We start from the raw sequence: 57,671 nt of genomic DNA, 5'->3' as shown, positions 1-57,671 counted from the left end.
TCCAGTATAATAGCTTTCTGAGAAGTCAATGGACTGTCTACGTTCTTCATTATCCGTTAAACCTGCTACACCAATATCAGCTTTACCAGAAGTAATATTTGCAATGATAGAGTCAAATGCCATATCTTCTACCTCAAGCTCCATACCTAAAATATCTGCAATTGCCTGTGCCATATCTACGTCAAGTCCAATAACTGTACTATTTTCAATGTATTCATATGGAGGAAACTCTGCATTCGTAGCCATAACTAAAGTTCCATTTGGACGTTCCACATCTTTTTTAAAGTAAGGAGTGGATCCTTCCACATTTCCAATATAATAATCAATAATTCCTTGTAGTGTTCCATCTTCTTTAATCTGTGCAATGGCTGCGTTGATTTTATCTTTTAACTCCGTATTATCCTTTGCGATACCAATTGCATATGCTTCTGTAGTATATTCTTCATCTATAATCTTTAATCCTTTGTTCTGCTCAACAAAAACCTTCGCTGGTTGATCATCAATAACCACTGCATCAATCTTACCTTGCATTAAAGCTTGAACTGCTTCAAATCCTTTATTGTAATGTTCTACTGTTTTAACTCCAAGCTCTTTATCATCCGTAACTAAAATATCACCTGTGGTACCTGTCTGAACACCTACCGTTGTTCCCTTTAAATCTGCAATTGTATTAATCTTAACATTGCTTTTGGTTCCACACCCTGCAAGAGATGCCATCATCACTCCTGCTAATACTACGGACATAATTTTTTTCATCTTCATAACGATTCCTCCTCTTATCTAATAGGAAAGACTATTCTAATAACAATCTCACATTTTCCTTATGTATTTTCCTTTATCTTTGTTGCAATTCGAATTATAACACCCCTTTTATAAAAATGCAACAATTATTTATAAATATTAGTTATTTTTATTTTTTACTTCTAAATATACATCTATCAATGTATTCAATCATTGCATATTATTGTTGTTTTTACTGAATTTATCTTGGGTTTTATGGATTAAATCCAATATTATATTTATACATGTCCATCTATTTTTTATACATTAAGTAAAAAAATTATACATATAATGTTTTTGTTTAGAAAACCGACTCCTTTCTTTTTATTCATCACATATTCGACTTTACCGCATAAATTAATATAGAAAGGAGTTGAAAATTATGTCTTGTTGTTGTTGTTTATTAGGTTTAGGCTTATGTGGTTGTAGAGGATGTCGTTGCCGTCGTTGTTGCTGTAATTGTGATAGGGATAGAGATAGGGACAGAGATCGAGACAGGGATCGTGATAGGGACAGAGATAGGGATAGGGATAGAGACAGGGACAGAGACAGGGATTGTGATTGTTTCTCATGTTCCTTCGACTGCCATGATCGAGGATGTTGTTGTGCTTCTGGAAGTCATTGCAGAGAAGAGGAATTTCGTAACGGTATCTGCTCCGATGGCTTTAGTTCCTCCAGCGGGTTTAGTGGCTTGAAATGCCCAAATGGATCAGGTAATTGTTTTTCACCATTCTAATTAGCAAAAATAATACTTTATTCATAGTAAAAGGAGACTTTGCATAATCCTGCTAAGTCTCCCTTTATAATTTAAAATACAATTATTCTTTAATAAAATCTCAATTTATTATTTCTTGATTTATGTAATTTCTTTTATCACATATTATTTTATAAATCTACAGATAATATCTTTGAAAGGAAGAGACAAACATGGACTTATTAAGTAATCAAGAAATACCAATTGGATTTAGTATGGCACTTGCCAAAGACACTACTGCCATGAATGCATTTTCTTCTATGCCAAAGGAAAAGCGCACACAAGTAGTCGAGCAATCTAGGAATATCCATTCCAAAGAGGAAATGGAACAATTCGTTAATAGTTTTACACAAAACCGAACCTATTAAGTTAGAATTCCTTATTAAAATAACCACGAGAGAAATGCGAGGTGTTGAGAATGACTTATGTTGCTCCAGCATTACAGAGCAAATTCGATTCATTATCAGAAGGTCTTAGAAGTATGATTTTAGAACGTAACATCCAACTTAATACGATGCAAGACTTAATTAAAGTACTGGAAGATATCGTAAATGAAGCAGAACAAGAAGATAATTAGAGAATTTGTTCGTTTGGATTGTTAGGATAGTACTCCTTTCAATCCTTACATATTATAGTTAAATCAATTTCATTTATTCATATTATATTGTACTTTTTTCGTTCATTTCATATCTCAATCAATAGATGCCACCAACCATCGAATCATCCAGACTGGTTTTATCTGTATGAATCATTATTACATCCCCAAAATCAAACGCACCCCTTCCAAAGTAGTCCTTTTTTGGTATTTTTCTGTAATAAGATATCATTTGATCTATCACGGTCGTTCATAATATCAATTAGTACCTCAACTGGAAATCGGACTTCATTTCGAAGAATTCCTTTGGAATCTCTCGCTATGTAGTAGGCATTTCCAAACGTATTGCTAACATAATCTCTGATATAGTATAAACGCCTAAATTCAGGATGTACTTAAAAAAGATTCCGGTGCCCTATGTTAGGCTTCCGAAATCTTTTCACTACATCCTTGTCGTCTTCTGCATTGATTTACATTTTAGTTCAAACAGTGATCGCAAATGATTTAAACCGTTGAACTACATGGAATATATTTTTGAACAAATACAAAAGAAATGAGAGGTATTGTGAATGACCTATATCATTACAGTGGAAATTCGATTCATTATCTTAAGGTTTTAGAAGCATATGTCTGCTTTTTATTTATCACAATATTATTTATCACAATATTATTTAGCATCATCTACTTCCCTATTTCTGCAATCCAATCTTGTTTTAATTGAATATACGAATAACCAAAGTAATCTTCATAAGATATTGTACTATTACAGAAATCTATTACTGTATCAATGGTATATTTTTTAACTAAATAGTTCACAAAAGAGCTAGCCTGAAAGTATGTTAACTCATCCCCTCTAGACTTATTTTTATTATCAATATGATATAAATCACTTATCAAAGGAGAATTAAAATGTTCTTGTTCCCAGCTTGATGATTGATTTCTTAGTTTTGCATAGCAATAGGCATCTATTGCTAGTTCCATATTAAAATCACTGATACTATTTAAACTACCACCATGCTCAATATAAAACTTGTAAATATCATCATTCTTGTCAAATTGACAAATTGTATCATAATACCATTTTCTTTTTTCATTATTTGGATAAACAACACAACTTAAATATTCAGCTAATCCTTCATCTATCCATCTCTCATCTCTTTTATAAGGAATCATTTCATGCACTATTTCATGAGTAAGACCATATATTCCAAATGCTAAATTAATTTCATTAGACTTTCTATCCACATAGCAGAGAGAAAGACCTGTTCGCATATAATAGCGATATGATACATCCACATTTAGTTTACTAAAACTAATGGCAGCATTTTTTCTTAAGTAATTTTGCAAGTACTCTCTAAAATCCTTCGCAAGACGAATAAATTCCTCCATCTGCTCCGCAGTTGTAAAATAGTTCTCAATTGGTTTAAAATAATATGATGAATCATTCGTATGAACTATTAATGGATATTCATTATCCTTTGCATAACATGTTATATCCATAATTTCATTAGATTCATCTAACTCCTTATTAACACCAATAGATGTTAACCACTCTTGCCTATTATCCATATCATCATATAGAAAATCTAGTATATCATTGTCATTTATTAGATATTTTGTGTAAGAATAAGCGGTCATGAAGGCTATCTCAAATTCTTCCTTCGTATTCCATTCATGCAGAAATCTACCGCCAAACAATCCTAGCAAATCGAAGTTGTCGGCATTTAGGTAATAATCCGCTAATTTACTATTATCAATTAGTGATTCGTTTATATATCCACATAAGCCTATTGCCTTCCACGGTTCCTTAATATCAAAATAAAGACTAACTAAATAATAAAGAAAGTCTTCGCTATTGATATGATCAATAGAGCAATAAATACTGGAATCTACTAAAAAGATTTGATTCTGAACAGTTTTATCTAAAATATAAATGTAAATTTTTTTATCTGGTCTGTATAAAGTTTGTTTTTTCATTAATTCAAACTTATCTACCAGAATTTCTGTTATTTCTTTTTGAACCTTTTTACTGTAAATATTATTTTTTATGCCAATTCCTATGTATTCATTTTCAGCTAACATCATATCAAAAGTTGCATTGTAGGAATCACTCCAATTATGCCTACTATCTTTCTATTCTTTTGGCATATGATTTTCCCAGTTCCATTCTAAATTATGATTAAATATAAATACACACACGCTAAGTAATGAAAAAAATATAAGTATGCCAATCATAAAATATCTTTTTTTGTCGTTTTTATTATGGGCAAATTTTATCATCATATCGTTCCTCTCTATTTGCATAAACTTTTTATATGATATTTACTCCTGTAATAACAGAATAGGACTCATAATGCAACTAGTTAATTAACTACACAGGTTGCTCACAAAGTTACTTAGTGGAACTAAAGTTAACCTTTTGTGTCTACGCTAATGACAAATGTTCACTATGATTTCAATGTTGCCAATAAGTAAAACGCTCTAACCTTTTATGATTAAATCGGATATTCGCAATCCGCTTACGCTACTTGCTCATAAACTAATTTCCATTATGTAGAATTTCAACAGGACTACTCCTGCTGAAACACGCAAGTCTCTACCCCCGCTTATAGAAGCAGGGGGACCTCCCTGATAAGGTAAAATAAAATATTCTTCTATTCTCGTTCCGGATGATAACCTTCGTAAGTACTATTGCACTTTAGACATGGAAATGCACCATACTCTGAACATTCCTCTAACGATTCACAGAGAATATCTTCAAGTATTACGCCATTTTTAAATGCCGTTTCTTTTCGATTCACCCAATCTAGGCACCCCTCTTTGTGATAAAGTAGGTACCATGACTTTTTTTCAAGAATATAAGTGATATTTTTCTTACTTTCTGCTGCATGGAAAGAATGGCGATTGTAAAAACGTTCTGGTGAACTTTGATACGGATATCCCTGAAATAATACAAAGAAACTACATTCCCTAATCGCTCTGTCCCAATCTGAGTTATCCAACTGCGGTAAATGGAACTCGTAGGAAATTCCAAACTCTTTCGCGATCTCGATATGACTGTCGATATAATATTTCATAGTATCCTCAATTGTCTTTGTTACCGTATCTCTTTGCACCGCTAAGAATTTAGTTTCATCCCATAAAAAATAAGATGGATTTTTATCATAATAGCTAGTAAGCTTAGTTAGTCGCTTTAAGTCTTGATAGTGTATCCAGTATCCATTTCCATTTTGCTGATCTATCGGTTCAATATAACCATATTCCTTATCTTCTTCCTCTATCATTTCTAATATGTTCTGTTTCACACTTATGCCATCCCGTAAATTCAATGTAATAACATCAGATAATGTAAAAAATACTTCGTAACTATCATCTGAATACCGATAGGGAAGCTTTTCTGTCCAAGTCCTAATTAACAGTGTTTTTCCGCCACCTATCTTTTCTTTCTTACAGTAGTTTACATACATTCCATCATAATCAATAATGGTTATAATAGGTATACTTAGCATCAATCGTTCCCTTCGTTCTTCATCCTCTAAAATTCCTAAAGAAGCAAACATACTTTGAAAAAAAGAAGATGCAGCAAGCTCCTTACTTAGCGCAACACTGCCCCCTTCTTTTTTTTCAAGTCTACTAGTTCCAGCATCTACTGCCTGATTAAAACATGCATTTAACGTCGTACTTTCCATTCGGATTGTTAGCATTTCATGATAGCTTATGTCCTGTATGGTGATAAATGCGATTACAATTATGACAAATATAATAGCATAGTGATATAATTTCATCTCTTTAACCTACATCCCCTTCGTGCTAATAAGGCAATTTCCACCCAAACTATTAATCATTATTTCTTAACTCCCGAATTCTAGCTCCATATGTACTAATTAACTCCTTTCTCCCACTTTCCACGTTCCATAAATTTATCTTTAGATAACCACCATAGAAAAACCAATGTCTTGCCTCTGTAGAATACAAATTGTTCAAAATATCTTCGTGTGTTGTTACTGTCCAATATGTTTGATTCCTATTAGAATACACTATCCTGTTATTATTCTTATGATAAATTGGCTCAAAGATATAAGATTCACTCAACAACTCTATCTGAAGTACTGGATAGATATTGTGTATACGATCTTGAAATTCATCGTACATCTCCTTTGTTAAATATCCATGAGTAGTAACATCTTCCATAAAATTTTCTGTATATCCTGATAACTCCTCTTGACACAATAAATCAGTTCGTTTGCTTAGATAAAGCATAGGAATTAGGAAGAAAATAATCAATGCAACCAATATATCTGTAACCTTCTCATATATATGCATACTATAGTATCATTCCTCCATATACATATTCATTCCCTCTTACACCTGTTGGTATAAAGAGTGACTCTAATTGTTCTATTACTCCATCTGTGGTAAGAATAATCCGAACTGTTACATAATCTCCTTTCTCAAAAAAGAATACGGATTCTTCCATTACCCTATTTGCCACATCCGTATATAGTAATTGCTCCCTTGTTTCCCCTTGCTCATAGAGGAATTCTCGATAACCCTCTAGCTCTACGGTAAAGCCCTCTAATAATCCATCCATCCGATCCAAAAAGTCTTGATACTGCAGTTTCGTAATCTTTTTTTCCACTTTTAGATGTTCAACAAAACTTATCAGCTCCTGTAATATTACTTCCTCTCTTATCTGCTTTTGTAATGTGGCATCATACCGCAGAGGAAATAAAAAAAGTAATACTACTGCCAAAAGAACCGCTGTTATCCTTCCAAGTGTATCCATATCTTAGCTCCTACTCTTTTGGATTTGTCATAGCAGATTCCACTGGATTTGTTATAAGATTTAAACATGCTGTTTCTTCTACACTTTGTATATAAAATAATAGAGTCAGTGCAAAACAGAATAACAATGCTCCAAACACATGGGATAAAAACGCCGTAATTTCCTCCATATTTTCCTCCTTCTTTGTCTATTTAAAGTTTCTTTTTTATGTTCTGCAATCCACTACACTACCGAAATGATGACACTTGTATCTTCATGATTAACAGAAGTCTATGGAGAAGTTCTATAACTCCTTTTTTGGAGCTTTAGAACTTCCTCTTAAACTTTTACTGTTGAACAAATGTCATCATCGTAACAACCCCATTTTGATCTAAATATGTTTCTCCAAGGAAATTACCATCTGGATTGACATAATATTCACTCTTTTTTTCTTTAATTCTTTCAACGTCGTACTGGCTTGATTGAAATATAATACCCGTGCCAGCAATATTACGCAATCCAGTATAAACAATAATGGAGAACACTCCAGTTCTTATTTCATCCTCATATTTTTCAATTGCCTCAACGACCTCACGACCACTGACCTTAATCCCATCATACATTGTCTTATTGATATCCTGATACTCACTATTCATTCTTGTAATTTGGCTTATGCCACCGCTACTTGTATTCTTTGCTTCTCTTGAAATATAAAAGCCTAAGCCAACGACAATACATGTAATTACCACTCCAGCGGCTAAAATTAAACCCTTTAATGAATTATCCATATAAATCCTCCATAAATCTATTATAGTTCGACATTTTTAAGCTACTAACCATACTCTTTTCTTGTAAGCTGCATACAGTATTTCATATCATGCAAATAACTTTTTAGATCACTCATAAACTTCTTAAACCACGCATAAACTTCTTCTTCATTTATGCGTAAATTCGACCCTAATAATTACATCATTATCATCACGGACAACTTTTCCTTGAAACATTGCAAGTGGATTAACATAATGTATACTGGTAATGTCTCGTAACTCATTCAAAACAGAGTTATTCTGGTATGTGTGATTTCCTAACGTTGTAATAATCGTGACTGTAACCGGTGCTTCTTCTCCACCCTTATATTTTCTTAGCTCTTTTCTTGTAAAATTGACAACATCGCTTCCAGTTACCTCTCTATCATCGAATCGATTGATATCTTTCTCTGAAATCTCTCGTTTAAAGTCCGATAAACTTTCTGCAGAAGACATCGCTGTAGATTTTGCTTCTCTCGCCATATAAAATCCGATTCCAATTACCATGCATGTAAGGACAACGCCTGCTGCCATAAGTAATCCCTTTATTGCACTTTCCATATCCTCCTACTTTCCGGTTGCAATCGCCTCACTAATTTCCATAAGCTTTGATAAACTGACAGTGACAAAAGGTAAGATAAGATACAAAGCAATCGTTATTACCAAAGGTAGAAATGATAGGAATCTACACAGAATTCCTTTTTGCTCTAATTGATAATTCGTTTGCTGCTGCCTCTTTTCACTGTAAAATTGAATTTCTAATGCAACCTCGTCCAATGCTTTTGTTACTCCGATTTCATCGCACATCATCAAGTTATCAATCAACTTATGAAATGATTTACAATATGTATTCTCTCTTAATTGTTGTAAGGCTTCCTTCTGTCCAACATCATAGTCCATTAAACATTGGCATAACTGCTTCTTAAATATAATGGAGAAGTCCTCCATTATCTCAAGTAACTCAAATGTTGAAATACGATCCATATACATTACCATCATCAGAATTGACTGAAATTGAAATACCTCATCCTCCATATAAACTTTAGCAAGCCGTACTCGGTATTTTAAAACCCAAATCGGAATGAGAAAACCTAGAATGAAAGATAACAATCCTATGAAAAGAACCCCATCTTTCCATAAAGATGCCAAGAATATTACAGACCATAGAAAGGAAATTGAAAGCCCTAGAAATCCACAAATAATTCGTTTACATAGAAACTCTGAAATCTCCATAGTTTCTCCGGTTTGCATTAATGAGATGCGCTGTTTCTCTAACGTTCTAGGAAAGAAGTGCTCATAATTTCGGCAGAATCTCACAAACAAGATATGCGTAGATGCTTGTTTTAGCCATGGATGGCGTTTACTAATCACTTTGATTGGTGTTTTTAGTAGATAAAACAGATAATATAGACCAACCGTTAGAATAAAGAGAAAAGCATAAAATAGAATACGGTACGCGCCTTCGTAATAAGCAGATAGCTCCGCTAAATTACTAAGTCCCCAATACTCAATGGCTCCTAGGGTAGTTAATGGTACTACAATAAGGAAGGTTAATCCAGAAAAATGATGTTTTAAAGTTTGATTGTTTTTTAACTCGATATGTATTTCTTCTCTCAGGTTCTTTAAATTTCTTAAATAAAGAGATTGTCCTTCTACTGTTTTATCTCCAAATTCCATGACCATAAGACTTAATGTTAAAAACATACGAAAGTAACGATTTTGATTCCTAAGTTTGAATCTTTCTTTTGATAAACTAATGTCTACGGAGCATAAAACTTCATAGATTACATATATAATCTCTTTTAATTTAGAGTTTTTACATACCTCATAGGCCTCCTCAACCGCTTCATCTACCATCCCATGAACATAATATCGATGCCTAACCTCCGATAACAACCAGTCAAGATCGAGTAATTCCTTTTCATAGCTTAGGTTCTCTTTTTTCCAGTATATTTCCATATTAATAACAAATAAAACTACTGCTATTACGCTAAAATAATAGAAGGAAAATGAAATATTAAGTATTGTAAGAATCATTAGCGAGAGGGCATAGAGTACGATTGCAGTTAGAATTTGCTTCCTTCCCTTATGTATAATTCTCATGTCCCCTCTCCTCCTTTTGAAATAGCTTTCTATACTCATCTTTCTCCTGTATGGAAAGATGAGTAAATATTTCATCTTTTGTAGCATCACTCATTATTTGAAATAGGTGATATTTCCCCCTTTCATATCTTATAATATCCCTTACAATGATCTCTTCCTCCTGTAGATTTTGTTCAATTTCTGAGACACGTTCAATATAGCGATGCCCATTACAATCTTTTGCCACATGGACATCAAATCGGATCGAGGCTTTTACCTGCATCTGTGCAGCATGCTCATTCTGAAAAGCTCCTGTTATCATTAAATCATTCCGTAGTGCCATAACTAAATGCTTTGTCGTTTTTGCATGGTGAGTAAATATGGTATATTTACTTGCTACTTGTGATACCATAACTAACCAACTTGCCACAGGAGCACTTGCTACCTCACCGATAATATTCACCGTTCCATCGGTTTTCTTTTGAAGATCTAGCCCTTCTCTACCCTGAATCTCTGCTGTTTCTCTAAAACTTACAATATTTCGCTCCGGATATATTTCTCTAAGATGTAATTCAAACACTAGCTCTTGCACACGAAGGGTATACGACGGGGGTATGAACTGAATTAATGATTTTAGTAGTGTTGTCTTACCAGAACCTTGTTCTCCAGTAATGCCAATTATCTGTTCTCCTCGTATTAAAAGACGTAATAAAGTTATCACAAGAGAAGCATTTTGATCGATTATTAGATCAGTTATCTTTGATACTCCCCGGTAGTCAAACTTTCTTATAAAAAATGACCAACTTTCTGCAAATGGTGGCCGAACAACAACTACACGTGAGCCATCCATCATCTCATTTACAATATATCCCCTTACCGCAGATAATTGTCCAGGTTTTCCATAACGATAGATGTTTCGGCATATCTTTTGCAACTCTTCTGTTGTAGAGAAGTAGAGAAAGCTAAGATGAATCATAAGTCCTCGAAAGAATACCCAAATACTATTCTTTAGATTAGAATCAGCAGTAATCTTATCATTCCTCTCCATACTTTCTCCATTACCTGATAAAGCTCCGGATACTCCTGCTGAAACTCCATCAATATTCATGTCCCTCAGTTCATCTACTGGACCATGTCCTTTATAATTTTGATACAATCTCTGAGCAACTATTTCTAACTTATCTGTAAAACCAAGGCGAATGCCCGCGATATCAAATATTCTATGTATCTGCTCTTTCGTTATTTCATATGGGGTATCTTCCCTCTGTTTTGGATTCCATAATTCGTAATCTGATAATAGTTTTGAAAATGCCTCGGCTCCATACTCGGTCTTATATCGATACATTAAGATTTCAAATTTATCCTGGCAAGATAGGGCGAATACATCATGAAAAGGAAGGATAGAATTAATATTCTCAGGCGTAATCTGATACGTACTTTGTAACCACCCTTTGATTTGCTCCTTAACAAAACGTTTTGCTACAGCAGATCCTAAATTACATTCATGTAACGCCTTATGAAGGTAGATTTTCTGATGTTTTATTTTTAGTAATTCTTGTTTTGTAAGATGTTTGTAATGAAGTTCTTCCTTGGTATTATCATAGAAATACTGCTTTAGTCTGTCCTGCAGGATGGGTAACTGATAAGGATTATCCTCTGTCTTCTTCTCTTCCTTACTTCTTGCGTCATACCAAACGAATACTATGAGACTGAAGAGAATTAGCAGTAATACGCTAAATAAAAAAAGATTAAAGAACACTAGAGGCGCCTCCTAATGCAGTCCAGTAACGGTACTCATCTGGTATCCTTAACTGCTTTTCTTCTGATAACCGATAAAGTAATGAGGAGAACCCTTTTACCTGCTCAATAAATTCGAAGTTGTCATCCTCTTTTTCACAATAGACATTTTGGTAAAAAAATTCTTTGATTCTGGTCAAAGACATAGCATCACGAAATTCAACATTGTAAGGAATAACCATGGTATTTTGAAATGTCAGCGCTTTATAACGCTTGCATAGATTTTTTAGATTAAGTTCTGAGCGCTTATCATAATTACCAATCAAAAAAAGAGTCTTCGTCCGATCATAAGTATAGTTATTAAAGAAATCATTCAGTACTCTAGTATTTTGACTTAGACAAACAATAACGTAATCCACCTCATCCCAAAGTTGCTCCATAAATTGATTCATTCCTGTGCATCCATCAATAAAAACATCTTCATAGCATTGCTGCGCAAGATTAAGGATCGTATGAAAAGCCTCCTGTAGTCCATGTTCATATACATCACGATGCTTTGCCTGTGTTCCAGGTAAAAAATCAATACATTCTTCTGTTAACGTTAAACTACAATCCATAAGCAGCTGCCTTGTATTTCTTCCAGATAATATTCCTTGAATCAATTGGTCAATTCCAATATGATAATCACTAACTAGCTCACATTTCTTTTTTTCTAAAAGGCAAGCTTCCAGTTGATTTAGTTCAAAATGTGTTTGTAATAATATACTTTTCTTCTTGTAAAGCAGATCATTCATCATTGCAGTAGCTATCATATTCGAACTAGTTCCAGCCTGTCCATGCGCATTCCCCCAGAATAATACCTTCATCCCCATCTCCCCTTTCCTGCCACCTCAAAGGCTTTCTTTATCTCCTTCTTATCATTCTCCGGTACTAAATAATAAAGTATTTCTAGTATCCCCCTCCGAAGCTTAGAAGATAATTTGGTAAATCGGACTCTATGATTATATTGATTTTCAATTTGATATCTCCTATCCTTATTCTGATATGGAATAAGAATAATCTTTGTTTCCTTCTCCTTCTTCCTTAATTGCCGAAGAACATAGTTTGGTTTAATCTTACAGCTTATTATGTTACGCAGTACTATGATGTCCGGTTGTTTTATTTCTGAAATCATTTTTAAGTAATCAATGGAATCCTTCTGGATATCTGATAAAAATATCATCAATTCACAGTGAGAAATCCAGATTTCATCATAGTCTCGTGCTACTCGCAGAAAGATATCGTCATATTCCAATTTAAATTTATCAAGACAATTAGCTTCATACGAAGAGAATTTGCACCCTAACAAATAGTCTATTTCTCTGTGTTGTTCAATTCTATTCTTAATATCTTCAAATTGATATTTTCCCTCTACATTTTCCTTTTCCACAAAACTTGGAATTGATTCATGTCTCGTTTCATCAAGTATCAAAACACGTCTATTTCTTTGTTTTAGAGTTCTTGCCAAATATAGCATAATATCAGATACTTCATTTCCAACAAAAGCTATCATGGTATCTCCTCCCAACCAATATCCTCAATTCCTTCCTTAGTAAATGCATTCGCATTATCATTTGGTTTTAAATTCTCGTTTTGATCCTTTGTTGATTCTTCCTTCCCGCTCCAATCAATTTCACGTATATCATGGTTTAGAAAATAATGAAGACGGTTCTCTAACTGTTTCCGTAAGCCTTCTATTAATGAGAGTTTAGCTGTTTCAACAATCTCAGGATATTGCTTCATCATTTCTAGGGTTCCTAGTCTTGGAAGATAAGTAACTACGGAGGCTTCTTGTAATTGTGGTTCCAGGTATTTTACTGTATAAAAGCTGGAACCATTGTACAAATAAGCGTCTACCATTGCAGCAGAAAAATTAAGAATTTCTTCCTCCGTCATCCAAAGATAACATGTCTCCTCCCCTTGATTTTGTTTTTCGAGTGTTGATAAACTATGTACGCTTTTTTTCGATAAGACAATATAATCTTCCCCGTTTAAAAATCGAAGTCTAATATCTACATAATCATTTTCTACCAGGTTATCGTTAAGCTTCACCACTTCACAAGCAACTTCTCTAAGCTCATCGGTAATTGTTGTGCTTGTACACATTATTTTTAATATTGGCATATCGACTTCTATCGGGATGACTGCCATCGTTCCTATCTCTTCTTCTGTTATGTAATATTCCATTGGCATATTACACTCAAGATATACCTTTTTCATATTATCATTGTTTAAAATTTCACCTGAAAAAATTTTATTCTTAGCAAGGTAGACGTATCTTTTGCGTTCCTCAATCTTCTTATCATCCTCTATTCTTAACTTTTCTAGGTAAAAAAAAATGCCAACTGCACCAATTACCAACGAAACAATCGCTATTAATACGGAAAGTAATATATTTTTTATTTTTCTCCTTCTTTCAAAACGCGTAACAATTTGTTTTCGCTTCATTCTTATTTCCTCCAATCGCACACTCTCGCAATTGAGTACCGCATAAAATTAGCTCTGTTGTTCTTTTTAATTCCTTCATAAATGCATAATTTACATGGCTCTCATCACAATTATAATTACTATAAATAAAATTGATTGCACTTCCTTCCGATATTGCAGTCTCAAATGGAACAGAATGGGGAAGAATTGCCAACCGTTCGGGTAAAATCTGATACTCGTTCATAATGTGTGGGATAGAGATAGATGAATGCTCACGATAATCACTTATTAAAAATAGAGATTTGTTAAGAATAGTGGAATAAGATTTCATGATTTCTTCAATTAGTAATTCATTCTGAGGTAACTGTACAACTACAAAATCGGCTTCCTCTAGAATTATTTTAGAACTCATCGTTTGGTTTTTGGTATCGATGAAAAGAAAAGGATAAGAAGTTTCAAGAATTTTTAGCATTGGTAGCATGTTACAAGAAAATTCATAGTCAAACAAATCATGGCTAAATGCATTCTGAGGCATGTAGTAGAGACTGTCTTCAATTACTTCTACTGTCATGATTCCTTCACGTCTTTTGTTGGTCATTACGGCGAAATGTTTTACCAAATTATCAAGCATACCATGCTCTAGGTAACGTACACAACCCTGTCTTACGATATTCGTGCTATTTTCATAGAAATAGCATTCAGCAATCGTACTTTCGCTCCAATGATTTTCTAATGTTAATATTCGCAGTTTTTTGCTAAGAACTGCTGCTATGCTTATTGCAGCCAAACTACTGGTAGCGCCGCATGAGCCTTCTTTACTAAAAAAGGCAATTTTCACAACTACTCCTCCTATTAATTACTTTCACTTTCACTGTATGTCCCCTTATCTGTGTTATTCTCATTATAAACAATATGTAATATTTTGTAAATATTTATTTCATTGTGTATTTTCACAGAGTTTAATATCGTTTTTTGTCGTTATAGACAATATGTTTCCATATAGTAAAGTTTTCCTACTTATTTCACTCTATTCATGTAGTATCTCCGTATGTTATAAGAGATTACCTTATTGATATCCATTTACGAATTTCTTGATTCTTCCTATTTGCTCGTCAATTTGCTTCATAACACTCAACTTTTTCTTTTAAATTTTTACATTTATCCCTTGTACAATTCGTAAATTTTGTTGAAGCAATTCATATAATGTAATAAGAAAAAGAAAGGAGTTACTTTCATGGTAAATAGACCTTGTTGTGGTAACAGACCACCATTTTTCCCACCTCCTGGTCCTTGGGGTCCTGGTCCATGGGGTCCTGGTCCATGGGGTCCTGGTCCTTGGGGTTCTGGTCCTTGGATTGGTCCTGGTCCTTGGATTGGTCCTGGTCCTTGGATTGGCCCTGGTCCTTGGATCGGTCCTGGTCCTTGGCGTGGTCCTTGGCGTGGCCCTGGACGTCGTCGTTAATAATCTAGAATCTTAGTCATATCATTCCTTTGAACTTAATATGACTTTATAATTTTCTTTCCTGGAGCAACCAAATAATCCAAAGTGAAGCAGTTTTTCTTCCAAAGGATATTTTAGTTGCTCCATCTTTTTTCGATATTATAACTTTGCAATACTCTAACTTTTTAATCTTCCCCTATATCAGTGTTAAGAATTGTTTATAGCACTTCTTACTTGCTATATTTCATAACCTATGATACGCTAACCACAGTTAGTTTTTACGAAGAAATAAAGCACACAATACGTGCTGGAATAGAGGTTAAGATGCGTATTACAATCTATATGTTACGGACTATTTCTGTCCTATCGATTCTTTATTTTATGCTTGTACTGTTTTACTCTGGTCCAAAAACATCTTTTTTATGGTTTTGGATTGCTCTTGCCTTCGGGCTTATTAGTGCTTCCTTTTTACTTACTTACCTAATAAGGCATCCAAGTAACCTAAATAACTCATTACGAATACTGATCCAATATGGTGCATGGATTTGTCTTTCGTTTTTTTTATTAGTGGAAGGATTCTTAGTCGCTAAAAGTCTACAGACACCTGTTCCCAATGCAGATTACGTAATAATCTTAGGTGCTCAAGTCAGAGGTAAAACCCCTTCTCTTACATTAAATGCTCGCATTAATGCTGCCGCCGACTATTTAAATAAGAATCCGAATTCAAAAGCAATCTGCTCTGGAGGACAAGGAGAGGGCGAAGATATCACAGAGGCTTATGCAATAAAACAGGGTCTTATAGCTCGAGGAGTGAAGGAAGACCGAATATTACTGGAGGAACATTCGACCAATACGGTTGAAAATCTAACCTTTAGTCAATCATTTATCGATGATCCTAAGAGTAGTGTTGTAGTTATTACAAGTAATTTCCATATCTATCGTGCATCAAGAATTGCTAGGAAAATCGGCTATGAAAACCTATCTCTTTCTTCTGCTCAGGAATTTCTACTTACTACTCCTCAGTACTATGTACGAGAATTCTTTGCATTAGTAAAGGATTGGCTTTATCATAATATTTAGATACTACTAAAATACATGTCACTTTTCGTGACTGTAAAAGAAATCCTGCAAAATAGCTGATGTAAATTAGTTATCGTGCATAAGTTCCTTTATTAAGAAAAATGCGAACCCCGAATGGTTCGCATTTTTTATATAGTTATGTAATCATAAAAATTAAACATCTACCTAAAAAATCCTTGATGGATGTCTATAAAAATTTGTAACTAGATAGACTTGTTGTACATAGGAACATCTGAAAGAAACACTCTGCTTAGATGACTTTCTTTCGCTCTACTTTTTCCTATACACTGTCATGATGTCAACGCCACTACTTACTGCTGAAGTCACTTTATCACAATGAAACTTAAAATCATAAATTGGTTCGTTTTCCACACCACTCTCCTTTGCCACTTCATTTATCCTTCGATATACCTGATTCGTTATAAAGTAATCTGCTTTGTCTGGGTTACTATAATAATCAATAACTTCTATCTTCGCTTTCACCTTATCCGGAACAACTTCATAACCCTTACATAATCCATCATACGAAGCCCAGTCCCATGCACTGATTCGAAATCTTTCAACCTCAGGTTCCGCTTCCACCATATGAATTAAGCAATTTGCTACCGAAACATTCCAATAATCATATTCATATCGTTTCTCTGCCTGCTCTCCTGCTAATATATTATAATAGGCATATTGATAAGGGTGATTTATAAACAAAACAATAACCATCGAAAGAAGTTGTATTCCTAGCAAAGCACTACTCACTATCTTAATCCATTTGTTTTTATGCGTGAGGAACCAACGCAACATTGTCACAGCCAGAATAATCATAGGTCCATAAAGAAAATAAAAGTGTCTCCATCCATTATATATCGTAGGACGACCTATCATAATGTAACCAAGTGGTATCCATAGGTATAGAAATAGAATTCCATAGTACAAACCGTTTCCTACCCAGTATTGTTTGCCTCTTTCTCGAACGCTTCGTACAACCGTTGCTATATTACTTAAAATGATAAGGATAACAATTAAAATAGGCGTAGTAATAGCAAATATGACAGGTAGGTAGTGCCATGGTAAAGGATTAAACTCACGATGAAATATATTGCCTTGATACAAGATTACACCATTCCAGCGATAAAAGTTTACACTTGTACCGATGTAGTAAGAAAAGAAGTCTACTGGGTTCTTCCACATCGCGGGCGTTATGAGATAAAAACAGAGAACCATGGAACCAAACGCAGTAACGCCAACGAAAAAGTTCTTCTTATTCCATCTTTTTTCAATCGTTAGTCTTATTATGTAACCTAGCCCAAATAATCCAAAGATTAAAAATCCAAGAATTCTTGTATGTCCAGCAAATGCTCCCGCTATTCCAAAAAGTGCAGCATAACGGAATTGTTTGGTCTCAAGCATTAAAATTCCAAGCCAAATGACCAATAAGCTAAGTGTAAATAGTACGATATCCTTATTATTGTAGAACCCTTCTGCAAAAAAACGGGGACTTAGGTAAATAAGTGCTCCAGCTAGCACACCATATTTCCAATCTCCGAGCAATCGTTTTACAATAAAATAGATACTTATAATTCCAATTACAAACAAACAATAAGTGTAAAAATGCCAGGTAAGCATAACCCCTCTAGCGTCATCTCCACCCGCATGTAAAATTGGAAAAATAGGATAATAAGCTGCTGCCCCATGATCTCTATTTTCATTTGTCGCGATATCAACGATTCCTTTTTGATTCAACTCTTGAACTAAGGAGTTATTTTCTCCACCGAATAACTTCGCATACTCTTTTACATCGGAGGCTAGAATTTTTATTTCCTCCCATTCATCCCAAGGAATACCATAACTTCTAACACTGATTGCTCCGATTAGTATCATTAGTACAAATAACGAAAGAACAATCTTCTTATAATGTTTTTCACACTTTAATACCATATACTCCCTCCAACTCTTTCAATTTTTCTATTCTCTAAACTGCTTCGTATTCTAAATGATTCTCATTCGCTTATTACATAAAGACTCCTGTTTTATCGTATAGTTTGTATTCTTTTTCCCTAAAAATAAGCTTTCTTTTTTCTTCTGTTCTCCTTATAATACCAATATTTTTCTCCAGTATTATACAATTATTAGAACGATATGAAAATGTATTATCCTATATTTTACAGCACTTCAATAACTTACATTTGCAATTGTAAAAGATTTACGGTAGCCTTAAATCAGTTCCCAGGTCTGGGTATCCCCTTCCTTTTTAGTGCACTGTTAATTGTACAGCTAAAATCAGCTTTTGACTTTATTAAGAGGCACTATAAAGTGATTAATATAATTGCAGGTATCCTACTAATCGTCATTGGACTTCTTATGATTACTGGAATTTATGGAAGATTACTCGCCACACTAAGTTTTGGCTAGCTTTTTGCTATTGAAAGGATAGATAACGTATGAACAAGAAAAAAACATATATCATCACCGGTTTATTCACTGCATTGTTACTAGTATCTGCTTTACTTTACAAACAACTTGCGAATGGTTTTGAGCAGGAAGAAGCATTCAAACCTCAATCTGAATCAGAACTTGCAAAGGAAGAGGCAGGTGTTCCAGAAACACCACTTTTTTATTGCCTACATACATAAATTTCCCTAAGAATGTAAATGCTACCGTTATCATGTAATGATAGGAATAATTTGAAACACGATAACATTTTCATAGGAGTTCATATGACCCAGGTAATTAATTCTACCACCATTAAAGAAATATATAAAAAAAGTACTGATGTTTTAGTACGTCCGATTGATATAAAAAGCGCCTACCATCTTACTCTCACTATCTTCTGCGTAGATGGTCTGGTGAATAGTCAAGTATTTGACCTAACAATTATTAAACCTTTAACAGAAGAAGGAGCGAAGCGTTGTTCTACTCAAGAAGCTCTTTTCGAGTATTTCTTTAAAAATGGAGGTGCTTATCACGCCTTCGCCTCGGAAACATCAGATATGGATAAACTGATTACCTGTGTCATGAGCGGTATGGTCGGTTTAATCTTCGATGATTTACAAAAAGCAATTTTATTTGATGTACGAACATTTGACAAACGGTCTGTTTCCGAACCAGCAGAAGAAGGTGTAATGAAAGGAGCAAAAGACTCCTTTATCGAAGTATTACGAACCAACACCGCTTTGATACGAAGACGTATCCGCTCTCCTTATCTGGTGATTGAGCAAATGTATGTTGGTAAACAATCAAGAACCGATGTTGCACTCGTATACCTTAGTAATATTTGTGACATGTCACTTGTCGATAAAATTAGGAAGCAACTGCAATCCATCGATATCGATAATATTGCTGCTGCCTCCTTTGTGGAAGAGTATCTAGTACCACCTAAGCAAACCTTGATGCCACAAATTATGTATACCCAACGGCCGGATCGCTGTTGCTCCAATCTTACCGATGGAAGAATTGCTATTGTAGTGGATGGCATTCCTTTTGTTTATGTGTTGCCATGTCAACTCCCAATGCTTTTACAGTCGCCGGAAGATTATGCAGAAAATTTTATTGCAAGTTCTGCCTTCCGCTTATTACGTTACATTACCGTATTGGTTTCTCTTTTATTACCAGCCTTTTATATCTCAATCACTACCTTTCATAATCAACTGCTACCAGTCCAGATGATACTATCGATTCAAGAGGCAAAAGCGAAAGTACCGTTTTCCTCATGGATTGAAGTTTTAGGGTTACTGTTTTCGTTTGAGATTTTAATAGAAGCAGGCCTTCGTTTACCTAAACCTGTTGGTCAGGCGATGTCCATTGTTGGTGGGTTAGTTGTCGGACAAGCTGCAGTCTCTGCAAATATTATCTCTCCCGTGGTTGTAATTGTTGTTGCACTTACTGGAATTGCAGGATTTACGGTCCCAAATCAAGACCTTGCGATTGCACTGCGTATCTCTCGCTTTGTTCTTGGAATCTTAGCGGCCTTTGCAGGTTTCTTCGGAGTAATGATTGGCATCATCTTTATCTGCCTCCATCTATGTAGCTTAGATAGTTTTGGTGTCGCTTACCTTACACCATTTGTTGATACCCATGAAAATGTTCTCCAAGATACCTTACTCCGATATCCAATAAAAGACTTTGAGTTACGCCCTAAAAAAATTGCAAGAAAAAATCGTCGAAAGCAAAATACACATTAAGGAGGTGCCTCCCGAAATTTCTCGGGAATTATTGCTTTATGAATAAATCAAATCACCGCACCTATCATCATCTTAAAATATTAGGTTTTTTCGCTATACTGCTTCTACTCTATTTATGCTATATCAATATGAACCGCCAGGAAATTAGCAGTGTAGACCTGGTACGAATCATTGCTATTGATAAGTCATCGACAAATTATCTCGTTACCGCTATCTATACTGATGCTGCAGGTTCTGGCGACAGTACAACTCCACTTACCATAAGTGGTAGCGGTGACACAGTCTATGCAGCTTTTGAAAACCTAAAACTAAAAAATCGAAATCCTCTTACCATTGCACACACGAATTATTATTTGGTAAGTGATACTGTTTGCAAAGGCGGGCTTCTTAAGGGGCTCGATTACATTGTCAGGGAGCATACCACTAAGACGAATGCCTCCGTTTATCTTCTTCCCCTCTCTAATATCCATGATTTTATCTTACGTGGTTTAGAGGAAGAAAGAAACATTATATCGGAACTACAAGCAATTGACACAAAGCAGAGACAACTATTAAAAAAGACCGATAATACATTACTTGATGTGTTAAATGCTCTGTCGGATAATAAAAGAAATCTACTGTTACCTTATCTTACGGAAGATAATCAATCTCTTTATATTACAGGCTATGCCGTTTTTAAAGGTGACTCCCTTTATCAATACCTAAGTACTTCCATGTCCTCCTTGTTAGATTTGGCTAGAAATAGAGTTCGATCTTACCCAATTTATCTCTCCTATCATCAAACGGATCAGATGAAAAATTTAACGGATAGCGATAGTCTGCAAGCGTTTACAAACCAAGTAAATTCTACGATTGCTTTAGAAATTACCAAATACAAATGTAACATTGATGTATCAAACAAAGGGAACGACATTATCACTGATATAAATCTTGAATTCGATACCGATATTAAAGAAGCGACAAGCCAACCTTCTTTATATGAAAAAGAAGAAATAAGAGAGCTAACTACAAGGCAAAACCAATATATGCAAAGTCAGTTCGCTATGCTGACAGGCTATATGAAGACACATAAGGTAGACTTGCTTGATATAGAGAATCGAGCCAGCCAAAAGTACAAAGAGCAAGGATTTACCTCGAAAGAAGTTCCTGATTTTCAGATAGAGACAGTGAACTTTCGGTATACAGCGCATTCTCAATTAGGTAAAAATTATATGATAGAAACAGGTGCATCTTATGGACAATAATGTAACTCTTAGACAATTCACGTACACTTTTCTTTTATTATCGATTACTCCGATATTCTCACGATTGCCGGGGTTACTAGCTCCCTCTGGAGATTCTACCGGATATGTTTCTGTGTTGTATTATGGTGTCATTGGCTGTGTCTTTGCTTGGCTTATGTATCAGGTATTATATGCTTATCATGGATATACACTCTTAGAAATACTAAGTGAGTTGGTGGGAACTGTAATAGCTAAGTTTATTCTCCTTGTCTATGCTATTTGGAGTATCTTAGTGATTTTATTTAAAATTAGTTCTTACTCAACATTACTACAAACGACTCTTCTTCCAACCATATCCGCAGAAATTTTACTTGGTTTTTTATTCTTGCTTTGCGTTTATGCATTTTCCAAAGGAAGTAAGACAATACTACGTTTCTCTGAATTTCTATTCTTGCCCGCAATATTTTTCCTAGGTATCTTATTTATTTTTGCAGTACCAAGCTTCCATACAGAATATCTGCAAACGATTAGTATTGGCTCTTTAACTGATAATATGCGAAGAATTCCAACCATTGCATCCGTTGGTGGGAATTTGATGTTATTGCTTTTCTTTTTAGGTAACATTGAGCGAAAACCTGAATTGCCTTGTGATATTGAGTCCAACTACGCTTCTGATACCCGTTGCAAACAAAAGAGATATCATACCTTTCAAACAAGGCTATACCGATGTATCTTACAGTTTACATTATTGTGCTTCGCCTCAATTCTACTATCCCTTTGTATCAACGGACCAAAACTTACAGAAAACTTCACTTATCCGATCTATCAATCCGTGAAAGGTGTCTCTATCCTAAGTACGTTTGAAAGATTCGATGCATTTATTACTCTAATTTGTATTGTTTCAGATTTTACAGCTGTCTGTGTCTTTGCACTCATTAGTGTTACTTGCCTTAGCTTCGTTTTTCAAAAAAAGGGACAAGAACCGCAAAAAGAGGAATCGAATGCTCCATTAAATATTGTATCTCCATCAAGGCATACCACCTTATTGTTATGCCTCGGTGCTCCACTAGTGCTGGTTAGCTGTTGTTTTGTTTTTTTACGTGAGATAACACAATACGAACTAGATGAATTTTTCTTATCTTATATGATGCCTATTAATCTGGTCTTTCAATATGTTTTACCTTCACTTCTTGGAATCGTATGTTTTATCCAACGAATCGCAAGAAAGAAGAAGTGCAACCAAGAGGTGAGATAAGAAATATAAGTAAAATAATGTAAATGTGATTTATATTTGCTTAAAGATTCATATGTTTTGATTGAAAAAGTATATGTTTTGATTGAAAAAGAAGCGGTTCGCCTAGTTTCTAGGTAAACCGCTTCTCCTTTTTATATGTTTGTATCAGTGTTAGACATTCAAAACAAATCCATTATCACTCTTTTCTATTTATTAGCAAACACCTTGTGCGATCATAGCTGTTGCGACCTTCTCAAAACCAGCGATGTTAGCTCCAACAACATAGTTTCCTTCGAAACCATAACGTTTTGCTGCATCGTCCATGTTATGGAAGATGTTTACCATAATACCCTTTAACTTAGCATCAACTTCTTCAAAGCTCCAGCTAAGTCTTTCAGAGTTCTGGCTCATCTCAAGTGCTGAAGTTGCAACTCCACCTGCATTTGCAGCCTTACCAGGCGCAAATAATACGCCATTTTCTTGTAAATACTCAGTAGCCTCTAATGTCGTAGGCATATTAGCACCTTCGGCAACTGCTTTACATCCATTTGCAACAAGTGCTTTCGCATCCTCTAACAATAACTCATTTTGTGTAGCACAAGGAAGTGCAATATCACATTTCACAGACCATACACCTCTACCCTCATGGTATTCACTGTTTGGTCTGTAGTTCTTGTACTCCGTTAAACGAGCACGCTTTACTTCTTTAATTTCTTTGATTGCAGCTAAATCAATTCCTTCTGGATCATAAACCCAGCCTGTAGAATCACTTAATGTAACAACCTTAGCACCCAACTCTTGTGCTTTTTGAGTAGCATAAATAGCAACATTACCAGAACCAGAGATGCAAATTGTTTTTCCAGCAATATCGATACCATTGCACTTAAGCATCTCATCAGTTAAATATAATAAACCATATCCTGTCGCTTCCGTACGAACTAAAGAACCGCCATAGGATAGACCTTTTCCTGTTAAAACGCCTTCGTACATACCACGAATTCTCTTATATTGACCGTACATGTAACCGATCTCTCTTGCTCCTGTACCGATATCACCAGCTGGAACGTCAACATCTGCTCCGATATACTTACAAAGCTCCGTCATAAAACTTTGGCAAAATGCCATAACTTCACGGTCAGACTTGCCCTTAGGATCAAAATCAGAACCACCCTTACCACCACCAATTGGTAAACTGGTTAAAGAGTTCTTAAAGATTTGTTCAAAACCTAAGAATTTAATAATACCAATGTTTACAGATGGATGTAATCGTAATCCACCTTTGTAAGGTCCAATAGAATTGTTAAACTGAACACGGTATCCCGTATTAACCTGTACCTGACCTTTGTCATCAACCCAAGGTACTCTAAACTTAAACTGTCTGTCTGGCTCAATTAAACGTTCTAAAATTGCCTCTCTTCTGTACAGTGCTTCATTTGCATCAACCACTGGTCTTAAGGAGTTAAGAACCTCCTTTACAGCTTGAATAAACTCTGGCTCTCCCGGGTTTTTGGCAATCGCTCTCTCGATTACTTCATCAACATATCCCATGACTTTTCTCTCCTTTTCATTTTAATCCTAAAACAGTTCAAAACGTATCGCATCCCAATTAAACGTCTACTGTTATCTCTTAATACAAAAGGGCAAAAATAAAAATGGGCGTAGTTAAAAAACACAACTACCCCATCGTCTTTGCTTAGGTTCAATTATAAGACAAAAAAACGATAAATGTCAATTGTTTTCTTTCGTTAAAGTGATAAAACTTTTATGCATTATTTCGTTAAAGTGCACAAAGCAATACTTCCAAATTTATTTATACCTTTAGTCTTTTCATATTTAAATTTTTTATTCCTTTACTCATCCACATCCAAGTGAAGTTCTGCAAGGCTTGATATTGATATTAAGTAGGAATTACGATATCGTATATCTTTCGACACATCTTCTCCAAACCAATCTGGCTTACAAAATTCTATCGCATCTTTTTCACTTGGAAATTCAACCTCAACAAACATATGTCCACTTAATTTGCCATGGAATATATCAAGTTCAGCAGTATAGCCCTGTAAAAGAGGAATCAGATATCTAGTTTTTTTAATAACTTCAGAGTCTACTTTAGTAAGCAAATGTTCGAATGAAGCTTTCGTCAATGGTAACTCAACTTCATCACTTATGACGGCATGTTCCTGATTTAAGTTTGATTTATTTTTATAAGTTAGCAGATATTTTTCATTACTTTTTCGAATCCTTACTACAGGTTCTGTGCATAAGTAACCCTGTATGATTTCCTTCTTATTATATTGTTCTAAGTTATCAGGTATCTTCGTTATCTTAAATTTACGTTCAATTTCCACTATGTCTCTCCTTACATGAAATATAAAAAATGAAATACATCATAATAAAAAATAGAATCCTTTTCGCTTTTCATCCTACCGATATCCCTTTAAATTGTATTTAAAACTTCGGTAATACCGAGATTGATGCATACCTTCCTTAGATCTTACAGATACTATAGGAAAACGGGACCAATACTTCAATAGTCCTACTTTACTTCAACTGTATCTTGTTTTGCATCTATTTAGCAACTTCTATATTACCTTTACATTATCAGCAGAAGAACAAGCAGAAAGGAGGCAAATGATTATGAAAAAGAATTTTTTTACCGACTTTATCTTATGTGGTCTTAGTGGTTGGTGTATGGAATGCTTTTGGACAGGTCTTTGCTCACTAGAACGTAAGGACAAAACTTTATCATGCCATACTTCTATATGGATGTTTCCAATCTATGGACTTGCAGCCTTTATTACTCCTGTCAGTAGAGTTTTAAAAAAGCGTTGTACCTTTTGTCGTGGTTCCATCTATGCTTTTGGAATTCTTTCAATGGAGTACCTTACCGGTACCTTGTTAAAAAAAATGAAAGCGTGTCCATGGGATTACAGTAAGGCTAAACTTAATTTTAAAGGTGTCATCCGCTTTGATTATCTACCAGCATGGTTCCTTGCTGGATTGTATTTTGAAAAAATACTAAACCGCAATTCGTAAGGATTTAAAAATTCATCCCATTCCAACCCCAATATTCCACCTCTTGATAGGTAACATAAACTTTATCAGAAGGAATCTGTAAGACTTCATCATAGATTTTGCAGATAGCGTTAGTTAATTTTTCATATGCTGCTCTATCTGCCTTTCCAAATATTTTCACCTCTACAAACGCAATTTTTTCAAAAGCTTGCCCTTTAAAATAGAGACTGTATTCATCTTCAAAACCTATCATTAACCATGTTTCACTTTTTCCTGGGATTAGCTCGATTGCTTTACCAAGCTTTTGTTTCAACGTCTCCTCTTGGGTTTTTGTTAGCTTCATACTAACTTTAGAATTAATGAATGGCATATCGATAACTCCTTCCTTATGAAGTATTTGTCTAATTTTTCTTTTACTATTATATCAAATTACACCTTATTTATCCATAGTCTTTAAACTTCAAACCTATTTCAACTGCATGATTACCGATAAACTTGCAATGTATCGCAAAAAATGGTAAGCTAGGTCTAATGAAAAAGATTGGAGTGAGTCCTATGTTAAAAGCGATTTTATTTGACATGGATGGAGTTATTATAGATAGTGAACCATTGCATTGTAAAGCATTCCAGATAGCAATGAAACAGTTTGGACTTGATTTATCTAAAGAATATTGTTATCAATTTATTGGAAATACAGACCGTTATATGGTTGAAGTACTTGTCAATGATTTTAACTTACCAAATAATCCAGAAGAAGTGATTCAAGTAAAACATAATGTACTAAAGCAACTTGAGCTAGAAGAAAGTTATCCAGCAGTTCCTTATGTGGTTGATTTAATTAAGAATCTATCAAAACATCCAATTAAACTAGCCATAGCAAGTTCTTCTCCAATGGATCAGATTGAACGAACTGCAAAAGATCTAAACCTTTCGTCTTATTTTCACAAATTTGTATCTGGAATGGATTTAAAACATTCTAAACCAGCTCCGGATATTTTTTTAAAGGCAGCCAGCTTACTTGGCGTTTCTCCGGAAGAATGCTTAGTAATTGAGGATTCATACAATGGTGTTACCGCTGCAAAAGCAGCTGGTATGACTTGTGTAGGTTATTATAATGAGAATTCTGGAAATCAAGATTTAAGCGGTGCTGATATTATTATAGAAGGTTTTGAAGAAATCACTTATTCCTATTTAAATAATGTGTATCAACGATCTCATGGTGAACCAGTTACGATTGCTAACACAGAACGTCTTATCATTCGTGAATTAAGTGTTGATGATATTGCTTCAATGTATCGCATCTATCAGCAACCAGAGGTTCATGAATTTATCGATGATATAGATGATTATCTGCAAGAAGAGATAGAAAAACACAAAGCATATATTAAAAATGTCTATAGTTTCTATGGATATGGGTTCTGGGGAATCTTTAGCAGAGAAACTGGGGAATTAATTGGACGATGTGGTATACAAAATTCCGAAATAAATGGACGTTTTGAAATTGAACTTGGATATTTACTTAATGTAGATCATTGGGGATATGGCTATGCTATTGAATGTACTAAGAGTGTCCTAGAATATGCTTTCTATGAACTTCATATTCCTCGTATCGTTGCGGTCATAGACAAAAAAAATACTCACTCTTTAAAAGTTGCGATGCATATTGGTATGCGATTAGAAAATGAAATATTCCATAAAGGTAGAAACTGTGATTTATATGTGATAGAAAATCCAAACATAGAATAAAAACCTTCAAAAAGCACAAAATAAAACATAGAAAGGGTCTGCTTCAGTCATAACTGAATCAGACCCTTTTAGGAAAGTTAATTCTTTTATGGTGTTTTTGTTGGATGTGTTGTAGGTGCTGTTGTTGGAACTAAAGTTGTACCATTCGTTCCATTTGTTCCGTTTGTACCATTCGTTCCATTTGTACCATTGGTACCGTTCGTTCCATTTGTACCATTCGTTCCTGGTGTAACGTTATTATTATTGTTACCAGGTGCTGGCGTAGATGTTGCATTATTACCATTGTTCGCACCGTCAGTGTTTGAACAAGCAGTCATCGCGAACATACTTAACATGGCAACGGCCATTAAGAAATACAATTTCTTCTTCATGAGTCTCCTCCTATCAAGTAATATTTCTTTACTTGCTTAGTATTCCACACCACGAAAGGTTTATACATGATAAGAACGAACAATGGCTTTCTCTTCTGCCGTTATCTTCCTAGAATCACATATTTTTGATATTGTTTTTCGTAATAGGAAACGTTTTCTACAATTTTGCTCTATCTCTAATTCTTGTTTCAACTTCTTTAAGTACTGATATACTCGATTAGTATCGTATTGAAATATTACGGTATAAGCCCAACAAATAGCCATGTTAACATAATATTCATCACTGCTTATAGATTGCAAAACTTCGTCTACTAAACTAATATGTTCATCCTCTATGTAGTAATTCAAGCACATGACAATAAAAAATCTTATCTCATAACATTCCTTTGAATTAGCATATGGTAAAATTAGTTCAAATATTTCATTCGGATATTTTTTGGCAATTTTTAAGGAGGAACAAAAGGAATCACAAGTTGACCAATTATCAAGTTTAAGCACATGATGATGAATCATTTCTTTTATTTCTTCGATTGATTGATTGGATATATTCCCAATAACATACCCTCGTACCATTATTTCTTCAAAGTATTGAATATTTCGATAGGATAAAAATCCCTTATAATCTCCCTTAGCAATTTGCTTCGCTATTCTTTGTAAGTAAGGTAGACGTATCCCAAGAATATTATTTACCTGAGGAATAAGTTTATTAGAAAATTCTTTATACTTTTCATCTGCAATGCTTAATAAAAATTCAAGAAAACATTGATACGTATTTTCATCAAATAAAACGCTTACCCAATTTGTTATCATCTCATCCCTTGGGGATAATTTTTTATTCTTAATATTTCCGTTAGCAAGGAGCTCTCTATCCATTATTTTACTTCCCTTTATATACTTAAATGCATTTAATTTATCTACCTATTCTTATTTACCTTCATTTTCTATCTTAACTTCTATAACTACCTTATCTTCCTTAACTACCCTATCTTCCTTATCTACCCTATCTTCCTTATCTTCCTTGTCTACCTTATCTTCCTTGTCTACCTTATCTTCTTTATCTTCCATAAACTCTGTCATATACTTACGATAATGCATAGCCACATGATTCCTTTGGCATACTTTGTTTTCTCTCTCTTTAATAGCAATACTCTCAAAAAATGTTTTCCAAAGTTTTTCATATTTTTCTTTTTTTTCTGTAACAGTAAGTAACGTGTTTAATTCCTCATCTGAAATGGTAGTCAAAATCCAGGTAGAATAACTTCTGTGTATTGTAGCAATTTTTCGTTTCACATCCAAAATCATAAAATTTTCCTTGGAGAGGCGATCCGCAAAATGAGGTGTTATAATTTCAAGAACATTATTTTTAGGCTCTATCTTAGCAAATAATATGCCATTATCGAGTTCTGTAAATCGAACAAATCCTGTATACAAGTGAGCATCATTTCCCACATTTCGATTTAATTCAAAAATTATTTGAACATATGGATCAGATAAATGATCTTCTACTTTAGCACCGTACGCAAACCCACGTACTAAGAAGTGATAAATAGCATTTGCCTTTCTCTTATCATTACTTAATGCAGCCTTAGCTACCATTTGATAAGCATGAGCGGATATCTTTTTTTTAATTGAATTCGCTACTTTAGAAGCATTCTCTGGGTTGCTCTCTACCATGATATATTCCGAAAATAATCTCAAATTATACTCTTCTTCCATGCCTAATACTTCTAATTCTATATTATCATGTCCATATCTTGATGCCCATGCAATATAAACAGCTGAAAAGATTCCTTCTAAACTATCTTCACATTGATAAATTCGCTTTTCCTTCATGTTAACCTCTATTCCGGCGCTTATTGACTTCTAATAACAGAAGAAAATTTGAGCGTCAGCACTTAATTTCAGATGATAAACAACGTTTTTCAAAAAACTAAACCTCTATCCATTACTAAGCATCTGAGGATTATCAAACAGTGATAATTGTTGATATGTGATACCGCCATTCGTAATATGACTAGGTAGCTTTTCGTTTATTTGGAGCATCTGATTGGTTATATAATTTTCTTCTATCTTAGTTGGATACATCATCTTCCCACTACAGGTTATAAAATAAAGTGCACGTTTTAACACAACTCCAATTTTTTTCAAATCTTCAAATCGAAGCTTTGCCATCTGCCTTGCTTTCACAATACGCCCTGCTGACTTAGGACCAATACCAGGAACTCTAAGTAAAGTATAATAATCTGCAGTATTGACCTCAACCGGGAACTGTTCTAAATGCCCTATCGCCCAATTGCATTTCGGGTCAAAAAACACATTAAAGTTAGGCCTTTCTTTCGTTAAAAGCTCCGTAGCTTCAAAACCATAATACCGTAATAACCAATCTGCCTGATATAACCGATGTTCTCTTAATAAGGGAGGTCCCCCAGATAATACTGGTAATGCATTATCTTCATTTACTCGAATAAATGCAGAGAAAAAAACTCTCTTTAAATCAAACTTCTGATATAATGCTTCCGTTACATGAACAATTTCATAGTCGGTCTCTCCGGTAGCACCAATAATCATCTGAGTACTCTGACCTGCTGGCACAAATCCACGATTTCCGCCAAACTGATTCCACATGGATAGTCCCTCAGGTTTTGTTATCAGAGTAGGAGTTTCTATATTACTTGATATTCCTTGGCTACTTTGATATATACGATGATTCGGCGTTAGAATCTTTGACTCCTTCTCATCTTCCCACCCTGTAAGTATACGATTTGAAAACCCAACACTTTTCTCTGGTTTACTCTCAATTACTCTTCTTATCTGGTCTTTATGTCCAATATGAAGTAAGGCATCCTCTTCTCTTTTCTGAGCAATCGATTTTTGATCTAGCTTTCTTCTCGTATGCCAATAAGCACCCTTGTTACCACCCATCATACCAAAATTTTCTCTACTCTCTTCGATACCAGCTTGTATCTGGCGAATAGGATTTAGTATATTCTTTCGGTTTTTATGAGGCGCTAATAATTTTAACCCTTCAGCCGTCGGTAGTTCTAGGTTTACACTCATACGGTCTGCAAACCACCCTATTGTTTCAATAAGTTCCGCATCAGCACCAGGAATTGCTTTACAATGAATGTACCCATTAAAATGATATTCTGTACGTAGCATCTTTAGGGTTCTACCTATGAGTTCCATCGTATAATTTGGAGTTTTAATGATGCCAGAACTTAAAAATAACCCTTCAATATAATTCCTACGATAAAACTCCATCGTAAGACTACATACCTCTTCAGGAGTAAATGTTGTTCTTGGAACATCATTCGACGCGCGATTAATACAATACTTACAGTCGTAGATACACTCGTTTGTAAATAAAATTTTTAATAAACTAATGCATCTTCCATCTGCTGAAAAAGCATGACAAATTCCACTTGCTACAGTATTTCCAATGCTACCATCCTTTCCATCACGACCGACACCACTAGAAGTACATGCAACATCATATTTAGCAGCATCTGAAAGTATCGAAAGCTTTTGTTCAATTGTCATCGATTCCTGTATAATCATAAGACCCTCTCATGGCGATTTTTTTCGAACTTATGTTCGATGTTATTATATCATTATCTCCAAGAGATTGCAACCTATCCATTCCGTATTTTTTGATGTTCTATCGTATAAAATGCTCCCTTTTTTATAAACAGCCTAAAGTGCCTCTATAAGATAGATAATAAAAATATCACTTATAGGATGCAATTTAACTAGCTCTTTATCTCAAAGGGAGCATACTATATTAACATAAACTTTATAGGAAACAAGACATAAGCCTTATAATTTTTTAATCAATTGAGTACTTAAAACCAAACATAAATACAAAATAATAAAAATAGCGCTAAAGCACCTATAAATACACCAGCAACAAGTAGAGCTGCTAACAAGGAACTAAATATAACTTTACGCGTCTCTCTACCATTTAACTCAGGAACAGCTTGACGTTTTCTAAGTTCCTCTTCTTCTAACTGTTTATGATACCATGGAAAAGCTTCGATGTTCATATCTGCAAGTTTTCTACCATCATCAACAAATTCTCCTTGTGTAAATGAAACTTCTTCTCTAGCAGCTGTGAACTCATCGTAAACTCGTCCATCCCCAATTTCTTTTTTTACATCTCTATCTAAGATATCAGGTGACACTCCTGTTGTCGCACCTACGTTCGGAGCTCCGTCCATATAGTATGGTTTATCTGCAATATTAGATTCATCCACGATGTCGAAATTCTGAGAAAAAAACACTTCATTCGTATCCAGATGATCTAATCCAACCTTTTCAGGCATTCCCATAGAATACTCATTGTCAATGCCCATCTCTTCTTTCTTACTCATAGTCCCTCCATTCTCCCCTCATACATGTAAATTACACCTGCAAAATAGGAGTTTTATTTCACTTAACTTTAGTATGTTCTAAAATTACTAAAACATGTAAGAAAAGTCAAACATTAGTGATGATTCAAAACGGATATTCGCAATCCGCTTAAACTAACAGCTCTACCTCATTGGCACTATGTGTCATTTCAACAGGAGCTCAACTCCTTTAAAAACAGGTAAGGACTTACCTAATGAGGTTAAAAAACAGCACAAGTAAGTTCTGGTTCACTTGCTTACTTGTGCTGGCTATTTCTTTATCATTTGGATTAAGGTTTTATTCCTAATAATTAAACTTCTTTTGAGTTATATAGATGACAACGAACGATATGACCCTCACCTACCTCATTTGGCTGAGGTATTTCTGTCTTACAGATATCCATACAATGACTACAGCGTGTATGGAACTTACAACCAGTAGGAGGATTTGCAGGAGATGGAATACTTCCCTGTAGTATAATTCGATTCATCTTCGCATGTGGATCAGGCATAGGAATCGCACTAAATAACGCCTTTGTATACGGATGTAATGGTTCTTTAAAGATATCTACCTTATCACCGTACTCAACCATGGTACCAAGATACATAACGCCGATTGTATCAGAAATATGCTCTACTACAGATAAGTCATGACTGATAAATAGGTAAGTTAAATTATATTCCTTCTGAAGATCCTTAAGCAAATTGATAATCTGTGCTTGAATGGAAACATCAAGAGCAGATACCGGCTCATCACAGATAACAAAATCAGGATTTAGGGCAAGTGTTCTTGCAATACAAATTCTCTGTCTTTGTCCACCTGAGAACTCATGTGGATAACGATCTGCGTGAAAGCTCTGTAATCCACAGGAAGCCATTATCTTATCAACATAGGAGTTTAATTCCTCCTTTGGAACAATCTTATGCTGTCTTACTGCCTCTCCAATGATTTCACCAACTGGTAATCTTGGAGAAAGTGAAGAATAAGGATCCTGGAAGATAATCTGCATCTTTGGACGAAGTGCACGCAACTCTTTCTTGGAAAGCTTGTGAATATCTTGTCCGTTAAAGATAACCTCACCACCGGACTTTTCTTGAAGCTTTAAGATGGTACGTCCGATTGTTGTTTTACCACAACCTGACTCACCAACTAAGCCCATGGTAGTTCCTCGCTTAATGTTAAAACTTACACCATCTACAGCTTTTACATAATTTTTTGATCCACCTAATACACTCGATTTAATCGGGTAGTATTTTTTTAAATCACGTACTTCAAGAATAAAATCTTCGTTGCCTTTTGCTTGCATTTCTGCATTTTTATTTTTTACTTGTTTCTCCATATTATGCCTCCCCTCCTTTACCTTCGGAATAGCGATAACAGGATACAACGTGAGTATCTGATAATCTTACTTCACCAGGATAAGCACCATCACATGCCGCAACATGGCGCTCACAACGATCTTTAAAATAGCAGTAATTTGGCATATTAACTGGATTTGGTACTTTACCAGGTATACTATACAAACGATCTACAATTTTATTTACAACTGGTTTTGAATTCATAAGACCAATGGTATAAGGGTGACTTGGATTATCGAAGATTTCTGCAACTGTACCTTTTTCAACGACACGACCAGCATACATAACCACAACGTAATCCGCCATCTCAGCAATTACACCCAAATCATGTGTAATTAACATAATAGAGCTGTTAATTTTATTCTTAAGATTTCGTAAGATATCAAGAATCTGTGCCTGTATTGTAACGTCTAGAGCGGTTGTTGGCTCATCCGCAATAATTAATCTAGGATTACATGCCAGTGCCATCGCAATCATAACTCTCTGTCTCATACCGCCAGAAAGTTCATGAGGGTACATCTTATATACACCTTCTGCATTTGCAATACCAACTAGTTTTAACATATCAACAGAACGGCTTTGAACTTCTTTCTTTGCCATACTCTTATTGTGAAGTTCAATTACTTCATCAATTTGAGGTCCAATACGAAATACTGGGTTAAGACTTGTCATTGGTTCCTGGAAAATCATAGATATCTGATTTCCTCTTAATTTACGCATCTCTGAAATAGGTGTCTTTGCAATATCATAGACATCTTTCCCTGTATTAAAACGAATTGCTCCGTCAACGATCTGTCCTTGAGGTCGCTGTACTAATTGCATAAGAGAAAGGCTTGTAACACTCTTCCCACAACCAGATTCTCCAACAACACCAACTGTCTTACCAATCGGAATATCAAATGATACACCATTTACTGACTTTACCGTTCCGATATCTGTAAAGAAGTAAGTATGAAGATTATCAAACTCAACAACATTATTGCTATCCTTCATCTGAGTCATATACTCTTCTTTTGGTATATTTCTACGGTTAAGTTTCTTTTCATATACTCTTGTAATTTTTCTATTCTCACGAGAAATTCTTCTCGATTCCTTACCTGAGATATAATTTGCTTTTTTTGCGGTTTTCTTCTCTTTTGACATTTGCTTCACCTACCTTTTCATCTTAGGGTCAAACGCATCACGTAACCCATCACCAATAAAGTTAAATGCCAATACGGTTAAGAGAATACAGCAACCAGCTGGAATCCAAACAAACCAGTAATTTGTCATTACATGAACATTGGATACCGCACTTATAATGTTACCCCAAGAAGCATATGGGAACTTAACACCAATACCTAAGAAACTTAAAGAAGACTCTGTTAAGATAATGCTACCAAGACCCATAGTTGCCATAACGATTAACTGTGGTATTACATTAGGAATTAAGTGACGGAAGATTCTTCTTGGAATTGAAATACCCATCGCTTCGGTGGCTGTCATAAATTCTTGTTCACGAAGAGAAAGAATTTGTCCACGTACCATACGAGCAATGCCAGGCCATCCAAGTAACCCCATAATAATCATCAAGAAATAAATACGTACCTGTGGATGTACTTTTAATGAATCCATGATAGAACCTAAAATGATTACAAGTGGTAGGGTAGGTATACAATAAAATATATCAACAATACGCATGATAAGATTATCCACCCACTTACCAAAGTAACCTGCAATACCACCTAAAACTACTCCGAGAATTGTCTGGATTGCTACAACAATAAATCCAATCATTAAGGAAACACGACCACCATACATTAAACGAGTCATAATATCCATACCATTTCCATCGGTTCCAAGCCAGTGTGACTTACTTGGTTCTTCATAAATCTGGATTAACTGAGTTTGTTGGTCTGCTTTCACTGTATACTGCTCGTTTTTACGTTCGATTGTGTAAACTACTTCTTTTCCCTCAGCATCGGCATGAGTAAATGAAGTTTCACCATTATTAATTGCTTGTTGAATTAAGGACTTAAATTCAACATCAAGGAAAACGTCATTGTCAATTGGTGCTACAACGAAGTCAGAAAGCTGAGCATAATTTACTCGATTTCCATTTTCATTTACATAGATTGTTGCTGAACTTCCCTCTAACTCAATATTATATGTTACACCATCTGCCTCAAAACTACTTTTTCCTTCATTAAACGCTTTTTCCGCTTGAAGTTTGAAATCAATACTAAGTTTTGTATCTGGATTGTATGCATCTAAAATCTTATGAGAAGCTAATGCGATATCATCAAGAACACCTAAGGAATACTCCTTACCTTGTTGAGACACCTGATAGGTAACTCCATCAACAGTAAAGTTAGTTTCTTTTGCTTCAATTGCAGCTAAAAAAGCGCTCTTTACGCCCTCTGTCAATGTTTTACCATCTTCTACTTTTATATTCGCATTTCCACGAATAATAGTAGCAGTTGCATACTTATCCATAAGGGAAATTCTATAAAGATTCTCGCCTTCTTTCGTTAAAGCATATACATTACCCATGGAAGTAAATTGATTTTCACCAGATTTTACCGCAAGGATTACTTCTGCTTTCACAGCAGATGGAAAGTCCTTTCCTTCTACTATCGTATAACGAAACTCTTTATTCTTAGTAACGCTTGCATATTCTTTTGACATAGATTCATACCCCATAAATACCTGACTTTCGTCATATGGGCTTACAAATCCGCCTACGAATGCAAACAAAAACATACCAATAATGATAAACGAACCAATAATAGCGAGTTTATTACGAATAAATCTCTTAAATACCAACATGGAAGGAGATAAAACTTTTACTCTTTGATCATCATCGAGTGTCATCTTTTTTTCTACCGTTTGGTTCATTGTTTTCTCATTTTTGGCAGGCTTATTATTTTGAACAAGCGAATCATTATTTCGATTCTGCTTGTTATTTTCATTTTTATTCTCCATAAGTGCTCCCTCTGCCTTTAATTGATGACAAGTAAGAAATAATCTGACTCATCTTTGCTCTTGTTTTATAACTGGTTAAATTTATCCTACACGTACACGAGGGTCTACCACTGCGTATAAAATGTCGGAAATTAAGTTACCCATCAATGTTAAAGCTGCCATAAATGTCATGTAAAACATAAAGAATGGAATATCACCATTCGTCATGGCCGTATAAGAGGTATAACCGATACCAGGAATCTGGAACAATGTTTCGGTAATCATAGCACCTGCAAATAATCCAGGGAGTGTACCACCAATGATCGTTACAATTGGTATCAGCGTATTTCTAAAAGCATGCTTATTAATTACTGTACTTTCAGAAAGACCCTTAGCTCTTGCTGTTCGGATAAAATCCGAATTTAATACTTCTAACATATTGGTTCTTGTATAACGCATCAAGCTACCAACACTAATAATTGTTAATGTTGCAATTGGCAACACAAAATGAGACGCGACATCGAGGAATTTCCCCCATGCATCTAACTGGTCATAATAACGTCCAACTTTTCCATATAAATCAAACCATCCAAGGTTGATGGAAAAGATTAATTTAAGAATTGTTGCAAAGAAAAATCCTGGTAAAGAGATACCAATCAAGGCAACAACCGTGATTGCATAATCTGTTCTACTGTACTGCTTTCTAGCAGAGAGAATACCAAGAGGAATCGCAATTATAATCTGTAATACAAATGCCACTACTCCAAGATAAAAGGAGTCCCAAATAACACTTGCAAATTTTGCTGTAACAGGTATATTAAAATACCAAGAATCACCGAATTCACCGCGTACTGCTGATGCCACCCAACGGAAAAATCCCTCAATAATTCCGCAATCCATACCATACATAGCATTTAATTGTGCTAACCATTCAGTATAGCTTTTGGCTCCCGGAAGAGAGGCTCTTTCTCTCGCTAGTGTTTCGATGTAGGAAGTTGGAATACAGCGAATGATTGTATAAATGATCAATGATACAAAGAACAAAATCACCACGCTGGTTAAAATTCTTTTCACAATATATTTCCACATAATAAACCTCTCACTATCTACTTTTATGTTTTGCTCACCTGCAACCCAAACCATCACCCACTAAATTTGTACTATCAATTGGTTACCCTAACTCCCGTTCATTTAGCTATATAGAAATATGAAGTGGATAGCTTATTTTGGACAAAGGCCAAACTGCACAATTTCTCAAACATCTGCCGACGTTCTAACGCCAGCAGACATCTTAACGCTCTCAGACGTTTGTGTACAAATTTGACCTTTGTCCGAATACAAAACAAGTTGAATTGGTAAACCATTCACGTATTGTAAATGGCTGGAGCTTTATTTCATTTCAAGCTTTTCAATATCATTTGTCCATTCCCAATATGTGGTGATATCAGGAGTAACTGTATCCATATTTACGCGATCTGCACCGAAGATGATACAGTTCTGTCTCTGGTATACAGGAATTTCAACACCCCAATCAAGAATAATATCAAGACAAGTCTTATAGGTTGCTTTTCTGTATGATTGATCAGCACTCTTTCTAGCATCTAAAATTAACTGATCTAACTGAGCATCTGCGATATGATAGTGATTGGAATCGGAACCACCTTTACCAATGATATTGGTACTATAGTAAATCTGATACATATCTGGGTCTACAGTTGCTCCCCAAGCAGCAACAAACATTTCATGTGTTCCAGCATCTAACTTATCCCACATAATATTAGAATCAGATGGATCATTGATTGTTAATGTAATACCGATCTTAGCTAAATCTTCTTTTGCTTTTGTAAGAATTGCAAAGGAAGGATGGTCACCTTGTCCACCTGCACCAATGATTACTTCGTACTCTAGCTTAGCACCTTCTGGTGCTTTAGTGAACTTACCAGTTGCTTCATCAAATGTGAATCCTGCTGCTTTTAAGAAATCAATAGTAGCCTGTAGAGCTGCTTCATATTTCTGATCAGCAGTCATATCTGCTGTATAAATATCTTTACCCTCTACTGTCTGAGAGTATGCCACTCTATAATCTTCATCAGATTTCTGAGGAGCTGCCCATGAAGTATTGGAGATAGGATAATTTATAACACTTGCAACTTCGCCATAGTAACTATCAATAGTCACATCACGATATACTGAAAAAATTGTAGCAAATGCTTTTCTTAAATTCTTAGATTCTTCAGAAGCTGGATCGTCACCAACTTTCATTGTATCTGCATTTAAACCGATATATCCATAACCAAGATTATCTACTGTGTTAGTAACAATCTTATCACCAGATAATTCTTTATTAGAATTGTAGTTTGCAATTTCTTCAAAAGCGTTTACACTACCGGATGGATCTGCGATATCAATAGTACCTGTACCAACACCGGAAATCTTATCAGCTTCTGATGTTTCTTTATACTGAATATACTTTGTCTTAGGCTCTCCCTTGTAGTAATTTTCATTAGCTTCAAGGTAAACAACTTTATTTTCATATTTTACAAATTTGTAAGGACCTGCTCCCATAGGCTTTGTAGTCTTTTCTTTTACTGAAGATAAATCTCCTCTAGTAAAACCAAACTTATTATTTTCATAATCATATTGAGACTCATCACCATAGTAGTGCATTGGAGAAATAGAAATACCACAAATCTTATAGATAGCAGAAGCATCAAAACCAGTAGTTATAACTTCAACTTCAGTCTGGCTGATTTTCTTAATACCCTCGATATTAGGAACTTCTTCTCCACCTTTGGAAAGTTTCTCCTCTAATAACAAGTTAGAAACAATATCTTTTACCTGGTCATCAAAGTAAGTTTCATCTCCTGCATATGCATTACCAAGTGCTTGATAATTTGCACCGTAAGCTGCAGTAATTTCTTCTAAAACCTTCGCTTCATCTTCTACTTTAGAAGCATCATAGCTTTCATCTACACTGTAGAAGTTTGCAAATAAATCTTTTGCTACTGGGAATTTATCTGTGTACTCTTTGTAAGATTCATTACCATAAAGACCTTTTACCCATTCAAGCTCTGAAACTAAGGTTGGCGCAATAATTTCTTTATTGATTGCTTCTTTTGATGCATCACTTAAATTAGCAAGCTCCTTAGCAACTTCTTCCTCAGTTACTACAGTATTCTCTGCGTTAGTATTATTCTTGCGGTAGTTTAACATACCAACGATTGGAACAGAGTATAAAGTAGAACTTCCGTCGTAACTAACATCAGATAATACATAATAGGAGAAGATAATATCATCTGCATCCATTACATGACCATCACTAAATTTGATGTCATCACGAATCTTAATATTGTAAGTGGTTTTATTATTAGCTTCATCATGGTTTACCGTAATATTGCTTACGCCTTGATAAAGATAATCAGTACCATTATAAGGAACAGTTTCACCTTCAATAGCATTTAAAATTACGCCACCGGTTCTGTCCATAGTTAGCATAGGAACTTGTGTTAACTCTACGATATCCATATCATAACCACTGTCAGCAAAAAATGGACTGAATTTTTCACTAAATTCTAGGGAACCAACTACTAAAGGTTTATCACTAGATTGATCTGTAGTGTTTCCGTCACTTGGGTTTTCCCCTGACTGATTGCCATTATCTTTCTTTCCACAAGCTGCCAATGCAACGCACATGGATAAAACAAGAAAAATAGACAATGCTTTTTTAAACTTGTATTTTTTCATAGTCTCTCTCTCCTTTTCATCAGGTCATAGATGTATGTCCCAGAATATTGAGAATGTTAACATGATTAACTACTTTTGTCAACGTGATGAAAACTTGAAAAAATTTCTAAATGTGGAATTAATTTACGTTTTTCATGTACTTTACCACGTTAAATCGGTATTAAATAACATTTTTATCCACTTTTATATCCATTTTTCACAGAAATTTATTATATTTCGATAATATTTTTGTTAACCGTTTTTTGATGTTGCATGAATAAAATTGATAGACCAACAATGATCAAAATGCCGCTTAAGAATATATACTCCTTCGAAGTGACATCTACTATCTTGTTTCCTACCAAATACAATAATTCCCCTAACGCACACGAGATTGAAAGAATTAACAATGATAATGTAGTTTTTTTCAACCTTATAATAGTATGATCATACTCTTTACTTGTCATATCTCCCGAAATATTCAGTAATTTTATTGTTCCCATATTTGTGTAGAATATCGGAAGAAATAGAAATACATATGGGAGCACAATATAAATAATACGTGATCCGTCATTATTTAAAATCCCAAGTAAAACAAATAGAATGATAAATGCCATACCATAGGCAACATTGATCCACTTTACTTTTTTTATCTTTTTTTCATCCATTTGGATACGATAGTATTTACCGTGGTAAGTTATGTTCTTTTTTTCTTTATATTTATTTCCTTCTCTCGTAACTTCTGTGTTGATTTTGTAATCATTTACATAAGCATTTTTCTTCATTAAACTTCATCCTTTTATATCGATTTTATGACTAGTAATCTTACACCATAATATCTTAAAACAATCAATATTAACCATTTAAACTATTATCTTACTCTATATCTTATTGAAATAATATAGTAGATTTATGGTAAAAAGTAATTTGCAAATACTTTTCATGAGATGTCCTTTTTCTACCTATATTGAACTAATAAGAGTAAACAAGAAAAAAAATGCTTCTTTATGGAAGCACTTTTCGTAGTCGGTATTAAGTTACGCGTAACTCATACATCATTCATGCCTATATTAATTTAACCAAAGTGCTATAATTAAGAAAGCACCAAAAAATAATAGTAGAATTGTGATTGCAATTGGTAAAATAGCTTGTAATGCACCTAATACCATTGCTACTCTTTCTTTCCTAGTTAATTTTAAATCAGACAGACTTTGTCGCTCTTGGGTATATTTTTTAGGCATATACCAGGAAAATCCCTCTATATTCATATCGGTAATCGACCTACCGTCATCCACAAAAGTCTGTTTTGGGTTTTTAACGCCTTTGACTTCTTTCTCAGTTTCCACTTTGTTGCGTTCGATGATTTGTCCAACCTTCTTAAAATCACTCATTGATGTCACCCTTTCTTCCACAAAATGCATTCTATTTCTATCATACTTTGTTTTATGCCATGTGTCCACTAAATAGCAGCTTGTTAACCTTGTGGTTTTATTAGAGCTCACATTAGATAATAACTTAATATACTTCATAAAACAAGAAAAAGCACATCTGCGTACTTTTCCTTATCATGAATCAGCACCACCAGTGTGAACTGGTGGTTTGCTCTGCCCCTGTAAGGGGCTATTGCCGGCATGGACCTCAAAGGTCCTTCGAAAGTAAAGGCCCCAACCGCACCACTTTCTCTGGCTAACCCTTACAAGGGTTTATTATTTGCCTTTTATTACTGGCTCACCCGTGAACGGGTCAATAAATTCTTTCAAACTTAGTTGATCTTCTGCTTGGTCATCCATCAACTGGCTTCTGATGTATTCTTCTATTTTCTTTGCATTTTTTCCAACTGTATCTACAAAGTATCCTCTACACCAGAATTTTCTATTTCCATATTTGTATTTTAAATTTGAATGTCTATCAAATATCATCAATGAACTTTTTCCCTTCAAATACCCCATGAATTCCGAAACGCTTATATTCGGTGGTATTCTAACTAGCATATGCACGTGATCTTTGCAGCATTCAGCCTCTATAATTTCTACACCTTTCCTTTTACACAATGTACTTAGTATATTTGCAACATCTGCCTTTATACTTCCATAAATTATCTGCCTTCTAAATTTCGGTGCAAAAACAATATGATATTTACATTCCCATGTTGTATGTGATAATGTATTCTTATCCAATTGGATACCTCCTTTGTTATATTTAGTGCGGTTTGAGACCCACACTTATTATAACAAAGGAGTTTTATTATGAAAATGCTAGAAGCCATTGTGATCCACCGGCCTAGCCGGTGGTTTATTAAAGATAGCCCTACAATAAAATAAGTACTGTTAAGCCATTGCTTCGCAGTACTTATTACTAATCCAAAAACTTAATTTGTCTATCATTATTTATATAAATGACAAGCTACTTTATGTCCTTCTGTTATTTCTTTAAATTCTGGAGCATCTGTCTTACAAATCTCCATACACTCAGGGCAACGAGTACAGAACTTGCAACCCTTAGGTGGATTTGCTGGAGATGGTAAGTCTCCCTGAAGGATAACTCGTTTCATCTTAACCGTTGGATCTGGCATAGGAACTGCACTAAATAATGCTTTCGTGTATGGATGTAGTGGATTACTAAAGATGTCCTCTTTCGCTCCGTATTCTACCATATTTCCTAGATACATAACTCCTACTGTATCAGAAATATGTTCCACAACAGATAAATCATGTGATATAAATAAGTAAGTATATTCATATTTATCTTGAAGGTCTTTTAACAAGTTGATAATCTGCGCCTGAATAGAAACATCAAGAGCAGACACAGGTTCATCACACACAATAAACCTTGGACGAAGGGCAATCGCTCGTGCAATACAAATCCTTTGTCTTTGACCACCAGAGAATTCATGAGGATAGCGTTCATAATAATGAGGTTGCAAACCACAATCCTTCATTACTCTTAATACATACTCCTTTAATGCACTTTTGGGTACTATATTATGAGCACTTACTGCTTCTCCGATAATAGAACCTACGGTAAGTCTTGGACTTAAGGAAGAATAAGGATCCTGAAATATGATTTGGATTTGTGGTCTTAAATTTCTTAGTTGTCTTTTTGATAACTTTGCTAAATCTTGGCCATTAAATATAACTTTTCCATCTGTTAAATCATGCAAGCGCAAAATTGTTCTACCAATCGTAGTTTTGCCACAACCGGATTCGCCAACCAGCCCCATTGTTGTTCCCTGTGGAATTTCAAAAGATACGTCATCCACTGCTTTTAAATATTGTGTAGGACGACCGAATAAATCTGTACCGATGGTAAAATATTTTTTAAGATGTTGAACTGATAAACAAACCTCACTCATCCTTTACCACCTCCGTGCTCTTATTTTCTTGTGCCGGCGTATCTTTATATAAATAGCAGGACACGAGATGTGTATCACTAAATTTGGTAACTTTTGGATATGGTCCCTCACACGCAGTATGACTACGATCGCAACGATCTTTAAAATAGCATGTCTGCGGCATATTAATCGGATTTGGTACCTGTCCTGGTATACTATATAAGCGATCTACTTTTTTATTAACAATTGGTTTACTCTTCATAAGTCCTATTGTATATGGATGCTTTGGTGTAAGGAAAATTTCCTTTGCAGTACCCATCTCAATAATTCTTCCAGCATACATAACGACAACAAAATCTGCCATTTCTGCAACCACACCAAGATCATGCGTAATTAACATAATACTACCATTGATTTCTTCACGCACCGAACGAAGTAAATCGAGTATTTGAGCTTGAATCGTAACATCAAGAGCTGTTGTTGGTTCATCTGCAATAATTAGCTTTGGATTACAAACAAGTGCCATTGCTATCATTACACGTTGCCTCATACCACCAGATAACTCATGAGGATAATTATTATATACGCCTTCTGGACGGGCAATTCCCACCTGTGTAAGCATTTCAATAGATTTCTTTTTCGCTTCTTCCTTGGTTGCTTTTGGATTATGGAGTAATGTAACTTCATCTAGTTGATAACCAACCGTAAACACAGGGTTTAAACTTGTCATTGGTTCTTGGAAAATCATTGCAATATCTTTTCCACGTATTTGTCTCATCATGTCAATTGGCATCTTCGCTATATCATAGCACTTATCTCCTGCATTATAACGAATAGATCCACTAACAATTTGACCTTGAGGTGCTTGTACTAACTGCATCAGTGATAAACTTGTTACACTTTTTCCACACCCTGACTCACCTACAACACCAACTGTACTATTTTTTGGAATATTAAAGGATACCCCATCAACAGCCTTAACAGTTCCAGCATCTGTAAAGAAATAAGTATGTAAATCATCAAATTCTATGATATTATTCGTGTCCTTCATTGAGGTTACATACATACCTTCATCGACATTCTTTTGATGCTTTTTTGCTTCCAATTCTTTTGTTGTTTTACGATTATATTTAGAAATTGCTCTTTCTTCCTGACGGGTTATATAATGCCCGTTATCTTTCTTTGCTTTCGCCATAGCATTATCCCCCTATCTCTTCATCTTTGGATCGATTGCATCACGTAATCCATCACCTACAAAGTTAAATGCTAATACAGCAAGTACAATTAAGACACCAGGAGCTATCCAAAGGTTCGGATAATACTGTAAGATACTTTGTCCCTTCGATGGATCCGCTAGAGAAATCATAGTACCCCAGGCTGACTTTGGTATCTGTACCCCAAGACCTAAGAAGGATAATGTTGATTCATATAAGATGATGCTACCAAGACCTAATGTCATCTGTACAATTAATTGAGGCATAACATTTGGTATTAAGTGTCTAAAAATTTTAGCTTTTGCAGAAATACCAGTGGCTTCTGCTGCGACCATATACTCCTGTTCACGTAAAGATAATATTTGTCCTCTTACCATACGTGCTGTTCCTGCCCATCCAATCAAAGTAAGAAAACCCATCAGGTAGTAAATCCTCATACCTACAGGTATGATATCCACTGGAATCGCTTGTAAGACAGAAGAAAGCACAAGTAAGACCGGCATGGTAGGAATACAGTTTAAGATATCAACCAAACGCATGATAAGCATATCTATCTTTCCACCAAAATATCCTGAAATTCCACCAAATACAATACCTATAATTGTTTCTAAAAATATTACTAAAAAGCTGATTGTCAGTGAAATTCTGCCACCATACATTAAGCGAACAAACACATCCATACCATTACTATCTGTTCCTAGCCAATGCTCTTTTGATGGTGCAGATTTATAGTAATCAATTCCTGTAGAAACATCATAATATTGATATTTTTCTCCATCTGCTCCAACAAATGTTTCAGAGGAAGACACTTTTACTTCCGTAGGAATAGGAAATACCTGAGTTTCTCCATATGGAACGAATAAAGGACCTACATAGCTAAATAAAAACAGAAATATAATGATAAACAAACCTACCATTGATAAACGACTTCTAAAAAAACGTTTTACTACCAAACGTGTTGGAGATAGCGCACGTACACTATCGCTCAAGCTCTCATGTTCTAACTCAGTAGCCTGAACATTTGTATTATTTTCATCACTCATCTTCAGACCTCCTTATTGTAGTTTCACACGAGGGTCCACTATTGCGTATGAAATATCCGCAAGAATGGTACCTAAAACAGTCAATACAGCTAAAAACATCATATATCCCATTACAAATGGAATATCTCCCTGTAACATAGCCTTATATGATGTGGAGCCGATACCAGGGATAGCAAAAACTGTTTCTGTGATCATTGCTCCTCCAAATAACCCTGGGATACTACCACCAAGCATAGTAACAATAGGAATTAGTGTATTACGGAATGCATGTTTATAAATAACCACCTTCTCAGACAACCCTTTTGCCCTTGCAGTGCGGATATAGTCGGAATTCAATACTTCTAACATATTGGTTCTTGTATAACGCATCAAACTACCAATCGATAAAATTACAAGGGTTACCATTGGAAGTATTAGATGATGGATATTGTCAAGAACTCGTCTAAAACCTGTTAAAATCTGTGTTGCATCAGAAAGACCTTGTAATGGGAACCACCCCAGTTGAATTGAAAATACACGCATCAATAAAGCCGCTAAGAAAAATGTTGGTAAGGAGATACCCATCATAGCAAGTATTGTAACTGCATAGTCAACAACTCCATACTGTTTCGTTGCAGCTATGATACCAAGGGGTATCGATATTAGAATATTTAATATCATACCAACTAAGGATATACCAAACGATATCCACATATATTTACTGATTACATCTTTAACCGGACGTCCATATACAAAGGACACACCAAAATCACCACGAACAGCTTTGGATAGCCATTGTCCGTAGCTTTTTATTATTCCACCAAAGGAATTATCTCCAATACCATATAACTCTTTCATTCTTTGTACATCTTCTTTAGTTAACTGACCTTGCGCTACTTGAGCAGAAGTATGTTGGTCAATATAATCTGCTGGCATCATACGAACAATAAAATAAATAAGAATTGATACCCCAAATAGAATAAATACGGATATTGCAAGTCTTTTTAATAAATATTTGAACATGTTTTTACCCCACACTGTAGAAAAAGGGGGACGAAAGCCTTATGCCCCCCTTTTCATCATTTTCAATAGATCTAGTACGTTAAAGAGTACTTCTCCATTAGAACTCTTTTATTTTTTCCACTTATTACTTGTCAAGTAAGCTAACATTCCAAATTTCAAATATCGGACTTCTGTAAGGAGTCGTTTTATCTGTTGGTGTTAAACTACTTGAATCAACTACAGTCTTGTCGAAAACAAACATATTCTTTCTCTGGTAAGTTGGAAGTTCAACGGCCATTTCCATAGCCTTATCAAGAGCTTCTGTATAGATTGGTTTTCTTTCATCTACATTAAGAGTAGAACGGCCTTGCTCGATTAATTCATTTAAACGAACAAGAATAGCTTTTTCTTCCTCAGTACCATTCTCAAATTTATAGTACAATCCTGAAGACTTTGGAGAGCCTGCTTGATTCTTTGCTGGATCAGAATAATATGTTTGGAACATATCTGGATCGATTGTTGCTTGCCATGCAGCTGCCCAAACAGAGATAACACTTTCCTCTAACTTACTTAAAAGATTTTGATCAATATCAATAATTATTTCTACGCCAATTTTTGCGAGGACTTCCTGTGCTTTTAAGAATACCTGACCAGCTGGGTGATCTTCTGCATTCGCTGGAAGAGTAAATTTAAAGGATGGTTTCTTTCCTTCTGGAGTAAGTAATGTTCCATCAGCAGCTTCAGTATATCCAGCTTTTAGGAAATAGTCTTTCGATACAGCACCGGACTCATCAAATGGGTACATAGCTGTAGATCCTTCTGGATAAGCCCATGATACCTGACTCATTGGTCTATGAATTACTGCAGCTAAACCACCTGGATAAGAGCCTAATGTTAAAGCAGTATCCATAGCAGACATAAGAGCACGTCTTACGTTAATATCAGGAATCAACTGTGCATTGATACCAATGTAACCATATCCTAAATTATCAACTAACACATAGTCCAGATGAGAATAGGATGCATCTGATGTGATCTGATTGATAACAGTACCACTTGCTTGAGGTTCTGAGTAATGTGTCTCTCCTGTCAGTACGGAATCTAATTCTGATCCAGAGTTAATTGTTTTAAATCTTAAATATTTAGCCTTTGGAGCCCCCAACATAAAATTATCATTTGCTGTTAAGTAACAGATACCATTATTAAAGAATCCATCTGCTTTAGGACTTTCCGAATTATTTACATCTGTAATCTTATATGGTCCTGCACCCATAGGTAGGCCATTTAAATCCTTAATTTCTAACATGAACTCACTGCTAGAAAAGTCAACACCAAAAGAATCAACACCATTGGCTGCATCATGTCTTGCCTGACCTGTATAGTAGTGCATTGGAGCAACTGGGAATGTAAAATTCCAAATAGCCTTAGGGTCAACTCCATTTAATACTACAGTAACTGTCTCACGCTCAACACCGTCTGAACATACTTCTTTCCCCTTGGTAATACCACTGATGCTTTTAACAGTACCTTTATTTGACTCAAGATATGCTGATTTTTCTTCTGCTGCATAGAATTTCTTAACATCATCTACCGTTGTGTAGCCAAATGCGGCATCAAACTCAACAGGTGTTATTGCTTCTTTGATGCACTTCATTGAAGCATCAATGTAGTCTTGTTCTGTGTATGAACTCATTTTATCTACAGTTAATCCTGTAGATTCATCGATCACATATGCACCATCTTTATAACTAATCAACTCTTTCCCGATACTCATACCAGAGTAAAATAGGATAATAGTCTGTGGTGCAGAAGTTAAGAAATCTTCAGGTGCTTCTAAACCAAAATCTCCTGGTACATATTGATTACTGATTAATGCGTTATTATCTGCTATAACACTTTCTTCAACAAGTTCCCATAATTTATCTAATATAGCTGCCTCACCATTACCAGCAATCGCATCTTCTACTTTTTTATCTGCTATGCTAGCAAACTCTGCAAGTTTGGCATCCGCTGTACTTTCATCAAGTATCTGAGTCTGATAAGCTTTTAATCCTTCAATATTCATAGAATATAAAGTAGAAGAGCCATCATACTTAGGATCTAATAATAAATACAGATTAAATAATACATCATCTGCATCTAATTCATGCCCATCACTAAATGTAATTCCATTCTTAATCCAGAATTTATAAGTTGACTTAGATTGATCATCATTCGTTGTCATCTCAAAATCCCATGCAGCTGTTGGTTGATCTACTCCAGCAACTGGCTCTGCTAATTCATTATTAGTAATTAGAGTAACTTGAGTTTTCTCTAATACCTTTTCGTCATTTGCACTTGTGTAGAAGAATGGGGAGAATTTTCCATCAAGTGTTAAAGTACTAATAACAAATGGTGAACTCTCATTAGCAGTAGAACGTGCTGTTGAAGCATCTCTTCTATCTGCTGGTACGTCAGGCTTCACTGTTTGATCTTGCCCATTGTTTTCGCCTGCAGCTTCAGTTGGTGCTGCAGTTGGCGTAATATCCTTATTTACATCTTTATCTTTCTTACTACATGCTGCTAAAGAAAGAATCATAGACATGCAAAGAAGTAACGCAACTAATTTCTTTGTCTTTTTCATAATTTTCCTCCGTTTTAATTATTATAATTATAGCCTTACGACTTAATTACCCTAAGATATTACTACTCCTTGTTCTTATGTTCACCGCAACAAGAATTTTAAGAGCTTTGTGAAAACCAATTATTCCTTATTTTTGTTCTATCAGATTCAAATTACCAGAAGTTGTTATCTTTTTCATATCGATATTCTCAAACACACAATTGTTTATCTTGGTGGAATAATCACCAGCTACTGAACTTGATGCAACGATATCAATACTACACAATCCATCCGACGAAATCGTTATTCCATCAAAGGTACAATTCTCGATGGTTGTTTTCTTAGTACGACCAGCTAGTCCTCCAACACAAACTTTAACATTTGAAGATTTATCAATTACAATATTGATATCCTTCAAGGTTAAGTCATTAATCTTAGCACCTTCTAATTTAGAAAATAATCCAAAGGATACTTCTTCCGCTTTTTTAGCTGCGATACCAGATACACGATTCTTCACAGTTAAATTTAAATTTTTAATGGAATATCCGTTTCCATCCAGTACACCATTAAAATTATCGATTGGTGTCCATTTTTCTTTCGATAAATCAATATCATTAGCTAAAATATAATGTCCTTCCGGTTTATCTGCTATTGCTTTTAACTGACCTACTGTTTTAACACGAGTCATTTCACCTTCGATAAACTTACAATAAATATTGATCTGAGCTTTACCGCCATTCGAGTAATCAATATCGTCCTCTTCAATCACTTGATCGAATTCGAATTTTACAGTGCACTCTGGATCCTTATAATAATCTATTAAAGTGAATCCTGCCTTCTTTGGCTCCGTAGATGTTGGGCGCTTTAATTCACTTCCTACACTAATTGACCATTTTAACAGGGTATCTCCCTCAGGATTTGTCGCATCTAAGAAGTTAATAGAGGGATTATCAGCCCATCTGGCATATAATGTTAAATTTTGATCCGTAGTGTTTTCATTAGATATTCGGTCAGCAGAAAAATCCCACAAATCCTCTTCATTGAAATGATAGACAGTTCCATCACTAGATTCTTCTGTTGTATACTTGGTATACCATCCGACTAAGGTCTTATCACCATTCTTAGGCTGTACGAGCATACCAGCTGTTCCGCTTGGTTCAAACAAAAGCGAATCCTCTGCATAATATACAACACGTTTATTTTCTTGATTGATATGACCACCCATTGTATCGTATGTAACCTCATATTCATACCCCTGCTCTGCAGGATGTGTAAATAGAGAACTCGTTCCTACGCTACAGCCACCAAGTAGTAATGTTGAGGTGGCCATTACCAATACCATAAATCCTTTTTTCAACTTGTACATAGTATCCTCCCAAGATTAACCAATATCTCCGAATAAAAAAAGAGAAACCACCCCCATGCCAAAAATAGGAATGCTTCTTCGCAGATTTGTTATGTAAATTTTGCTAATTCATACAGATTATAGCAACAATGGACAAAAAAGTCAATAATATGTCGCTAATGAGTTTCATTTCTTTGTTAATCATTCCTATCTATTTAATTATAATTATGCAAAAAATGAGAATTATTATTAATTTAGTTTCTATAAAGTGATTATCTACCTATAATTTCACCTTTATTTTTATTAATTTTTCTAAAGAGTTCTTATACCTTTTCAGTATCTGTAGTTCTTTTGTTATAGGATTAGGTAAAGTAATTATTTATAAAATTTAGGAGCTATTGATTGATTATATTTCTAGTGATATGTAGGATTCATTTTTGTTGATTGATAGTCGGTCGATTAATAAACTAGTTTTAGAATGGTTAAAAGAATGATATCGAATGGTAGAAATTCTTTGAAGTCTTTATGAATTTTTACTTTATGTCTTGAGAATAGTTAATTAACGGTTAGAGTATTGATTCTGCTCCATTAGAGTTAAGGATAGAATACTTCGTGTACTTGTAAAATTTCAGCAAAATTTTGAGCTGCATTGGAAAACCTTCCTTCTTTTTTTCTTATTTTCCTTTATGAACAAGCTTATTAAACATCTTAATTTTTAATGACATAATCTTTTCTACAAAAAATAGCATTTTTCATTATTAATCTTTATTCGCTGTAAACTATGGTTCGATAGTTCTCGTCTATAGCTTACCATATATTTACATATTTGTGAACACTTAACTATAAATTTAATTATTTCTATCATAGCTATTGGTTATCTTAGCTTAGCTTAGTATCTCTATTTTTATCTACAGAATAAAGGATAAACTATCCTCTAGCGATAGCAAACATTTCGAACATAACATTCTAAGGCAGCCAAAGTCTCAGCTAACAGTCCCCAAAACTTTTATTTTTTTGCCATTTATCTACAAATATATAACTCACCAACTCGCTTTTTCCTCATATAATACTGTATAGCATAAATATGGAGGCTACTCATGGAATCTCATATTACTACTAAGGAATTTCTCCATGTAGATCGTTTAAGCTACTCGTATCATACCTTAGCTGGAGAGACTACTGCATTGAAGGAGGTCAGTTTTCATGTATCAGAGGGGCAGTTTCTAGCAATTGTAGGACCTAGTGGGTGTGGTAAGTCAACTCTACTATCATTAATTGCTGGATTAATTAAACCCGATACAGGAAGTATCTATATTAATGGTAAGGACACAAAAAATTCAGGCTTAAATATTGGTTACATGTTGCAAAAAGACCATCTTCTGGATTGGAGAAGCACATTGCGAAATGTTGCGCTTGGTCTGGAGATTCAACATAAATACTCAGACCAAAGCATGGTTATCATTAATCATTTATTAGAGACTTATGGACTAATCTCATTTATTGATTCTAAGCCTATGGAATTATCTGGTGGAATGCGGCAACGTGCAGCATTAATCCGTACACTACTTTTGCAACCAGATATTCTGCTTTTAGACGAACCATTTTCAGCGCTAGATTATCAGACTCGTCTTGAGGTTTCAGACGATATTTGTAAGATTATCCGCAAAGAAAATAAAACTGCGGTATTAATTACCCATGATATAGCGGAGGCAATCAGTACAGCAGATAAGGTGATTGTACTTTCTAATCGACCAGCTTCTGTAAAAAAAGAAATCGAAATCAACTTGACCTCGAAAGATGATTCTCCACTACAAAAGCGTTTAGCTCCTGAATTCAGTACCTATTTCAATTTAATCTGGAAGGAGTTGACATCTGTATGACGCATCGTATTAAGAAAGAGGATTTCTTATCTGCTTCTGCAATCCACCAAGCGTATCTAAAACGATATCAAAAGAGAGTAACAAAAATTCGTATCGCACAATGGATTATATTTTTATCTTTTTTAATTTTGTGGGAGCTTTCAACAAGGGCTGGGTGGCTAAATTCATTTATATTCAGTAGCCCTTCCAGAGTTGTTAAGTGTTTCACGGATATGGCGAAAGATGGTACAGTATTTTACCATATCGGAATTACACTGATGGAAACTTTTATAAGTTTTGGTTTAGTTATAGGCATAGGACTTCTAGTTGCAGTCTTGTTGTGGTGGAATGAAAGTGTTGCTAAGGTGTTAGAACCTTATCTTGTGGTACTTAATAGCCTTCCAAAGTCAGCTCTCGCGCCTGTTTTTATTGTTTGGCTTGGGAATAATATGAAGACTATTATTGTGGCGGCGGTGACGGTCGCAGTCTTCGGAACAATTATAACACTATATACCAATTTCAACTCCACGGAGCAAGATAAATACAAACTCATCTATACACTGGGTGGTACTAAAAAAGATGTTTTATTTAAAGTAGTACTTCCAGGTAACCTACCTTCTATTATTAGCTGTATGAAGGTCAATATCGGCCTTTCTTTAGTTGGTGTTATCATAGGTGAATTTCTTGCTGCTAAGGCTGGTTTAGGATATCTCATTGTATACGGTTCTCAGGTTTTCAAACTGGATTGGGTTATTATGAGCATAGTTATTTTATGTATCGTCGCAACAGCTCTATATGGAATTCTTTCCTATGTTGAACGGAAAGTAAGAAGACGTCAATAAGATACTGATACCTTTAAGCCACAAGTTAATGGAAGATTCAGCCTTGAACTGTATTAATTTTATTTATTTATTAATGCTTCATCCCTAAAATCGCAATATAAATATGATTTAAACTCAATAGGATAAGCAATGGAAAATATATTACATCTTTTCCATCGCTTATCCTTATCTAAACTTCTTTTCTACCCACATGCTATTCTATATATAATCAAACTTTATAAATACCTAAGTTTAAAATATTATAATATCACTGTCAGACTTGCTACCTACTCAAACACCTTAGAGAAAAACCAAGTCCAGTAAAATCCGGATCCAGATATTTACATGAACTTTTTATGAATATTTAAATGATGTTTAACACTAATTTGCAATTCGAGGTCATACAAAGCGACTCACTATTTGTACGTATAATACAAAATCTATAGTTCACCGCGCAATGGCAAAAAAAACGACTGTGAAATAAAATCACAATCGTACATAATTGCTATTGCCCTTGCAACTACAAGCAACAATATCCCTTCTGTTCGTTTTATTGACACCTATTACGAGAATAAGGCTTTCTATCTCGTAACATGTGCTATATTAGAATTAACCTTTCCAATGGTTTTATATTTAAAGATGGCACTGGATATCAGATTGATTTTATAAATAACTCAGCGAATGAATTTCCCTTCCAATCTGATATCGTAGAGATTATAGATTAACCAACCATCTTTTCCTTACTTAAAATAAATCGATTTACCGCTTTTGCTACGCCATCCTCATTATTGGTTACAGTTATATAGTCAGCTACTTCCTTTGCTTCTTTGCATGCATTCCCCATAGCCACTCCAAGACCAGCATATTGTAGCATTGTTATATCATTAAGCCCATCTCCGCATGCCATTAATTCTTCTCTGCTTAACTGTAGGCGGTTTAATAATAATTCAAGGGATGCGGATTTTTCAACTCCTAAAGGCATAATTTCAAGGAAGAACGGCTCAGAGAAATAGATGCTTAGTTCATCCCCATATTTTTCTTTTAAATAATCTCTCACAGGAAGGAGTTTTTCATGTTCTCCGACCACAAGACATTTTGGTACTGGATAAGTAACATGACTAACGATATCTTCTATTTTACGTACCTTTACCTTGTTTATAAAACATTCCCTTAAAACATAGGGATCAGTGTCGTCTTCTGTTATAATGTCCTCTCCATCATAAGTAAGCATAGCCACATCAAATTTTCTTGCCACCTCATAGATCGATGCTATCCTTTCGGGATTAAGTACTTTTTGATATACTTCTCCCCCTGTATGACAATCAATAATTTGACCACCGTTGTAAGCAAGAATATACCCGCTATATTTCGAAAGTTCCAGTTCTTTTGCCAATGGTTTAATCCCCACCAAAGGTCTTCCAGAAGCAAGTACCACTGTCACTCCGTCTTCCATCGCTCTTTGTAAGGTTTCTTTTGTATGTGAAGAAATCTTTTTCTCACTATTTGTTAATGTCCCGTCCAAATCGAGTGCTAAAATTTTTATGTCCATATTAATCTTAAAGTAACCTTTCTATCCTATTTAACTCAAAGACAAACTATATCTATCTAAGAGTTCTTATCCTTAACACGAAGTCCATTCAGCAAACATACCTTACAGAATATACGTACGTAAAGTATAAGAGAACCTCTAAGCTACATAAAACGCTTTCATCTTATCTTATTTTCTCTTTTCTGTCAATTTATTCTTAGTTCACTTTTTACATTATATATTCTTAGTCCACTTTTACATATGGATTTTAATTCACTTTTTACTTTTTATTCTTAGTTCACTTTTTACATATGAATCTAAAATTACTATTTTACACTTGTTTTTCGATGTTTAATGATTCAAATATGAATCTTAAAATACTGGAAATCAAATATTCCATTTCCTTGAGCTAATTTTCCCGCTGACATGATTTGCTCAAAGCCGTTGTCTATTTCCTCAAGTAATGTAACCGGTATTTGTAAGGAGTGATGAGCAGGCAGTAGCCTCTGGACCGGTAATTGTTTTACCTTTTTAATAGATTTCATAAACAATACAGGGTCTGTGGTTGGATAAAAAGCGTACAAACACCCCTCATAAACCAAATCACCCGTATATAAATACTGACGTTCTTCCTCATAAAGACAAATATGGCCGGGAGAATGACCAGGTGTATGTACTACTCTTATACTTCTATTACCGATATCAATCTTAGAATCATCTACTAATATAACACTTGGTTTTCCATGATATATGTTATAATCCTCCGCTCTAAAATCAGCAGGGAACTCACAAGGATATTTAAGTAAATTTGACACAACAACTGATCGCGGAACAGGAAACTGTGCTAACCATTCAACTTCCGCTTCATGCACATAGATAAAATCAAAGTACTTATGTCCACCAATATGATCCCAATGGATATGAGTTGTTACGACTTCAATCGGTAAATCAGTTATTAGTTCAGCAACTTTCTTTATGTTTGCAACACCTAGTCCCGTATCTATTAAGAGAGCTTTTTTACTACCTAATAACAAGTAACAATGCGTTTGTTCCCAATGTTTCTCTTCACTGATTACAAACGTATTTTCATCTATCTGTTCTGTCTGAAACCAAGAATCCATGTTTCTCTCCCTCCTATGGTATTGTTTCGTTTCACTATACTATACTTTCCTTTTATCTTATCTGATCTAGTAACGTATTTCAATCCTTCCCTGATGTATATAAAAAGCACACTAATAGATTTCTTTCTTAACCGAATGACAAGAACCTCGTTCCTAAGAATCGAGGTTCTTGTCATTCGGTTAAGATTACCTATTTACTTTAATAAGGCAAAGATTTCTATGAACTGCTAGTTTATATTCCTTATTAACGAGGTTCTATCTAATGTATCGTTTGTAAGATGAAACTTTAATATTATGTATGAAATACCGAAACAGAATCCTTAAGTTCTTCTGCATACCCTGTTAATTTGCCTGCCATATCATTTAGGTTTGAAACTACAAGGAACTGATGGCTTGCATTATTACTTAATGCAGAGGAGGCCGCTGCTGTTTGTTCGGAAACTGCAGTGATATCGCGGATGGAATCCAAGGTTGTTAATCTCATTTCTTCCATCGCATGAAGGTTCATTAAGATGGAGCTTAGTTCATTACCAAGAATCCCCACCTGCTCATCCATTACGCTAAATGCTCCTTCTGTTTCCATAACGATACCCTCCTGTTCTTTTACAAAGATTTCTGCCTGATTTGCAACTTCTGCAGTCAGCTTCGTTTCTTTTATCATATCAAGGATAATCCTATCTATTTTCTTTGCAGAACTTAAGGTTTGCTCCGCCAACTTTCGTATCTCCTCCGCTACAACACGGAACCCTCTGCCGGCTTCACCAGCGCGCGCAACTTCAATCGAAGCGTTAAAGGAGAGTAGATTGGTTTGTTCCGAAATTTCATTTATAACATTAACAATTTCACTAATCGATTTTGACTTCATTTCAAGAGCTTGAACTTTCTTAATAAATTCCTCAGTAATTTGTGTTGTTGCCTGTGTTTTTTTATGTATTAGTGACAGATGTTCTGTTCCTTGCTTCACAGAAGTATTCGTTTTATGTGCAATATCATTGATGGTAGCTGCATTCTTATGAACAAGCGCAATTTTAGCAGATAAATCGTCCATCTGCTTTGTACTTTTTATAGAGTCACTTGCTTGGGAGGCAATCCCCGTTTCAATTTCCATCGTTGCTGTCTTAATCCCTTGGGAGGACACAACAAAAT

54 protein-coding genes (2 of these 54 cut by a window edge) are annotated in these 57,671 nt (G+C 34.9%); 14 read left to right on the top strand and 40 right to left on the bottom strand.

What is annotated here, in order from left to right:
• Nucleotides 1-762, bottom strand: the 5' portion of a protein-coding gene (locus CC92_RS0120225) for a transporter substrate-binding domain-containing protein (protein ID WP_029501709.1). Its footprint begins 27 nt before the window's first position; 762 of the gene's 789 nt are visible here — the first part of the coding sequence; the start codon lies at nucleotides 760-762; its stop codon lies beyond the left edge, outside the window.
• Nucleotides 763-1,283: 521 nt separating this feature from the next.
• Here CC92_RS0120225 and CC92_RS22900 point away from each other — a divergent pair.
• From CC92_RS22900 to CC92_RS22895, 3 genes are all read left to right on the top strand, one after another.
• Nucleotides 1,284-1,475, top strand: coding sequence for a hypothetical protein (locus CC92_RS22900; protein WP_162175497.1), 192 nt, complete (start codon nucleotides 1,284-1,286; stop codon nucleotides 1,473-1,475).
• Nucleotides 1,476-1,707: 232 nt separating this feature from the next.
• On the top strand, nucleotides 1,708-1,902 hold the full coding sequence (locus CC92_RS0120215) for a hypothetical protein (protein WP_029501711.1): 195 nt from the start codon (nucleotides 1,708-1,710) through the stop codon (nucleotides 1,900-1,902).
• A gap of 50 nt (nucleotides 1,903-1,952) precedes the next feature.
• A complete protein-coding gene (locus CC92_RS22895) occupies nucleotides 1,953-2,111 on the top strand; it encodes a hypothetical protein (protein WP_029501712.1) in 159 nt (52 codons plus the stop codon).
• Between the two features lie 699 nt (nucleotides 2,112-2,810).
• Here CC92_RS22895 and CC92_RS0120200 read toward each other — a convergent pair.
• The 13 genes from CC92_RS0120200 to CC92_RS0120135 all read right to left on the bottom strand — a co-directional run bounded on the left by CC92_RS0120200 (nucleotide 2,811) and on the right by CC92_RS0120135 (nucleotide 14,823).
• Complete coding sequence (locus CC92_RS0120200; protein WP_029501713.1) at nucleotides 2,811-4,214, bottom strand: hypothetical protein; 1,404 nt, start codon at nucleotides 4,212-4,214, stop codon at nucleotides 2,811-2,813.
• A gap of 569 nt (nucleotides 4,215-4,783) precedes the next feature.
• The gene (locus tag CC92_RS0120190; RefSeq protein WP_029501714.1) at nucleotides 4,784-5,914 is read right to left on the bottom strand and encodes a hypothetical protein; all 1,131 of its coding nucleotides are present in this window, start codon (nucleotides 5,912-5,914) and stop codon (nucleotides 4,784-4,786) included.
• A gap of 52 nt (nucleotides 5,915-5,966) precedes the next feature.
• Nucleotides 5,967-6,452, bottom strand: a complete 486-nt coding sequence (locus CC92_RS0120185; protein ID WP_029501715.1) for a hypothetical protein — start codon at nucleotides 6,450-6,452, stop codon at nucleotides 5,967-5,969.
• 1 nt (nucleotide 6,453) lies between these two features.
• Nucleotides 6,454-6,915: a hypothetical protein gene (locus tag CC92_RS0120180; protein WP_029501716.1), complete on the bottom strand. Its 462-nt coding sequence runs from the start codon at nucleotides 6,913-6,915 to the stop codon at nucleotides 6,454-6,456.
• Between the two features lie 10 nt (nucleotides 6,916-6,925).
• Nucleotides 6,926-7,084, bottom strand: coding sequence for a hypothetical protein (locus tag CC92_RS22760; RefSeq protein WP_155998260.1), 159 nt, complete (start codon nucleotides 7,082-7,084; stop codon nucleotides 6,926-6,928).
• Nucleotides 7,085-7,241: 157 nt separating this feature from the next.
• A complete protein-coding gene (locus CC92_RS0120170; RefSeq protein WP_029501717.1) occupies nucleotides 7,242-7,682 on the bottom strand; it encodes a hypothetical protein in 441 nt (146 codons plus the stop codon).
• A gap of 147 nt (nucleotides 7,683-7,829) precedes the next feature.
• Nucleotides 7,830-8,261, bottom strand: coding sequence for a hypothetical protein (locus CC92_RS0120165; RefSeq protein WP_029501718.1), 432 nt, complete (start codon nucleotides 8,259-8,261; stop codon nucleotides 7,830-7,832).
• A 6-nt stretch (nucleotides 8,262-8,267) separates the two neighbouring features.
• Nucleotides 8,268-9,803, bottom strand: coding sequence for a hypothetical protein (locus CC92_RS0120160; RefSeq protein ID WP_029501719.1), 1,536 nt, complete (start codon nucleotides 9,801-9,803; stop codon nucleotides 8,268-8,270).
• Complete coding sequence (locus CC92_RS0120155; RefSeq protein ID WP_029501720.1) at nucleotides 9,787-11,541, bottom strand: ATPase, T2SS/T4P/T4SS family; 1,755 nt, start codon at nucleotides 11,539-11,541, stop codon at nucleotides 9,787-9,789. Before CC92_RS0120155 ends, CC92_RS0120160 begins: the two co-directional genes overlap by 17 nt.
• Nucleotides 11,531-12,385, bottom strand: a complete 855-nt coding sequence (locus CC92_RS0120150) for a hypothetical protein (RefSeq protein ID WP_029501721.1) — start codon at nucleotides 12,383-12,385, stop codon at nucleotides 11,531-11,533. Before CC92_RS0120150 ends, CC92_RS0120155 begins: the two co-directional genes overlap by 11 nt.
• Nucleotides 12,382-13,071 carry a hypothetical protein gene (locus CC92_RS0120145; RefSeq protein WP_029501722.1) on the bottom strand — a complete coding sequence of 230 codons (690 nt, stop codon included), beginning with the start codon at nucleotides 13,069-13,071 and terminating at the stop codon, nucleotides 12,382-12,384. The genes CC92_RS0120150 and CC92_RS0120145 overlap by 4 nt, the downstream gene beginning before the upstream one ends.
• Nucleotides 13,068-14,006 carry a hypothetical protein gene (locus CC92_RS0120140; RefSeq protein ID WP_029501723.1) on the bottom strand — a complete coding sequence of 313 codons (939 nt, stop codon included), beginning with the start codon at nucleotides 14,004-14,006 and terminating at the stop codon, nucleotides 13,068-13,070. The genes CC92_RS0120145 and CC92_RS0120140 overlap by 4 nt, the downstream gene beginning before the upstream one ends.
• A complete protein-coding gene (locus CC92_RS0120135) occupies nucleotides 13,975-14,823 on the bottom strand; it encodes a hypothetical protein (protein WP_029501724.1) in 849 nt (282 codons plus the stop codon). Before CC92_RS0120135 ends, CC92_RS0120140 begins: the two co-directional genes overlap by 32 nt.
• Before the next feature lie 396 nt (nucleotides 14,824-15,219).
• On the opposite strand from CC92_RS0120135, the gene CC92_RS22890 reads away from it, so the two are divergent.
• Together CC92_RS22890 and CC92_RS0120125 are read left to right on the top strand one after the other, a co-directional pair.
• Nucleotides 15,220-15,447 (top strand): hypothetical protein, encoded by a 228-nt coding sequence (locus tag CC92_RS22890; RefSeq protein WP_029501725.1) that lies wholly within the window; start codon nucleotides 15,220-15,222, stop codon nucleotides 15,445-15,447.
• A gap of 303 nt (nucleotides 15,448-15,750) precedes the next feature.
• Nucleotides 15,751-16,506 carry a YdcF family protein gene (locus tag CC92_RS0120125; RefSeq protein WP_029501726.1) on the top strand — a complete coding sequence of 252 codons (756 nt, stop codon included), beginning with the start codon at nucleotides 15,751-15,753 and terminating at the stop codon, nucleotides 16,504-16,506.
• 270 nt (nucleotides 16,507-16,776) lie between these two features.
• Here the strand turns inward: CC92_RS0120125 and CC92_RS0120120 are convergent, their stop codons facing one another.
• Nucleotides 16,777-18,435, bottom strand: a complete 1,659-nt coding sequence (locus CC92_RS0120120) for a glycosyltransferase family 39 protein (RefSeq protein ID WP_029501727.1) — start codon at nucleotides 18,433-18,435, stop codon at nucleotides 16,777-16,779.
• Nucleotides 18,436-18,636: 201 nt separating this feature from the next.
• On the opposite strand from CC92_RS0120120, the gene CC92_RS22345 reads away from it, so the two are divergent.
• The 5 genes from CC92_RS22345 to CC92_RS0120100 all read left to right on the top strand — a co-directional run bounded on the left by CC92_RS22345 (nucleotide 18,637) and on the right by CC92_RS0120100 (nucleotide 23,156).
• Nucleotides 18,637-18,909, top strand: a complete 273-nt coding sequence (locus tag CC92_RS22345) for a cytochrome c biogenesis protein CcdA (RefSeq protein ID WP_081841759.1) — start codon at nucleotides 18,637-18,639, stop codon at nucleotides 18,907-18,909.
• 29 nt (nucleotides 18,910-18,938) lie between these two features.
• Nucleotides 18,939-19,130, top strand: coding sequence for a hypothetical protein (locus CC92_RS0120115; protein WP_029501728.1), 192 nt, complete (start codon nucleotides 18,939-18,941; stop codon nucleotides 19,128-19,130).
• Nucleotides 19,131-19,214: 84 nt separating this feature from the next.
• Nucleotides 19,215-20,678 carry a spore germination protein gene (locus CC92_RS0120110; RefSeq protein WP_051650595.1) on the top strand — a complete coding sequence of 488 codons (1,464 nt, stop codon included), beginning with the start codon at nucleotides 19,215-19,217 and terminating at the stop codon, nucleotides 20,676-20,678.
• A 38-nt stretch (nucleotides 20,679-20,716) separates the two neighbouring features.
• Entirely contained in the window at nucleotides 20,717-21,922 is a 1,206-nt protein-coding gene (locus CC92_RS0120105; protein WP_029501730.1) for a Ger(x)C family spore germination C-terminal domain-containing protein, read from the top strand.
• The gene (locus CC92_RS0120100) at nucleotides 21,912-23,156 is read left to right on the top strand and encodes a GerAB/ArcD/ProY family transporter (RefSeq protein ID WP_029501731.1); all 1,245 of its coding nucleotides are present in this window, start codon (nucleotides 21,912-21,914) and stop codon (nucleotides 23,154-23,156) included. The genes CC92_RS0120105 and CC92_RS0120100 overlap by 11 nt, the downstream gene beginning before the upstream one ends.
• A 192-nt stretch (nucleotides 23,157-23,348) precedes the next feature.
• Here CC92_RS0120100 and gdhA read toward each other — a convergent pair whose 3' ends face one another.
• Nucleotides 23,349-24,683, bottom strand: a complete 1,335-nt coding sequence (gdhA, locus tag CC92_RS0120095) for an NADP-specific glutamate dehydrogenase (protein ID WP_029501732.1) — start codon at nucleotides 24,681-24,683, stop codon at nucleotides 23,349-23,351.
• Between the two features lie 302 nt (nucleotides 24,684-24,985).
• A complete protein-coding gene (locus CC92_RS0120090) occupies nucleotides 24,986-25,483 on the bottom strand; it encodes a CYTH domain-containing protein (RefSeq protein WP_029501733.1) in 498 nt (165 codons plus the stop codon).
• 289 nt (nucleotides 25,484-25,772) lie between these two features.
• Here CC92_RS0120090 and CC92_RS0120085 point away from each other — a divergent pair, with 289 nt between their 5' ends.
• Nucleotides 25,773-26,171, top strand: coding sequence for a putative ABC transporter permease (locus CC92_RS0120085; RefSeq protein WP_029501734.1), 399 nt, complete (start codon nucleotides 25,773-25,775; stop codon nucleotides 26,169-26,171).
• Nucleotides 26,172-26,175: 4 nt separating this feature from the next.
• Here the strand turns inward: CC92_RS0120085 and CC92_RS0120080 are convergent, their stop codons facing one another.
• Nucleotides 26,176-26,520 carry a phenylpyruvate tautomerase MIF-related protein gene (locus tag CC92_RS0120080; RefSeq protein ID WP_029501735.1) on the bottom strand — a complete coding sequence of 115 codons (345 nt, stop codon included), beginning with the start codon at nucleotides 26,518-26,520 and terminating at the stop codon, nucleotides 26,176-26,178.
• A gap of 185 nt (nucleotides 26,521-26,705) precedes the next feature.
• Between CC92_RS0120080 and CC92_RS21965 the strand changes: the two genes are divergently transcribed.
• Complete coding sequence (locus CC92_RS21965; RefSeq protein WP_051650596.1) at nucleotides 26,706-27,896, top strand: GNAT family N-acetyltransferase; 1,191 nt, start codon at nucleotides 26,706-26,708, stop codon at nucleotides 27,894-27,896.
• A gap of 86 nt (nucleotides 27,897-27,982) precedes the next feature.
• Here CC92_RS21965 and CC92_RS22885 read toward each other — a convergent pair whose 3' ends face one another.
• From CC92_RS22885 to CC92_RS0119980, 19 genes are all read right to left on the bottom strand, one after another.
• Complete coding sequence (locus tag CC92_RS22885) at nucleotides 27,983-28,267, bottom strand: hypothetical protein (protein ID WP_029501737.1); 285 nt, start codon at nucleotides 28,265-28,267, stop codon at nucleotides 27,983-27,985.
• A gap of 60 nt (nucleotides 28,268-28,327) precedes the next feature.
• Nucleotides 28,328-29,140, bottom strand: coding sequence for a DNA alkylation repair protein (locus CC92_RS0120065; protein ID WP_051650597.1), 813 nt, complete (start codon nucleotides 29,138-29,140; stop codon nucleotides 28,328-28,330).
• Nucleotides 29,141-29,191: 51 nt separating this feature from the next.
• Complete coding sequence (locus CC92_RS0120060; protein WP_051650598.1) at nucleotides 29,192-30,100, bottom strand: TIGR03915 family putative DNA repair protein; 909 nt, start codon at nucleotides 30,098-30,100, stop codon at nucleotides 29,192-29,194.
• Between the two features lie 105 nt (nucleotides 30,101-30,205).
• A complete protein-coding gene (locus CC92_RS0120055; protein WP_029501740.1) occupies nucleotides 30,206-31,825 on the bottom strand; it encodes a putative DNA modification/repair radical SAM protein in 1,620 nt (539 codons plus the stop codon).
• 284 nt (nucleotides 31,826-32,109) lie between these two features.
• A complete protein-coding gene (locus tag CC92_RS21265) occupies nucleotides 32,110-32,637 on the bottom strand; it encodes a hypothetical protein (protein WP_034218357.1) in 528 nt (175 codons plus the stop codon).
• A gap of 329 nt (nucleotides 32,638-32,966) precedes the next feature.
• A complete protein-coding gene (locus CC92_RS0120045) occupies nucleotides 32,967-33,995 on the bottom strand; it encodes an ABC transporter ATP-binding protein (RefSeq protein ID WP_029501741.1) in 1,029 nt (342 codons plus the stop codon).
• A gap of 1 nt (nucleotide 33,996) precedes the next feature.
• Nucleotides 33,997-35,157 (bottom strand): ABC transporter ATP-binding protein, encoded by a 1,161-nt coding sequence (locus CC92_RS0120040; protein ID WP_029501742.1) that lies wholly within the window; start codon nucleotides 35,155-35,157, stop codon nucleotides 33,997-33,999.
• 9 nt (nucleotides 35,158-35,166) lie between these two features.
• The gene (locus CC92_RS0120035) at nucleotides 35,167-36,978 is read right to left on the bottom strand and encodes an ABC transporter permease (RefSeq protein WP_029501743.1); all 1,812 of its coding nucleotides are present in this window, start codon (nucleotides 36,976-36,978) and stop codon (nucleotides 35,167-35,169) included.
• Between the two features lie 81 nt (nucleotides 36,979-37,059).
• Nucleotides 37,060-38,046 carry an ABC transporter permease gene (locus CC92_RS0120030; protein ID WP_029501744.1) on the bottom strand — a complete coding sequence of 329 codons (987 nt, stop codon included), beginning with the start codon at nucleotides 38,044-38,046 and terminating at the stop codon, nucleotides 37,060-37,062.
• Between the two features lie 300 nt (nucleotides 38,047-38,346).
• Nucleotides 38,347-40,701, bottom strand: a complete 2,355-nt coding sequence (locus CC92_RS0120025; RefSeq protein WP_029501745.1) for an ABC transporter substrate-binding protein — start codon at nucleotides 40,699-40,701, stop codon at nucleotides 38,347-38,349.
• Between the two features lie 209 nt (nucleotides 40,702-40,910).
• Nucleotides 40,911-41,465, bottom strand: coding sequence for a hypothetical protein (locus CC92_RS0120020; protein WP_029501746.1), 555 nt, complete (start codon nucleotides 41,463-41,465; stop codon nucleotides 40,911-40,913).
• Nucleotides 41,466-41,750: 285 nt separating this feature from the next.
• A complete protein-coding gene (locus CC92_RS0120015) occupies nucleotides 41,751-42,071 on the bottom strand; it encodes a hypothetical protein (protein WP_029501747.1) in 321 nt (106 codons plus the stop codon).
• Between the two features lie 315 nt (nucleotides 42,072-42,386).
• Nucleotides 42,387-42,857 (bottom strand): IS200/IS605 family transposase, encoded by a 471-nt coding sequence (gene tnpA / locus CC92_RS0120010; RefSeq protein ID WP_029501569.1) that lies wholly within the window; start codon nucleotides 42,855-42,857, stop codon nucleotides 42,387-42,389.
• A gap of 206 nt (nucleotides 42,858-43,063) precedes the next feature.
• Nucleotides 43,064-44,032: an ABC transporter ATP-binding protein gene (locus CC92_RS0120005; protein WP_029501748.1), complete on the bottom strand. Its 969-nt coding sequence runs from the start codon at nucleotides 44,030-44,032 to the stop codon at nucleotides 43,064-43,066.
• Nucleotides 44,025-45,206 carry an ABC transporter ATP-binding protein gene (locus CC92_RS0120000; protein WP_029501749.1) on the bottom strand — a complete coding sequence of 394 codons (1,182 nt, stop codon included), beginning with the start codon at nucleotides 45,204-45,206 and terminating at the stop codon, nucleotides 44,025-44,027. The genes CC92_RS0120005 and CC92_RS0120000 overlap by 8 nt, the downstream gene beginning before the upstream one ends.
• Before the next feature lie 12 nt (nucleotides 45,207-45,218).
• Entirely contained in the window at nucleotides 45,219-46,268 is a 1,050-nt protein-coding gene (locus CC92_RS0119995) for an ABC transporter permease (RefSeq protein WP_029501750.1), read from the bottom strand.
• Nucleotides 46,269-46,280: 12 nt separating this feature from the next.
• Nucleotides 46,281-47,270, bottom strand: coding sequence for an ABC transporter permease (locus tag CC92_RS0119990; RefSeq protein WP_029501751.1), 990 nt, complete (start codon nucleotides 47,268-47,270; stop codon nucleotides 46,281-46,283).
• A gap of 124 nt (nucleotides 47,271-47,394) precedes the next feature.
• Entirely contained in the window at nucleotides 47,395-49,872 is a 2,478-nt protein-coding gene (locus tag CC92_RS0119985) for an ABC transporter substrate-binding protein (RefSeq protein ID WP_029501752.1), read from the bottom strand.
• A gap of 127 nt (nucleotides 49,873-49,999) precedes the next feature.
• On the bottom strand, nucleotides 50,000-51,217 hold the full coding sequence (locus CC92_RS0119980; RefSeq protein WP_029501753.1) for an InlB B-repeat-containing protein: 1,218 nt from the start codon (nucleotides 51,215-51,217) through the stop codon (nucleotides 50,000-50,002).
• Nucleotides 51,218-52,293: 1,076 nt separating this feature from the next.
• Here CC92_RS0119980 and CC92_RS0119975 point away from each other — a divergent pair.
• On the top strand, nucleotides 52,294-53,076 hold the full coding sequence (locus CC92_RS0119975) for an ABC transporter ATP-binding protein (RefSeq protein ID WP_029501754.1): 783 nt from the start codon (nucleotides 52,294-52,296) through the stop codon (nucleotides 53,074-53,076).
• Nucleotides 53,073-53,897, top strand: a complete 825-nt coding sequence (locus tag CC92_RS0119970) for an ABC transporter permease (protein ID WP_029501755.1) — start codon at nucleotides 53,073-53,075, stop codon at nucleotides 53,895-53,897. The genes CC92_RS0119975 and CC92_RS0119970 overlap by 4 nt, the downstream gene beginning before the upstream one ends.
• A gap of 700 nt (nucleotides 53,898-54,597) precedes the next feature.
• On the opposite strand, the gene CC92_RS0119965 is transcribed toward CC92_RS0119970, so the two are convergent.
• The 3 genes from CC92_RS0119965 to CC92_RS0119955 form a co-directional block, all read right to left on the bottom strand.
• Nucleotides 54,598-55,425 carry a Cof-type HAD-IIB family hydrolase gene (locus CC92_RS0119965; RefSeq protein WP_029501756.1) on the bottom strand — a complete coding sequence of 276 codons (828 nt, stop codon included), beginning with the start codon at nucleotides 55,423-55,425 and terminating at the stop codon, nucleotides 54,598-54,600.
• Nucleotides 55,426-55,763: 338 nt separating this feature from the next.
• Nucleotides 55,764-56,525: an MBL fold metallo-hydrolase gene (locus tag CC92_RS0119960; protein ID WP_029501757.1), complete on the bottom strand. Its 762-nt coding sequence runs from the start codon at nucleotides 56,523-56,525 to the stop codon at nucleotides 55,764-55,766.
• Between the two features lie 292 nt (nucleotides 56,526-56,817).
• Nucleotides 56,818-57,671, bottom strand: the 3' portion of a protein-coding gene (locus tag CC92_RS0119955) for a methyl-accepting chemotaxis protein (protein ID WP_029501758.1). The gene runs 1,216 nt beyond the window's last position; only the last 854 of its 2,070 coding nucleotides appear in the window; the start codon falls outside the window, past its right edge; its stop codon occupies nucleotides 56,818-56,820.

Origin of the sequence: Lachnoclostridium phytofermentans (assembly GCF_000733755.1) — a bacterium.
Taxonomy (GTDB): domain Bacteria; phylum Bacillota; class Clostridia; order Lachnospirales; family Lachnospiraceae; genus Lachnoclostridium; species Lachnoclostridium phytofermentans_A.
This window is presented reverse-complemented; position numbering and strand designations above follow the sequence as displayed.

Bases quoted from the DNA above. Each gene is read 5' to 3' on its own strand.
- CC92_RS0120035 (WP_029501743.1), bottom strand. From the start codon at position 36,978: ATGGAGAATAAAAATGAAAATAACAAGCAGAATCGAAATAATGATTCG.
- CC92_RS0119975 (WP_029501754.1), top strand. From the start codon at position 52,294: ATGGAATCTCATATTACTACTAAGGAATTTCTCCATGTAGATCGTTTA.
- CC92_RS0120005 (WP_029501748.1), bottom strand. From the start codon at position 44,032: ATGAGTGAGGTTTGTTTATCAGTTCAACATCTTAAAAAATATTTTACC.
- CC92_RS0119990 (WP_029501751.1), bottom strand. From the start codon at position 47,270: ATGTTCAAATATTTATTAAAAAGACTTGCAATATCCGTATTTATTCTA.
- CC92_RS0120015 (WP_029501747.1), bottom strand. From the start codon at position 42,071: ATGAGTGATTTTAAGAAGGTTGGACAAATCATCGAACGCAACAAAGTG.
- CC92_RS0119980 (WP_029501753.1), bottom strand. From the start codon at position 51,217: ATGTACAAGTTGAAAAAAGGATTTATGGTATTGGTAATGGCCACCTCA.
- CC92_RS0120160 (WP_029501719.1), bottom strand. From the start codon at position 9,803: ATGAGAATTATACATAAGGGAAGGAAGCAAATTCTAACTGCAATCGTA.
- CC92_RS22760 (WP_155998260.1), bottom strand. From the start codon at position 7,084: ATGGAGGAAATTACGGCGTTTTTATCCCATGTGTTTGGAGCATTGTTA.
- CC92_RS0120120 (WP_029501727.1), bottom strand. From the start codon at position 18,435: ATGGTATTAAAGTGTGAAAAACATTATAAGAAGATTGTTCTTTCGTTA.
- CC92_RS0120185 (WP_029501715.1), bottom strand. From the start codon at position 6,452: ATGCATATATATGAGAAGGTTACAGATATATTGGTTGCATTGATTATT.
- CC92_RS0120215 (WP_029501711.1), top strand. From the start codon at position 1,708: ATGGACTTATTAAGTAATCAAGAAATACCAATTGGATTTAGTATGGCA.
- CC92_RS0119960 (WP_029501757.1), bottom strand. From the start codon at position 56,525: ATGGATTCTTGGTTTCAGACAGAACAGATAGATGAAAATACGTTTGTA.
- CC92_RS22895 (WP_029501712.1), top strand. From the start codon at position 1,953: ATGACTTATGTTGCTCCAGCATTACAGAGCAAATTCGATTCATTATCA.
- CC92_RS0120115 (WP_029501728.1), top strand. From the start codon at position 18,939: ATGAACAAGAAAAAAACATATATCATCACCGGTTTATTCACTGCATTG.
- CC92_RS21965 (WP_051650596.1), top strand. From the start codon at position 26,706: ATGTTAAAAGCGATTTTATTTGACATGGATGGAGTTATTATAGATAGT.
- CC92_RS0120125 (WP_029501726.1), top strand. From the start codon at position 15,751: ATGCGTATTACAATCTATATGTTACGGACTATTTCTGTCCTATCGATT.
- CC92_RS0120105 (WP_029501730.1), top strand. From the start codon at position 20,717: ATGAATAAATCAAATCACCGCACCTATCATCATCTTAAAATATTAGGT.
- CC92_RS0120085 (WP_029501734.1), top strand. From the start codon at position 25,773: ATGAAAAAGAATTTTTTTACCGACTTTATCTTATGTGGTCTTAGTGGT.
- CC92_RS21265 (WP_034218357.1), bottom strand. From the start codon at position 32,637: ATGAGTAAGAAAGAAGAGATGGGCATTGACAATGAGTATTCTATGGGA.
- CC92_RS22345 (WP_081841759.1), top strand. From the start codon at position 18,637: ATGAAAATGTATTATCCTATATTTTACAGCACTTCAATAACTTACATT.
- CC92_RS0120020 (WP_029501746.1), bottom strand. From the start codon at position 41,465: ATGAAGAAAAATGCTTATGTAAATGATTACAAAATCAACACAGAAGTT.
- gdhA (WP_029501732.1), bottom strand. From the start codon at position 24,683: ATGGGATATGTTGATGAAGTAATCGAGAGAGCGATTGCCAAAAACCCG.
- CC92_RS0120180 (WP_029501716.1), bottom strand. From the start codon at position 6,915: ATGGATACACTTGGAAGGATAACAGCGGTTCTTTTGGCAGTAGTATTA.
- CC92_RS0120150 (WP_029501721.1), bottom strand. From the start codon at position 12,385: ATGAAGGTATTATTCTGGGGGAATGCGCATGGACAGGCTGGAACTAGT.
- CC92_RS0119965 (WP_029501756.1), bottom strand. From the start codon at position 55,425: ATGGACATAAAAATTTTAGCACTCGATTTGGACGGGACATTAACAAAT.
- CC92_RS0120110 (WP_051650595.1), top strand. From the start codon at position 19,215: ATGACCCAGGTAATTAATTCTACCACCATTAAAGAAATATATAAAAAA.
- CC92_RS0120145 (WP_029501722.1), bottom strand. From the start codon at position 13,071: ATGATAGCTTTTGTTGGAAATGAAGTATCTGATATTATGCTATATTTG.
- CC92_RS0120065 (WP_051650597.1), bottom strand. From the start codon at position 29,140: ATGGATAGAGAGCTCCTTGCTAACGGAAATATTAAGAATAAAAAATTA.
- CC92_RS0120030 (WP_029501744.1), bottom strand. From the start codon at position 38,046: ATGTGGAAATATATTGTGAAAAGAATTTTAACCAGCGTGGTGATTTTG.
- CC92_RS0120140 (WP_029501723.1), bottom strand. From the start codon at position 14,006: ATGAAGCGAAAACAAATTGTTACGCGTTTTGAAAGAAGGAGAAAAATA.
- CC92_RS0120055 (WP_029501740.1), bottom strand. From the start codon at position 31,825: ATGATTATACAGGAATCGATGACAATTGAACAAAAGCTTTCGATACTT.
- CC92_RS0120025 (WP_029501745.1), bottom strand. From the start codon at position 40,701: ATGAAAAAATACAAGTTTAAAAAAGCATTGTCTATTTTTCTTGTTTTA.
- CC92_RS0120060 (WP_051650598.1), bottom strand. From the start codon at position 30,100: ATGAAGGAAAAGCGAATTTATCAATGTGAAGATAGTTTAGAAGGAATC.
- CC92_RS0120040 (WP_029501742.1), bottom strand. From the start codon at position 35,157: ATGTCAAAAGAGAAGAAAACCGCAAAAAAAGCAAATTATATCTCAGGT.
- CC92_RS0120170 (WP_029501717.1), bottom strand. From the start codon at position 7,682: ATGGATAATTCATTAAAGGGTTTAATTTTAGCCGCTGGAGTGGTAATT.
- CC92_RS0120165 (WP_029501718.1), bottom strand. From the start codon at position 8,261: ATGGAAAGTGCAATAAAGGGATTACTTATGGCAGCAGGCGTTGTCCTT.
- CC92_RS0120190 (WP_029501714.1), bottom strand. From the start codon at position 5,914: ATGAAATTATATCACTATGCTATTATATTTGTCATAATTGTAATCGCA.
- CC92_RS0119995 (WP_029501750.1), bottom strand. From the start codon at position 46,268: ATGAGTGATGAAAATAATACAAATGTTCAGGCTACTGAGTTAGAACAT.
- CC92_RS22885 (WP_029501737.1), bottom strand. From the start codon at position 28,267: ATGAAGAAGAAATTGTATTTCTTAATGGCCGTTGCCATGTTAAGTATG.
- CC92_RS0120080 (WP_029501735.1), bottom strand. From the start codon at position 26,520: ATGCCATTCATTAATTCTAAAGTTAGTATGAAGCTAACAAAAACCCAA.
- CC92_RS0119985 (WP_029501752.1), bottom strand. From the start codon at position 49,872: ATGAAAAAGACAAAGAAATTAGTTGCGTTACTTCTTTGCATGTCTATG.
- CC92_RS0119970 (WP_029501755.1), top strand. From the start codon at position 53,073: ATGACGCATCGTATTAAGAAAGAGGATTTCTTATCTGCTTCTGCAATC.
- CC92_RS0120045 (WP_029501741.1), bottom strand. From the start codon at position 33,995: ATGGAGAAACAAGTAAAAAATAAAAATGCAGAAATGCAAGCAAAAGGC.
- CC92_RS22890 (WP_029501725.1), top strand. From the start codon at position 15,220: ATGGTAAATAGACCTTGTTGTGGTAACAGACCACCATTTTTCCCACCT.
- CC92_RS0120200 (WP_029501713.1), bottom strand. From the start codon at position 4,214: ATGATGTTAGCTGAAAATGAATACATAGGAATTGGCATAAAAAATAAT.
- CC92_RS0120000 (WP_029501749.1), bottom strand. From the start codon at position 45,206: ATGGCGAAAGCAAAGAAAGATAACGGGCATTATATAACCCGTCAGGAA.
- CC92_RS0120100 (WP_029501731.1), top strand. From the start codon at position 21,912: ATGGACAATAATGTAACTCTTAGACAATTCACGTACACTTTTCTTTTA.